The organism is Streptomyces gelaticus (assembly GCF_014649535.1).
GTDB classification, from domain to species: Bacteria; Actinomycetota; Actinomycetes; order Streptomycetales; family Streptomycetaceae; genus Streptomyces; species Streptomyces gelaticus.
In genome coordinates this window covers 60,333-117,491 of sequence record NZ_BMTF01000001.1, presented here as the reverse complement: position 1 = coordinate 117,491, position 57,159 = coordinate 60,333, and the positions used below count along the sequence as shown (strand labels likewise).

Sequence of the window (57,159 nt, the reverse complement as noted above, 5' to 3'; positions counted from 1 at the left end):
TCGACGTCGGCCCGGGCGAGGTGCCGGGGTTTGCCGATCTCCCGGACGAGTCCGTCCCGGCGGATTCCCGGCCGGCCCCGGGGTTGGTCGCGCAGTTCGGGGTGCCGGTCAGGCACCGTACACTCCTGGGGACTGCCGTGGAGCGTACGGTGCCTGACCGGCACCGGGCGGGCGTTTGCGCTGTTCCCCGGGCTTCAGGAATTCGGGGTGAGGCGCGGACCGCACCTCCGGTGCCGCCGGTGGTCCTACTTGCGCAGCGCCGCCAAGTTGTCGTAGCCGATCCGCGCATGGTTCAGGGACTGCGCGGGGACGGTCGAGCTCGGCGCGTTGTCCTGCTCGACCATCGGGTTGTGGTAGTTCTTCGCCCCGACGCGGCGGAAGAACGTCCGGTAGTCGATGACCCCGGTACCGAAGGGGACCATGTCGTAGCCATTGCCGCTGGTTGTGTTGACGATGCCGTCCTTGGCGTGGAACAGCGGGTATCGCTTGGTGTTGCAGCGGACCAGTGCCGCCGGGTCGAAGATGTTCTCCTGCTGCGATCCGTCGTGCGCGGTGTAGGTGTGGAACTTGTACTGGGCTACGTGCGCCCAGAAGATGTCCATCTCCAGCCATACGGACTTCGGGTCGGTGACCTGAAGGAAGTACTCGAGCTTGCGGATGCCGGAGCTGCGGGTGGGGCGACCGTGTGCGTCCAGCGGACCGCCGTCGAGCAGGAAGCCATAGGCCGCGTCGTGATTGTGGGTGTACAGCTTGATGCCCGCGCCCTGAGCGATCCGTCCCAGCGTGTTCCACTTGTCGGCCGCCACGTCCCAGTCGGCACGGTAGGCGCTGCCGGTGGGGTCGCCACCGGTGCCCATGTGTTCCATGCCGAGGATGTTCGCCATTTCGAGGTGGCGCTTGAACTGGTCCAGGTCGCTCTGGTCCAGCGGCCAGGATGACGGGATGAAGCCGTGGTTTCCCTGGGCGCGCAGACCGTAGTCGTCCAGCCACGAGCGCAGCAGCTTCGCGCCTTCCACCGATTCGAGGTTGCTTCCGCCGGGTGCGTTGGCGTGCTGGCCGTACCCGGCGAACTCGACCTGCTGGTAGCCGTAGCGGGCCAGCTCCCTGAAGACCTCACGGAAGCCCGAGGGAAGGTCGGTGCTGAGTGGATCCCGGCCCGTGGCGTCGCGCACGGTGTACAGGATGATTCCTCGTCGCTCCGCCGGGACCAGAGCCTGGCCGACGCCCCGCTCCCTGCCGGAGGCGGTCCGGGCGAGGGCCGGCGAAGCGCCGAAGGCGGGCGCGGCGACCGCCGCTGCCGCAGCAGCCGTGCAGGTGCTCAGAAAACGGCGGCGGCTGACGCCGAGGCTGCGGCGCAGGTCGCCGTCCGTTCCGGGTTCGTCGTTGTAGGCGATCACGGTCTCTCTCTTTCTCGAAGATGCTCGAAACGCTGTGCACGAACCGATCTCATGCGAGGCCGGCAAGCGTGAGGAGCAGGGACTTCACTTCGGTGGCCCGGACGGGGCCGGTGAACGCGTGGGGGGTGGAGCACAGGATGAGCGGGCCTTCTTCGTCGCTCTGCGGAAGGCGGCCGTGGCTGCCGCGAACAGGTGACGGGTCCAGGGGGACGACAGCCATGCGGTAGCGCATGCCCAGCTTCTTGCGGGCGACGGCCGCGGCCGCCTTGACCCGGACGTACGGGTCCTGGGGGTCCAGGAAGAGTTCGACGGGGTCGTAGCCGGGTTTGCGGTGGATCTCGACGAGCTGCGCGAAGTCGGGCGCACGGGCGTCGTCGAGCCAGTAGTAGTACGTGAACCAGGCATCCGGATCCGCGACGGCGACCAGTTCGCCCGAGCGCGGATGGTCGAGGCCGTGTGCCTTCTTGCCCTCGTCGTCGAGGAGTTGCTCGATGCCCTTGAGGCCCTGGAGGACCTCGCGGGTCGCTTCGAGGTCCTCGGGGCGGCGTACGTAGATGTGGGCGAGCTGGTGGTCGGCGACGGCGAAGGCGCGGGAGGCCATCGGGTCGAGGTATTCCATGCCGTCCTGGGTGTGGACTTCCAGGAGGCCGGCCCGGCGCAGTGCCCGGTTGATGTCCACGGGCCGGTCGACCCGGGTGATGCCGTATTCGGAGAGGGCGACGACAGTGCGGCCCTCGCGGCGGGCGTCGTCCAGGAGGGGGGCCATGGCGCGGTCGAGTTCGGCCGCGGCCCGGTGGGAGCGCGGGTCGTCGGGGCCGTAGCGCTGGAGGTCGTAGTCGAGGTGAGGGAGGTAGCACAGGGCCAGGTCGGGTTTGCGGGTGTCGAGGATGTGCCGCGCCGCGTCGATGATCCACTGCGAGGAGACCAGGTCCGCTCCGGGGCCCCAGAAGTGGAAGAGGGGGAAGGTGCCGAATTTCTCGGTGAGTTCGTCGTGCAGGGAGGGCGGCCGGGTGTAGCAGTCGGGTTCCTTGCGCCCGTCGGCGTAGTAGACGGGGCGCGGGGTGACGGTGATGTCGGTGTCGGCGCCCATCGCGTACCACCAGCAGATGTTGGCGACGGTGTAGCCGGGGTGGGCGCGGCGGGCGGCGTCCCAGAGTTTGTCGCCCGCGACCAGTCCGTTGTGCTGGCGCCAGAGCAGGACGTCGCCGAGTTCGCGGAAGTACCAGCCGTTGGCGACGATGCCGTGTTCGGCGGGGGTGGTGCCGGTGAGGAAGGTGGACTGGGCGGCGCAGGTGACGGCGGGGAGGACGGTGCCGAGGGGGGCATGGGTGCCTGACTGTCCCAGGGACTTCAGGTGCGGCATGTGGTCGAGGAGCCGCGGGGTGAGGCCGACGACGTCGACGACGAGGAGAGGGGTGGGTGTGACGGTCCCGGTGGGCTGCTCGGCTGTGGTCACGGGAGCTCCTTGAGGCCGAGGTCGACCAGGAGGTCGCGGGCGAGGGTGAGTTCGGCGGCGATGCCGTCGGCGAGCTGGGTGCGGGTACGGGGGCGCTGCGCGACCGGGAGCGCCTGCCAGGTGTACGTCTCGACCTCCAGGTGTCTGGTGAGGGGCCGTGCGCCGCCCACCAGGCGGGTCAGTGTGGATCGGAGCACGGGAAGGGTGGAGGTGAGCGGTAATGCGGGTGGTGCGTGCAGGGGGACGTGGAAGTGGGAGCGCCAGGGGGCGCCGTCCGGCAGGGCCCGGCCGGTGACGGCCTCGCCGAGGTCGTCGGTGCCGCGCAGCCCGGCGGCGGTGCTGGTGCGGGTCTGGTGCAGGAAGCGGGGCTCGGCGAAGGCGGCGAGTGCGGCGCGCACCTCGGGGAGGTGGGGGTGTTCGGCGTGCAGGGCGGCGGAGAGCTGTGCCTTGGCGACCGGGATGCCCGCTGCGCCGAGCGCGTCTACGGCGGTGTCGGGGTCCTCGAAGGAGGTGGCCAGGTGGCAGGTGTCGATGCAGATGCCGATGCGTGGGTGTCCGACGGAGGTGAGGGGCGCGATGGCGTCGGCGGTGGTCTCGACCGTGCAGCCCGGCTCGGGTTCGAGGCCGATGCGGATGGACTTGCCGGTGAGCTCGGCGAGTGCGTCGAGACGTTCACCGAGGGCGGTGAGTGCGGTATGTGCCGTGCGGGCCGCCTCGGGGTCCGAGTCGAAGGGGGTGCGCCAGGCGATCGGGAGGGTGGAGATGGTGCCTTCGGTGGCGTCGTCGGGGAGCAGGCCGGCCAGGAGCCGGGCGAGGTCGGTGGTGTGGGCGAGCCGCTCCGGGTCCGTCCAGTCCGGCCTGTACACCCGGTACTTGACCTCGTCGGCGCCGAATCCCTCGTACGGGAAGCCGTTCAGGGTGACGACCTCCAGGCCGCGGCGGTCCAGTTCGGCGCGCAGGGACCGCAGCTCGGCCGGGTCGTTGATCAGGGTGCGGGCCGCGTCCCTGGCGAGCCAGAGGCCGATGCCGAGCCGGTCGCGGCCGAGGCGTTTGCGGACCGGTTCGCAGTGGTCGCGCAGTTGGGCGCGGACGCCGTCGAGTGTTTCGGCGGGGTGGACGTTGGTGCAGTACGAGAGGTGGACGGTGGAGCCGTCGGGGTGGCGGAAGCGCATCGCCTCACTCCCCGCCGCGCAGGATGGAGTTGCCTTCGTGGAGGGGTTCCGGCGCGGCGACGCCGAGCTGGAGCCGGCCGCTCTGTCCGTAGAAGGCGACAGGGTTGCGCCAGAGCACCTGGTCGACATCGTCCTCGCCGAACCCGGCGGCGAGCATCGCGTCGCCCACCTTGCGGGTCTTGAGCGGATCGCTTCTGCCCCAGTCGGCGGCCGAGTTGACCAGGATCTTCTCGGTGCCGTGGATCCTGAGGACCGCGATCATGCGGTCCTCGTCCATCTTGGTGTCGGGGTAGATGGAGAAGCCTGCCCAGCAGCCGCTGTCCAGGGCGTCCTTCACGGTCGTCTCGTTGAGGTGGTCGAGCAGGACCCGCTCCGGGGAGAGGTGGGATTCGCGGATGACGTCGAGGGTGCGGTGCAGCCCGGCGAGCTTGTCCCGGTGCGGGGTGTGCACCAGGGCGGGCAGTTCGTGGTCGGCGGCGAGCTGGAGCTGGGCGGCCAGGGCGGTGTCCTCGGCCGGGGTCATGGAGTCGTAGCCGATCTCGCCGACGGCGACGACGGAGTCCTTGACGAGATAGCGGGGCAGGGCGTCCAGCACGGGGACGCAGCGCGGATCGTTCGCCTCCTTGGGGTTGAGGGCGAGCGTGCACTGGTGGGCGATGCCGTACTGGGCGGCGCGGAAGGGTTCCCAGCCGAGCAGGGCGTCGAAGTAGTCGAAGAAGCTGGCGGGCGAGGTGCGGGGCTGGCCGAGCCAGAAGGAGGGTTCGACGAGAGCGCGGACCCCCGCGTCGTACATGGCCTGGTAGTCGTCCGTGGTGCGGGAGGTCATGTGGATGTGCGGGTCGAAGATGCGCATCAGGACTCCTCCGTGGGGGCGGCGGCACCGGGGGTGGTGAGTTCGAGGACGCGAGTGAGATCAGTGGGGACACTGCGGCCCGCTGCGATGCGTTCGGCGGCGAAGTCGCCGAGCATGCGGGCGAGTTCGGCGTCACCGCGGGCGCGTCGGGCCAGTTGGTCGACGGCATCGACGGGGACCCCGGTGAAGAGGCACTTGAGAATGGCGTGGCGCCAGTTGTGCGGATCGAGATGAGCGGCGGCGTACGGTCCGACGGCTGCGGCGACGAGCCGGGTGTCATTGGTGCGCAGGGCGTCCTCGACGAGCGGAAGGGCGGTGGGGCCGAGGTCCAGCCGGTGCAGGGTGAGCAGGACGGCGCGCCGTTCGGCGGCGGTGCCCTGTTCGTAGAGCCTGGTCAGGGCGGGCAGCGTGACCCGGGCTTCGATGAGCAGCAGGGCACGGACGGAGTCGGCGTGTTCGAGTCCGCAGTGCCGGCCCGCGGCGGCGTACCGCAGTTCCCACGACGGGGCGGCATACGGTCCGCCGGACTCTTCGGTGTCCTGGTGGGCGGCGGAGTGCTCTGCTTCGGCGAGGGCCTCGTCGAGCCAGGCGCGCGCGGCTCCGCCGAGCTGTGCGTCGAGTTCCTTGCGGGTCAGCAGCGGGGGGTTCGTCGGGGACATCGGCATGGCGTCGCTCCCTTCGGCGGTTCAGCGGCTCGACGGGCTGTGGCTCGACGGATCTCGCATCGGCGGATCCTGGTTCGACGGACTGTGTGCGCGGAGGAATTCGAGGGAGGTGCGGGCGAGTTCGGGACCGGCGTGGGAGTGGCGGGGCAGTTCGACGACGGTGAGGCCGCGGTAGCCGGTGTCCGAGAGGGTGTCGAGCGCTTCGAGTACGGGCGGGAAGTCGATCTCGCCCTCACCGAACGGGAGGTGTTCATGGACTCCGCGGCGCATGTCCTCGATCTGGACGTGGCGCAGCCAGGGCGCGGCCTCACGGACGCAGTCGACGGGCATGGCGGGTTCCAGGCACTGGCAGTGGCCGATGTCGAGGGTCAGGCCGAGCGGCGGCGGGTCTCCGGAGAGGACGCGCAGATGGTGGAAGTCGGCGAGCGTGGCGAGGAGGTGTCCGGGCTCGGGTTCGATGGCGAGCGGGATGCCGGAGCGGTCGGCGGCGTCCAGGACCGGGGCGAGCGAGTCGGTGAGCCGCTGCCAGGCGGTGTCGGGCGTGGTGTCCGGTGGGGTGATGCCGCTGAAGCAGTGCACGGCGTGGGCGCCGAGGTCGGCGGCGACGCGGACGGCCCGGACGAGCAGCCGGGTGCGGGCGGCGCGGGCTTCCGGGTCCGGGTCGAGGAGGGACGGGCCGTGCTTGCGGCGTGGGTCGAGGACGTAGCGGGCGCCGGTCTCGACGGTGACGCCGAGCCCCAGCTCCTGGAGCCTGGACGCCACGTGGCGGGTGCGGGCGGCGAGGTCCGGGGCGAGGGGGTCGAGGTGCATGTGGTCGAGGGTCAGGCCGACCCCGTCGTAGCCGAGGTCGGCGAGGAGTCCGAGGGCGTCGTCCAGGCGGAGGTCGGTGAGCCCGTTGGTGCCGTAGCCGAGGCGGATAGTCATGTCGGGCTCACCTTCCGGGCGAGGGTGCGGGCGATCGGTACGAGTCCCATGACGGCGAGCGCCGTACCGACCGCTCCCGTGCGGGCGGCAAGGGCGGCCTGGAGCGGGATCATCGCCCGGATACCGCCGCCGACGGCGCGCTGGGTGAGTAGCGGCGAGGGGTTGAGCGCGGCGTGCAGCAGCGGTACTGCGGCGGTCCGGACGTAGGAGGCGGTGAGCGCGGTGCGCACGAGGCCGGGGGCGGTGACGGTGAAGGGCACCGGCGAGCGGTACGCCGGACGGGGCAGGGGCAGGGGCGACTCGTCCTGCCCGCCGGGTGCGGGGTGCTGGGCCGGCTCCCGGTCTTCGCGCCGGCCTTGCCGGATGCGCAGGGCCGCCGCGCCCAGTGCTGCCACGGCCGCGAGTGCGGTGAGAGGTGCGGTGGTCGATCCGCCATGTGCCTCGTGCCGGGAGACGGCGGTGACGGCGTAGGTGTGCGCACCCAGCAGTCCGGCGGCCGGGAGGGCTGCGAGAACGGAGCCGCCCGCAGCCGGATCCGGCGTCGGCCCGGGCCCCGTCGTCCGCCCGGTCGCTCCGGTGGCGGTGGTCCCGAGCAGCAGATCCAGTCCGCGTGCGGCGGCCATCGCCGCGGGCCCGGCCGGGGTGTGCTTCAACCGGAGGTCGTACGCCCACACGGTCGCCGCCAGCCCGGCGGCCACCGCGAGGGCCGGGCGGCCGGCCCGCGCGGCGAGGCCCAGCCCCGCGGCCGTCAGCGCGCCTGCCGCCGCGAGGGCCGCAGCAGGTGCGATCCGGCCCGAGGGGATCGGCCGGTGCGGCCTGTCGATGGCGTCCTCCTCGCGGTCGGCCCAGTCGTTGAGCGCCATGCCCGCCTCGTACAGGCAGAGCGAGGCCCCGACGGCGAGCGCGGTGCCGCGGTCGGGACGCCGGCCGCTCGCCGCCGCCCCGGCGAGCGCGTCGCCGGGGACGGTGAAGAGCGCGGAGACCCGTAGCAGCTCCGCCCAGGCGCGTACCGTCACCGTTCCCCCCGCAGCGTCCCGGCGAAGGCGAGCAGCGCCTGGTACTGCTCGAAGAGCGCTGCCGGACCGCCGTCCGGATCCTTGAAGTAGAAGCCGAGCTGGGGCAGGGGGCCGCTCATGCCCAGTTCGTGGGCGCGGGCCACCAGCCTGGCGAGGTCCAGGACCAGTGGCGCCGCCAGTGCCGAGTCGCAGCCCTGCCAGGTGGTCTGGAGCACCATCCGCGCGCCGAGGAACCCGTCGAACGCGATGTGGTCCCAGGCGGTCTTCCAGTCGCCGAGGGCCGGTACGTCGTCGATGTGCACCTCGCCCTCGGGGGCGGTGCCCAGGGTGTCGGCGAGAACGCGTTCCTTGCCGGCGTTCTTGGCGGCCGCCGCGCCGGGGTCGGCCAGCGCCGCTCCGTCCCCGCCGCCCAGCAGGTTGGTGCCCGACCAGGCCCGTACGGGCAGGGCGCGTTGCACGAACATCGGGGCGAGTACGGAGCGGAGCAGTGTCTGGCCGGTCTTGCCGTCGCGGCCCGCGTGAGGAAGTCCGCAGGCCGCGACGGCGTCCTGGAGGGCGGGGGTGCGCAGCCCGGTGGAGGGGGTGAAGTTGATGTAGGGGCAGCCGGCCCGCAGTGCCGCCGCCGCGTAGAGCGAGCTGGCGGGCAGCCGCTGTTCGCCGGGGGCCGGGACGGGCTCCGTGGACGCCACGTTGACGACGACCGTCCTGGCCAGGTCGTTGCGGCGCCCGAAGTCGGTGAGGTCGGCCGCGAACGCGGTGATGAGCTCCTCGTCGCTGCGAGTGTCGCCGGGCAGGGGCCCGCCGGGCCGTATCCCGGCGTCCGCGGCGGCGAGTTCGGAGCGCACCGCCGAGGGCAGGCCCTGCGGCAGCACTCCGCCGTCCGCCAGTGTCTCGGCCCGTTTCGGCAGCGGGCAGCCGGCCGTGTCGTGTCCGCCGAAGACGAGTGAGGTGAGCGCGGGCAGCCCGCTGCCGGTGAAGGGCGGGGTCTCGGTGACCATGCCTGCCGCCCGGTGGAGCCCTGCCGCGACCGCCGCGCACCCCGCGGTGGCGGTGGTGGCGACGGAGCCGCGTGCTCCGATGAACCAGACTCCGGTACGTACGGCGGGTGCTGACACGGGCTGCCTCCCTGGCTGGGGGTGCTGGTTGGGCAGAGCGGGTGGCGCTGTACGACGGAGGTACGGGATCGGGCGGAAGCGAAAACGGGACCGGATCGGGACCGGGTGCGGGACCGGGTTCGGGACCGCAATCGCAATCGGGACCGGAATCGGGCGGGGACGGCGGGCAGGGGCGGTGTGCTCTCTCCCCCGCCCGCCGTCGCCGCGGTGTGCGTCCTAGGCCGAGGGCAGTTCCTTCAGCTGGATGTTGCGGAACGACACATGGTCGTCGGCACCGTGGTTCTGGATGCCGATGTAGCCGCTCTTCAGGCTCCGTACCGGATCGGTGTTGGTGAAGTCGTTGATCTTCACCCCGTTGAGGAAGACCTGGAGGCGTTCGCCCTGGACCTTGAGCTCGTAGCTGTTCCACTGGCCGGGCGGACGCAGGACCTGGTCACGGGCCTTGATGTCCGCCGCCTTGAAGGTGTAGACGGAGCCCGTGGTGCGGTCCGGCGCGTCGGTGGCGTCGATCTGGACCTCGTAGCCGTTGTTCACCGCGGACCAGGGGTCGTCGGACTCCGGGAAGCCGACGAAGACACCGGAGTTGTCGTCGCCCTGCATCTTCCAGTCGAGCTTGAGGGAGTACGAGCCGAGCTCCTTGGCCTGGTAGGTGAGCAGGCCCATGCCGCCCTGGGAGCGGAGTTCACCGTCGACGACGTCGAACTTCCCGGGACCTGCCTGCTTCCAGCCTTCGAGCGTCTTGCCGTTGAAGATCGACCGGTAGCCGGTGTCGGGCCTGCAGTCCGCCTTCACCTGTCCGGCCGCGTACCGCATGCCGCCCAGGAGCAGCCGACGGAAGGCCGGTTCGGCGTACGACTCCTTGGTGTGGCCGAGGCCGGTGTAGAAGGAGCGGCCGCCCTGGTAGGTCTGGCACCAGGTGATGGGGTGGTCGCCCTTCATGGAGCCGCCGGTGTAGGTCGTCTCGTCGAGTGTCGCGAGGATCTTGGCCTGGCCTCGCGGATTCGTGCGGTAGTTGTACCACTCGTCGGTGCGGTTCCATTCGTCGTCGAGGTGTGCGGTGGCCGGGTGCTCGTGATCCTCGACACGGACGGTGGCGGGCTGGATGGCGGGGTGCGAGGAGAAGTAGGCCCCGACGAGCCCGCCGTAGAACGCCCAGTCGTACTCGGTGTCCGCCGCCGCGTGGACGCCCATGTAACCGCCGCCGGTGGCCACGTAGTTCTCGAAGGCCTTCTGCTGGTCGGAGTTGAGTACGTCACCGGTCGTCGAGAGGAACACGACGGCGTCGTAGCGGGCCAGGTTGCTGGTGGTGAACTGGCCTGCCGCCTCGGTGGCGTCGACGGTGATGTTGCTGTCCTTGCCGAGTTCCTTGAGGGCGGCGATGCCGTCCGCAATCGCGTCGTGGCGGAAGCCGGCCGTCTTCGAGAAGACCAGGACCCGCTTGGCGGTCTTGTCGGGGGCGCTGTTGGAGAGCTCGAAGTCGTCGATGTCGAAGAGGGCTCCGGCACCTCCCTTGAAGACCAGGAAGAGTTCGGTGGACGTCTTCGGCACTCCGCGCAGCGGTACGTCGATGTCCTGGAAGTTGTCCCAGGCACCGGTCACCGGGACGGGTGCGGAGCCGAGGATCTTGCCGGTCGCCGAGCCGGTCCGGACTTCGAGGAAGCCGCCGGAGCCGCCGGAGGAGATCCGCGCGGTCAGCTTGGTGGAACCGGTCAGGAGGTACGGCTTGAAGGAGATCCAGTCGTCGTTGTGGATGTCGCCGACCGTCTTGCCGCCGTGGGCGGTCGCCTTGTTCTGCGGGGCGACGCCGTGGGAGTCGCTGTAGTGCTCGGCCTGCCGGTGGCGCGGCTGGAGTTCGGACTGGTCGTGACCGGAGAGCGCGGCCTGGCCGCCTCCCCCGCCGTCCGTGTACGAGGCGTCGATGACCCCGAAGATGTTGGCGTTGGGATCGTGTCCGCCGTCCATCTCCGTCTTGATGGTGCCGCTGCAGCCGTGCGCCGAGGTGATGGGGTGGCCGTGGCTGTCGTGTCCGAGGATGAAGCGGACCTCGATCTTCGAGCAGTCGATGGTTCCGTCCTCGGGGTCGGTGACGGTCACCTTGAACGGGATCTCGTCGCCGAAGGAGAACATCTGTCCGTCACCGGGGAGTTCCAGCTTCACCACCGGTGCGGTGTTGCCGACCGTGACATGGACGTTCGCCGTACCGGTGCGGCCGGTGGGGTCCGTGGCGGTGACGGTGGCGGTGTAGGAGCCGTTCTTCTTGTAGGTGTACGTGGGGTTGGCGGCGGTCGATGTGCCGCCGTCGCCGAAGTCCCAGCTGTAGCTGAGCGTGTCGCCGTCGGCGTCGGTGGTTCCGGCCGAGGAGAAGGCGACCTTGAGGGGGGCGGTGCCGGAGGTCTTGTTCGCGGTCGCCTCGGCGATCGGTGAGCGACCGCCGGTGGCGTTCTCGATGCGGTAGAGCGCCGAGTTCTGGTCGCCGCCGAAGTAGCCGGTGCCGTAGTCGAGGACGTACAGCGCGCCGTCGGGGCCGAAGGTCATGTCCATCACCTGGGTTCCCGACCACGGGAAGGCGTTGATGGACTTCACCGTGCCGTCGGAGTCCTGGTCGATGCGCTTGATCCAGCGCCGTCCGAACTCTCCGGCGAAGAAGTTCCCGTCGTAGGTCTCGGGGAACTTCACGGGCGAGTCGAGGTCGGCGTCGTAGTGGTAGACGGGTCCGCCCATCGGGGACTCGGAGCCGGTGCCGAACTCCGGTACCGATCCGCCGTCGTACGGGATCCAGGCGGGCTGGGACGGCGGCAGGTCGACCAGCCCGGTGTTGTACCGGGAGGTGTTCTTGGGTGCGGCGCAGTCGAACGCCGCGCCGGAGGTCTTGGTCGCGAAGTCGTAGTCGACGAACGGGTCGTTCTTACCCGTGCAGAACGGCCAGCCGAAGTTGCCGGCCTTGGTGACACGGGCGAACTCGACCTGGCCGCCGGGTCCGCGCTTGGGGTCGGCGGCGCCGGCGTCGGGCCCGTAGTCACCGACGTACACGATGCCGGTCGGCTTGTCGACGGTGAAGCGGAAGGGGTTGCGGAAACCCATCGCGTAGATCTCGGGGCGGGTCTTGTCCGTGCCGGGGGCGAAGAGGTTGCCCTCGGGGACGGTGTACGAGCCGTCCTCGGCGACCTTGATGCGGAGGATCTTGCCGCGCAGGTCGTTGGTGTTCCCCGAGGTGCGGCGGGCGTCGAACACGGGGTTGCGGTCGGGCCGGTCGTCGATCGGGGTGTAGCCGTCGGAGGCGAACGGGTTGGAGTCGTCGCCGGTCGACAGGTACAGATTGCCCTGCGCGTCGAAGTCGATGTCGCCGCCGACGTGGCAGCAGATGCCGCGCGAGGCCGGGATGTCGAGGACCTTCTTCTCGCTGGCGGTGTCGAGCGTGCCGTCCTCCTTGAGGACGAAGCGCGAGAGCCGGTTCACTCCGTCGAACTTGGCGAAGTCGGCGGCGGTGCCGTTCTCGGGGGCATCGCCGGACGGGGTGTCCAGCGGGGGCGCGTAGTAGAGATAGATCGCCCGGTTCTTGCTGAAGTCCGGGTCGACGCCGACTCCCTGGAGGCCTTCCTCGTCGTGGGAGTAGACGGGGAGGACGCCGGCGAGCGTGGTGTCGCCGCCGCTGTCGGTGAGCCACACCTCGCCGCCGCGCGCGGTGTGCAGGACGCTGCGGTCGGGGAGCACCGCCAGCGTCATGGGCTCACCGGTCTCGGCCACCCCCTTGGCGAGGGTGACCTGCTGGAATTCCTCGGCCGCCGCATCCGTGGCGGCCGGTGAGGAGGTCCCTGTCGCGGCTGCTCCGGGCGTGGCGCCCAGGGCCAGGGTGGCCGCGGCGAGCAGGCCGCCGGTGAGCAGCGCGAGGGATTTGCGGACGCGGAGCCGTGTTCTGCTCCTGTTTCCGGTCGGGGTTCTGTGCACGAGTGTCCTCCGGGGAGTGCCGGTTGTACGGGCGGGGTGCTGCCGTGCCGTTCTGCGCGGGGACTGCCGCGCGGGTCGTCCGGGGTGTGGGGACACCGGCGACCCGAGTCATGTCATGTACACGTGCTGGACGGTAGACCTGTTCGTCCGGCACGGAAAGCCCTTGCGCAGCGGTTCGGTCGAACTTTTTCCTGCATCAGGACAAAGCAGGGTGAGGGCAGGGGCGGGTACGGGGCGGCCGTGGAGCTCTCCCTCCGGCCCGCCCCTGCCCGGACCGGAGGCCCGGGGACACACCGTCCCCCGGGCGGGAGTCGGTCAGTCGCCGCCCCCGAACGCCGCGTCGAACGACGCCGACGGCGGCTCGAAGTCGTACCGCTTCAGCGTGGCGAGCGCTTCCGGCGCACCGGCCAGCCGGTCCATCCCGGCGTCCTCCCACTCCACCGAGACCGGTCCCTCGTAGCCGATGGAGCGGAGCATCCGGAAGACGTCCTCCCAGGGCACGTCGCCGTGCCCGGCCGAGACGAAGTCCCAGCCGCGCCGCGGATCGCCCCAGGGCAGGTGCGAGCCGAGCCGGCCGTTGCGGCCGTCGAGCCGCTTGCGTGCCTCCTTGCAGTCCACGTGGTAGATCCGGTCCCGGAAGTCGTACAGGAAGCCGACCGGGTCCAGGTCCTGCCAGACGAAGTGGCTCGGGTCGAAGTTCAGCCCGAACGCCGCCCGGTGGCCCACTGCCTCCAGCGCGCGGTGCGTGGTCCAGTAGTCGTACGCGATCTCGCTGGGGTGCACCTCGTGGGCGAAACGCACGCCCTCCGCGTCGAAGACGTCCAGGATCGGGTTCCAGCGCTCGGCGAAGTCCTCGTAGCCCCGCTCGATCATGTGCGGCGGCACCGGTGGGAACATCGCGACCAGGTGCCAGATCGACGAGCCGGTGAAGCCGATGACGGTGCGCACCCCGAAGGCGGCGGCCGCGCGGGCGGTGCCCTTGAGCTCCTCGGCGGCCCGGCGGCGGACCCCTTCGGGCTCGCCGTCGCCCCAGATCCGCGCGGGCAGGATCCCCTGGTGCCGCTCGTCGACCGGGTCGTCGCAGACGGCCTGGCCGACGAGGTGGTTGGAGATCGCCCAGCACTTCAGTCCGTACTTGTCGAGCAGCTGTCGCCGCCCGTCCAGGTAGCCGGGGTCGGCCAGTGCCTTGTCGACCTCGAAGTGGTCTCCCCAGCAGGCGAGTTCGAGCCCGTCGTAACCGAAATCCCGGGCGAGCCGGCAGACCTCCTCCAGCGGCAGGTCGGCCCACTGGCCGGTGAAGAGTGTGAAGGGACGGGGCATGGGCAAGGCCTCCTAGGGAACCACGGGGGTGTGTACGGAGTTCTTCCGGGCGCTCTCCTCCACCGCTGCGAGCACCCGCTGCACCTGTAGCCCGTCGGCGAACGACGGTGCGGGGGCGCTCCCTTCGGCGATCGTCCGCACCAGGTCGCGGGCCTGGTGGACGAAGGTGTGCTCGTAGCCGAGGGCGTGGCCCGGCGGCCACCACGCCTCCAGGTAGGGATGCTGGGGTTCGGTGACGAGGATGCGCCGGAATCCTGCCGTGGCGGCGGGTTCGGTGTGGTCGTGGAAGGAAAGTTCGTTGAGCCGTTCCAGATCGAAGGCGAGCGAGCCGCGCTCCCCGTTGATCTCCAGCCGCAGTGCGTTCTTCCGCCCGGCCGCCATCCGGGTCGCCTCGAAGGAGGCCAGCGCCCCGGAGGCGAGCCGGCCGGTGAACAGGGCCGCGTCGTCGACGGTCACCGCTCCGCGCCCGGACGTGTCCGCGGTGCCCAGGAGCCCGGCCGTCGGACCCGCGAGCCGGGGCCGTTCCCGTACGAAGGTCTCGCTGACCGCCGACACCCCGACCAGCGGCTCCCCCGCCAGGTACTGGGCCAGGTCGACGATGTGCGCGCCCAGGTCGCCGAGGGCGCCCGAGCCGGCGCGTTCCCGCTCCAGCCGCCAGGTGAGCGGCGATTCGGGGTCGACGAGCCAGTCCTGGAGGTAGGCGGCGCGGACATGGCGCAGGGTGCCGATCCGCCCCTCGGCCATCAGCCGTCGGGCGTAGGCGATCGCGGGCACCCGGCGGTAGTTGAAGCCCACCATCGCGACCTGGCCGCGGGCGGCGGCGCGCTCCGCGGCCTCGGTCATCGCCTCGGCCTCGGCGACCGTGTTGGCGAGCGGCTTCTCGCACAGCACGTGCTTGCCGGCCTCCAGGGCGGCGATGGCGATCTCCGCATGGCTGTCGCCGGGGGTGCAGATGTCGACGAGTTGCACGTCGTCCCGGGCGATGAGGGCGCGCCAGTCGGTCTCGGCCGCCGCCCAGCCGTGGCGGGCGGCCGCCGCGTCGACCGCGGCCCGGTCGCGTCCGCAGATCGCGGCGAGAACCGGTCTCATCGGCAGCTCGAAGACATGTCCAGCGGTGCGCCAGCCCTGCGAGTGGGCGGCCCCCATGAACGCGTATCCGACCATGCCGACCCCGAGCACCGGCACGCTCGTCGTCGGCCGGTGCGTCGGCGGCGCCGCGGCCTCCTGATCCGTCTCTTCCCTACGGGCCATCCGGGCTTCCTCCTCGTCGGTCGTTCGATGGATACGGCAGGAGGGCCGGTCAGCGCCCTCCCGCGGGGCGGATCAGCTGAAGCCCGTCGGCAGGTACTGGTCGATGTTCTCCTTGGTGACCACGGCCGAGTAGAGGGTGAGGCTGGTCGGGATCTCCAGCTCGGCCAGGCCGCTGACGCCCTTGCCCTGGGCCAGCGCGCGGGCCAGGTCGATGGCGGACGCGGCCATCGTCGGCGGGTAGAGGACGGTGGCCTTCAGAACGCTGTTGTCGGCCTTGATGGCGTCCATCGCGGACTTGGCCCCGGCCCCGCCGACCATCAGGAACTCGTCACGGCCCGCCTGCTGGATGGCGCGCAGCGCTCCCACGCCCTGGTCGTCGTCGTGGTTCCACACGGCGTCGATCCTCTTCTGCGCCTGGAGGAGCTGAGCCATCTTCGCCTGGCCCGACTCCACGGTGAAATCGGCGGCCTGACGGGCCACCAGCTCGATGTTGGAGTAGTTCTTCAGCGCGTCGGCGAAGCCCTGGCTGCGTTGTTTGGTGAGCTCCAGGTTGTCGATCCCGGCCAGCTCGACGACCTTGGCGCCCGCCTTGTCCTTGAGCTGCTCGCCGATGTACGTACCGGCGTTGAGGCCCATGCCGTAGTTGTCGCCGCCGACCCAGCAGCGGTAGGCCTGCGGGGAGGCGAAGATCCGGTCCAGGTTGACGACGGGGATGCCTGCCCGCATGGCTTCCAGGCCGACCTGGGTGAGGGCCTTGCCGTCGGCCGGGAGGATGACGAGGACGTCGACCTTCTTGTTGATGAGGGTCTTGACCTGGCCGATCTGGGCGGCGGTGTCGTTGGAGCCCTCGGTGGTCTCCAGCTTCACCTCGGAGTACTCGGCCGCCCGCGACTTGGCGTTCTCGTTGATGGCGTTCAGCCAGCCGTGGTCGGCCTGCGGTCCCGCGAAGCCGATGGTGACGGGCTTGCCGGGCTTGTTGTCGGCGGCGGGTCCGGCACTCCTGGCTGTGTCCTCGCTCTTGGGGTCGTTGCTGGTACAGGCGGTGAGGAGGGCGCCCGCGGAGACGGCCGCGGTGCCGAAGAGCAGTCGTCTGCGGCTGGTTTCTGGCATGGCTGTCGAACCCTTCATCCGGTGCGTGACATGTCACATGGGGCGAACGGGGCGGTGGGCGGGACGGGTGCGGTGGGACGTCAGGTCTCCCCGTGCGCCGATGTGCGGCGCTGGACCAGTACGGCGGCGACGATGATCGCGCCCTTGGCGATCTGCTGGACGTCGCTCTGCAGATTGTTGAGCGCGAAGATGTTGGTGATGGTGGTGAAGACCAGGACGCCGAGTACGGAGCCGACGATGGTGCCGCGCCCGCCGCTGAGCAGGGTGCCCCCGATGATCGCGGCCGCGATGGCGTCGAGCTCGTACAGATTGCCGTTGGTGTTCTGGCCCGACCCGGACAGGACGATCAGCATGAAGGCGGCGATGCCGCAGCAGAGCCCGGAGAGCAGATAGAGGAAGAGCCGCTGGCGCCGTACGTCGATGCCGGCCAGCCGGGCGGCTTCGGCGTTGCCGCCGACCGCGACCGTACGCCGTCCGAAGGTCGTACGGTTCAGCACCAGCCAGCCGACGACGGTGACCGCCGCGAACATCATGACCAGGGGCGGGATGCCGAGGACGTACGAGTCGGGCAGGCCCAGGTCGAGGACCGGCTTGACGGTGACGATCTGGGTCTTGCCGTCGGTGATCTGGAGGGCGAGCCCGCGGGCCGAGGCGAGCATGGCCAGCGTCGCGATGAACGGCACCATCCGGCCGTACGCGATGAGCATCCCGTTCACCAGTCCGGCGGCGAGTCCGACGATCACCGCGGTGAACAGCATCCCCGCGAAGCCGTACTCCTGAGTGGCGACCGTGGTCGCCCAGACGGAGGCGAGTGCGACCATCGCACCGACCGAGAGATCGATGCCGCCACTGGTGATGACGAAGGTCATCCCGACGGTGACGACACCGATGACGGACGACTGGGTCAGGATCAGCTGGAGGTTCCCGGTGTCCAGGAAGGCGTCGGGCTCGGTGAATCCGCCGACGGCGACCAGAACCACGAGGACGCCGAGGAGCGAGAGGTTGCGGACGTCCACGCGCAGGCCCGGGATGCGCGCGGGTCCGTCCTTCTTCCGGAGTTCGGGGACCGGGGCGGGGGCGGCCCCCTTGTCCGGCCCGCCCTGCTGCGCCGAGGAGACGGGCTGCGTCATGACGTCGGGCTCCCTTCCATCACCAGGTCGAGTACGCGGTGCTCGTCGAGCTCCCGGGCATCCGCCGTATGCACGACGCGGCCCTCGCGGAGCACCAGCACCCGGTCGGCGAGGCCCAGCACTTCGGGCACCTCGCTGGAGACGAGCAGGACGGCGAGGCCGTCGTCGGCCAGCCGGCGGATCACGGCGTACAGCTCGGCGCGGGCGCCGACGTCGACACCGCGGGTCGGTTCGTCGAGCAGCAGGACCCGGCAGCCGCGCAACAGCCAGCGGGCCAGGACCGCCTTCTGCTGGTTGCCCCCGGAGAGCGTACGGACGGGGGTGTCCGGGTTGTCGGGACGCAGCGAGATTTCGCGGGTGGCTTCGCGCGCCGCCCGGCGCTCGGCCCCGCGGTCGATCCAGCCGGCCCTGGAGAAGCGGGACATCGAGGAGACGGAGACATTGCGGGTGACCGATTCGAGCATCAGCAGGGCCTGCGCCTTGCGTTCCTCGGGGGCGAGGCCGATTCCGGCGGCGACGGCCGCGCGGACGCTGCCGGGCCTCAGCTGCCGGCCGGCCACGGTCACCCGTCCGGCGCTCGGCCTGCGGGCGCCGTAGACGGTCTCCAGGATCTCGGAGCGCCCCGAACCGACGAGCCCGGCCAGGCCCACGATCTCACCGGGCCTCAACTCCAGGTCCACCGGGTCGAATTCACCCTTCCTGGTCAGCCCCTCGACCTTCAGGACGGGCTCCGCCCCGCTCGCTTTTGCACGGTCCGCGGTGCGGGGCGGGAAGACGTACTCGACGTTGCGGCCGGTCATCATGGCAACGATGTCGCGTGTCGGTGTGGAATCGGCGGGCAGCCCGACGGCCACGGCGCGGCCGTCCTTGAGCACGGTCACCCGGTCGCCGATCCGGCGGATCTCCTCCAGGCGGTGCGAGATGTAGACGACGGCGACCCCGTCGGCAGTGAGCGCGGCGACGATACGGAAGAGGTTGTCGACCTCGTCCGGGTCGAGTGCGGCGGACGGCTCGTCCATGACGATGAGCCGTACCTCGTGCGAGAGCGCCCGCGCCATGGAGACGATCTGCTGCTGGGCGGCGGACAGCTCGCCGACCGGGCGGGCCGGGTCGATCTCGGGGTGGCCGAGCCGCTTCAGCAGCGCCGCGGCGGCCGTGCGGCCCTCGCGGGTGCGTACGACGAAGCGGGCGGTGGTGGGTTCGTGGCCGAGAAAGACGTTCTCGGCCACCGACAGGCCATCGACCAGGTCGAGTTCCTGGTAGATGGTGGCGATGCCCAGCCGCATGGCGGCGATGGGCGACTTCAGCGCGGCCGGTTCGCCGCGCCAGGTGATCTCGCCGCCGTCGGGCTGGTGGGCCCCGGCGAGCACCTTGATGAGGGTGGACTTGCCGGCGCCGTTCTGCCCGAGGAGACAGTGGACTTCGCCGGCCTGGACCTCCAGATCCACACCGTCGAGGGCGCGCACTCCGGGGAACGACTTGGTGATGCCGGACATGGTGAGCAGGGGTGGTTCTGGTGCCATGACGATTCCCCTCGGCAGGTGCGACGCGGCCGGTGAGCGGGCAGGGCGGTACCAGGTGCGGTGGTGCGGGTGTTGCGGCGCTCCCGGTGTTCCCGGGGTGCGCCCGTGTGTGGCCGGACCTGGGTCAGGCCGGTGAGAAGAGGTGGTCGCTGATGAGACGGGCGGCGCCGATCACTCCGGCGGCCGGACCCAACTCACCGAGCACGATGGGGAGATTGCCGGTGGCGAGCGGCAGCGACTGCCGGTAGACCTGGGTCCGGACACTGGCGAGGAGCGTGTGGCCGACCCGGTTGCCGCCTTCGCGGATCAGATCGAGCGAGGTGGCGTCACCGGCGGCCGCGGCGGCGGCCACGTCGGCGGCGGTGAGCCTCCCGGCGGCCTCCAGCCGGCCGACGAGCTCCGCCGACCGCCCGGTGCGCGCCGCGTCCTCGGCGTCGCGGGCGAGCGCGGCACCGCTGAAGTGGGCCTCCAGGCAGCCCCGGTTGCCGCAGGCGCAGGCGCGCCCCTCGGGTTCCACCTGGATGTGGCCGATGTCCCCGGCACTGCCGGTCGTACCGCGGTGGACCTCGCCGCCGACGACGATGCCGCAGCCGATTCCGGTGCCGATCTTGACGCAGAGGAAGTCGCCCACGGAGCGTGCGACGCCCGCGTGCTGCTCCCCCATCGCCATCAGGTTCACATCGTTGTCGACCATGACGGGGCAGCCCAGTTCCTGGCTGAGCGCCTCGCGGACCGGGAAGCCGTCCCAGCCGGGCATGATCGGCGGTGCGACCGGAACGCCTTCGGGGAAGCGGACCGGTCCGGGTACACCGATGCCCGCTCCGTCGAAACCCTCGACGAGCCCCGAGGCCCGGAGCTTGGCCGCCAGGGACAGCACCTGCTCGAAGACGGCGACCGGGCCTTCGCGTACGTCCATCGGATGGTTGAGGTGGCCCAGGACCTCCAACTCGGCGTTGGTGACGGCCACATCGACGGAGGTGGCCCCGATGTCGACGCCGAGGAACCGCAGTTGCGGTGCGAGCCGGATGTTGTGCGAGCGGCGCCCGCCGCGGGACGCGGCGAGCCCGTCGGCCACGACGAGCCCGGTCTCCAGCAGTCGGTCGACCTCGACGGCGAGCTTTGAGCGGGAGAGATCGACCTGATCCCCCAGCTGTGCCCGTGAGTTGGGCCCGCCGTCGCGCAACAGCCGGAGCAGTCGCGCCTGATGCGCATTCGCGGGTCGTGCCGTCATACGTCTCACGCGCCCCTCCCGCCGCATCGGCCTGTCCGTCGGGCTTTCGAGGGGAACGTAGCAGCGGTTGCCGGGAGTGGGAAGAAGTTGCGCAGGAATCCACTACAACTTTCTCCACACCGAGGACAAAGCCGGTCGGTCGCGTCGCGGGCCGGGTGGTGGGACCGGCCCGTTCAGCGCAGGATTCCGGCCTGGCGGGCGGCCCGCAGCCAGGACGGGAACTCCGACAGGACCCTGTCGTACAGCTCCTGGTCGGAGATCTTCTCGATGTCGTCGACGGCGAAGAATCCGACGTTGTCGACCCGGCGGCCCGGCATGGTGTCGAACCGTTCCAGCACGCCGTACCGAGAGCTGCCGAGACCGACGAACTGCCAGAACACCGGCTCCTCCGCGGCCGCCCGCAACTCCTGCTCGATCTCCTTGTTGCGGTGCACACCGCCGTCCGAGAAGAACAGGACCAGCGTGGGGTCCGGCACCGGGTGTGCCCGCACGAAGTCCCGCACCTCGGCGATGACCTTCTGTTCCTCGTTCTGGATCCCGACCGTGCGCATGTCGATCTGACCGGGTTCCAGCCCCTTGGGCGGCTTCCTGCGCCCGAAGCCGAAGGTCTGCCCCACGCGTACGTGCAGTCTGAGCCACTCGGGCAGGTCGCCCACGGCGAGGTCGGGGAGCCGGGCGGGGTTGCTGGCGAACGTCCACGCCTGCATCCGGCCGTCGTCGTCGAGCTGCGCCGCGACGGCCACCATCCGTTCGGCCACACCCGCGACCGTGCCCCGCCGGTAGAGGCCGCCCATCGACCCCGACGCGTCGAGGACGAGGACCACCCGTGCGCACAGCTCCGGTACGCCGTGCTTGCTCAGGCTGACCAGGACCTGCTGTTTGCGCAGCGACAGGCGCTTGCACATGTCCACGGGCAGGCACTCCTCGCCCTTGGCCGACCGGGGGCGGGGCTCTCCTGCGGCGGACCCCGGCGCGGGGGCGTCGTACGACGGTGCGGAGGCGCTGGACGACGGCGCCCGGGAGGGGTATTGAGAGGGGTACTGAGGTGCCTGGGCCGGGTACGGAGGTGTCACGGGCCGGGAGCCGGGCCCGGTCGCCGGCTGTTCCTCGTCGACGCTGATCCCGAAGTCGGTCGCCAGCCCGGCCAGCCCGCTGGCGTAACCCTGGCCGACCGCGCGGAACTTCCAGCCGCCGTCGCGGCGGTAGAGCTCCCCGCCGACCAGGGCGGTCTCCGTCGCGGCGGTGATGTCGAAGCGCACCAGCTCGGCCCCGGAGGCCGGATCGAGCAGCCGCAGACACAGCCCCGGCACCTGGCCGAACGTGCCACCGTCCGCGGAGGCGCAGAGCGCGACGCGTTCGACGTCCGGCCCCAGCGCGGCCAGGTGGACGTCCAGGGAGTCGCTGCCGTGCCTTTTACCGGCATGACTCACCGCGCCCGAGGCGTGCCGCGGCTGGTTGTAGAAGACGAAGTCGTCATCGGATCGCACCCGCCCGCCACGCCCCAGCAGCAGAGCGGAAGCATCCACGTCCGGCACTGCGGACCCCGCCGACCAGTCGAGTACGGCCCGGACCGCGGCAGCCGCGACGGGCACGTTGGCGCCTTTGCTCAGTATCGTCACACCGGCAAGTCTGCCTGCTGCCCCGCAGACCCGCGCCGACGGCCCCGCGGCTCCCCCGCCCGCCGCGCGCGGCCGAATCGCGTCCTACCGCAACTCAGGACTCGGACGCACCCTTTGACCATGGGGGTTGCCGGAACACCGCGGACCGCTCAGGAATGGACCGATCTCCAGCACTCGACCGATCACGAGCAGGGCCTGAGGGACGGAGCGATCCCCGGTCCGGAACCCGCGCCCGACTGCCCGGACTGCGGGCTCACCGTCGACATCCGTCCCACCCACTACCGGTGGTGGGTCCGCCTCGAGCCGGAGGGCCCCGCGCCGCTCCCCGCACACACCGTGCCGCCCGGACAGCGGTGGCACCTCGACCCGGACGGCACGGTGTGGAACGCCCAGGACCGCGAACCGGCCCCCGGGGAGTGCTGCAGGATCAGCCACCACCTCATCTGCCCCCGCAGGGACCGGCCCTGACCTGACCACCGGAGCGACACCCCTGAGAGCCTGTCGGGCACCCGACAGGCTCTCAGGGGCAGCGGATCACCTGACCCGCGTACGAGAGATTCCCGCCGAAGCCGAAGAGCAGAACCGGCGCGCCGCTGTGGACCTCGCCGCGTTCCACCAGCTTGGACAGGGCCATCGGGATCGAGGCCGCGGATGTGTTGCCGGAGTCCACGACATCCCTGGCGATGACCGCATTGACCGCGCCGATCTTCCTGGCGACGGGCTCGATGATCCTCAGGTTGGCCTGGTGCAGCACCACGGCCCCCAGCTCCTCCGGCGCCACACCGGCCTTCTCGCACACCTTGCGGGCGATGGGCGGCAGCTGTGTGGTGGCCCAGCGGTAGACGGACTGCCCTTCCTGCGCGAACCGCGGCGGCGTCCCCTCGATCCGTACCGCGTTCCCCATCTCCGGCACCGAGCCCCACAGAACGGGACCGATCCCGGGCCGGTCGCCCCCATCCGGCTCCGCGACGACGACCGCCGCGCCGGCTCCGTCGCCGAGCAGGACGCAGGTGCTGCGGTCGGTCCAGTCCGCGATGTCCGCCATCTTGTCGGCGCCGATGACCAGGACGCGCTCGGCGGCTCCGGCCCGGACCGCGTGGTCGGCGGTGGCGAGTGCGTGGGTGAAGCCGGAGCAGACGACGTTGATGTCCATCACCGCGGGCGCGCCCATCCCGAGCCGGGCGGCGACGCGTGCCGACATGCTCGGCGAGCGGTCGATCGCGGTCGAGGTCGCGACCAGGACCAGGTCGACCTCGGCCGGCTGCAGCCCCGCCGCTGCGAGCGCCTTGGCCCCCGCGTGCGCGGCCATCTCGTCCACCGGCTCGTCCGGCCCCCCGACATGACGGGTCCTGATGCCGACGCGACTGGTGATCCACTCGTCGCTGGTATCGACCATGGCCGCCAGATCGTCGTTGGTGAGCACCTTGGCGGGCTGATAGTGGCCGAGCGCCACGACACGTGAGCCGGTCATGTACGGGGTCCCCTCGCTACGTATGGCAGGAACCATCCAGTCTTGGTCGCTACCGCTCGGTACAGGGGCACGTGTTCCCACAGGAATAGTGCCCAGCCATTGGAGGCTTGGACGACAGCCTTGACACCCGGAAGGATTCTGTATACAGAATTCTGACGACTTGGTGCGGTTTCCCGCACGACGCCGGGTCCGTCGCGTACAGGACAATGAGGATCGTCAGAGGCCGGTTCGGTCTCCCCCACGTACAGAATCGGATTCAGCCGCTATGGGACGGGTCACCGAGCGCCGCCGCACCATCCGCATCCGGGACGGGGCCGTCTCCACCCGGCCCGACACGCTCGTCGCCGAGGAGCCCCTGGAGATCCGGCTCGACGGCAGGCCGCTCGCCATCACCATGCGCACACCCGGTGACGACTTCGCCCTGGCGGCGGGATTCCTGGTGAGCGAGGGCGTCATCGGTGACGGATCCGAGGTGCAGTCCATCGTCTACTGCTCCGGAGCGACCGCCGACGGCGTCAACACGTACAACGTGGTGGATGTGAAGCTCGCCCCCGGCGTCCCGGTCCCCGACATCACGCTCGAACGCAATGTGTACACCACCTCGTCCTGCGGACTGTGCGGCAAGGCAAGCCTCGACGCGGTGCGCACCACGACCCGGCACCCGGTCGCCGACACTCCTCCGCTGCGGGTCGAGCCGGGACTGCTGGCCGCTCTCCCCGACCGGCTGCGCGCCGCACAGCGGGTCTTCGACCGGACCGGTGGCCTGCACGCGGCGGCGCTGTTCTCCGAGACGGGCGAACTGCTCGACGTCCGGGAGGACGTCGGCCGGCACAACGCGGTCGACAAACTGGTCGGCCGGGCCCTCACCGACCACCGGCTGCCGTTGTCCCGGGCCATTCTGCTGGTGTCGGGGCGGGCCTCGTTCGAGCTGGCCCAGAAAGCGGTGATGGCCGGGGTCCCGGTGCTCGCGGCGGTCTCGGCACCGTCGTCCCTCGCCGTCGACCTGGCGGCCGAGACCGGACTGACCCTGGTCGGCTTCCTGCGCGGGCCCTCGATGAACGTGTACGCGGGCGAGCACCGCATCGCCCTGGAGACGGCGGTCGACCGGGGCTGAGGCTCCCCGGCCCCGGCCCGGCTCAGCGCACCGCCGCGGCGGCCTCCCGCGACACCGTTCCGACCGCCCGGCTCTCCTCCTCCGCGTCCCGCGAGCGGCGCTTGGCGATCACGGCGCACACCATCAGCTGCATCTGGTGGAAGAGCATCAGCGGCAGCACGGCGAGCGAGGCCTGCGCGCCGAACAGCACGCTCGCCATCGGCAGCCCCGCGGCCAGGCTCTTCTTCGAACCGGCGAACTGGATGGCGATCCGGTCCGCCCGGTCGAAACCGAGCCGCTTCGCCCCGTACCAGGTCAGTGCGAGCATCAGCGCGAGCAGCAGCGCCTCGGCTCCGAGCAGCGCCCCGAGCCGGGCCGGGGTGACCTGGTGCCAGATGCCCGCGACCATGCCCTCACTGAAGGCCGTGTAGACGACGAGCAGGATCGAGCCGCGGTCGACACGGCCGAGCAGCTTCCTGTGGCGGGTGATGAAGCCGCCGATCCAGCGGCGCAGCAGTTGCCCCGCGACGAACGGCAGCAGCAGCTGGACACCGATTCTCAGCAGCACGTCCGCCGAGAATCCGCCGCCGTTGCCGCCGAGCAGAGCGGCCGCGAGCAGCGGAGTGAGGAAGATCCCGGCGATCGACGAGAAGGAGCCCGCGCAGATCGCCGCGGGCACGTTGCCCCGGGCGATCGAGGTGAAGGCGATCGACGACTGGATGGTCGAGGGGACGAGGCAGAGGAAGAGGAAACCGCTGTGGAGCTGCGGCGTCAGGATGTACGGAACCAGCCCCCTGGCCACCAGTCCGAGCAGCGGGAACACGGCGAAGGTGCAGATCAGCACGGTGAGATGGAGCCGCCAGTGCTTGAACCCGTCCATGGCCTCGGCGGTGGAGAGGCGGGCGCCGTACAGGAAGAAGAGAAAGGCGATCGCTCCGGTGGAGGCGCCGCCCGCCACGTCGGCCGCGGTCCCCGAGGCGGGCAGTATCGCCGCGAGCACGACGGTACCGATCAGCGCCAGGATGTACGGGTCGATCGGCAGCCAGGAGGGCAGCCTCGGGGTGCGGCGGTTCATGTGCTCCACATGTTCTCTTGGTTCCGGTCGTGCCCCTCCATGCTGCTCCCGACCGCAGCGATCGGGAATCCCGCACACGGCTCTCACTGTCATCACGGAACGCGATAGCCTGGCAATCATGTACGACCCGGCACAGCTCCGTACCTTTCTCGCCGTCGCGCAGACGCTGAGTTTCACCCGGGCCGCCCGGCGGCTGGGGGTGCGGCAGTCCACGGTGAGCCAGCATGTACGACGCCTGGAGGATGCGACGGGGCGGCAGTTGTTCACCCGGGACACGCACCGGGTCGATCTCACCGTGGACGGCGAGGCGATGCTCGGCTTCGCCCGGACGATACTCGCGGCCCACGAACGCGCCGCGGCCTTCTTCACCGGCACCCGGCTGCGCGGACGGCTGCGGTTCGGGGTCTCCGAGGACTTCGTGCTGACCAGGCTGCCGGAGATCCTGGAGTCGTTCCGCCACGATCATCCGGAGGTCGAGCTGGAGCTGACGGTGGAGCTCTCCGGGACGCTCCAGCAGCGCCTCGCGGCCGGCCGGCTCGATCTGGTGCTGGCCAAGCGGCGCACCGGCGACACCCACGGCGAGCTGGTCCGGCAGGACACGCTGGCCTGGATCGGCGCACCGCAGCTCCGGATCGACCCGGACCGCCCGGTGCCGCTGATTCTCTTCCCGCCGCCGGGCATCACCCGGGCCCGCGCCCTGGAGGTCCTGGAGGAACACGGCCGGTCCTGGCGGATCGCCTGCACGAGCACCAGCCTGAGCGGGCTGATCGCGGCGGCCCACGCGGGGCTGGGCGTGATGGTCCACAGCCGGGGCCTGATCCCGCCGGGCCTGGCACCGTTGCCGGCTCGGGCGGGGCTGCCGGAGCTGGGCGGGGTGGACTTCGTCCTGTCGCACGGCCGCCGCCGCGACGGGGCGCACGAGGCCGCGGACGCGCTGGCGACGGCGATCCTTGCGGGCGGCGACCGGCTGATCCGCGGCGTCGGCACGACCGCCCCGATCAGGGGATCCAGGAGCGCGCGGCCTCGCGCCTGACCGCCCGGGCGCACACAAGGCCCGGCACACCGAAGGCCGCGCCCATGACCCACCCGATGGGGCGAATGCGGCCGGCCCCCCGCACATGCCCCCGAAACGGGAGTGGCTGTGGCGTACAGATTCGGTGGAGATTCCGGCGCCCGCCGCTCGCACCGTGGTCCCGGCCACGCCCGGGCCTTGCCCCTCTGGCCGGATTTCGGTGGCCGACCGGCGCATATGCCACATTGTCCGCCGGTTCGGGGCCCTCCCGCCGCGGCGCCCGGTGGGGTAGCGTCACGGCGCTGTGCGGAGCGCCACAAGGAGCAGGTCATTGCGCGAGTTCACTGTCCCACCCATGGCGGCCGCGCCCCTCGTGGGCGGGCTGGCCGACGTGGTCTTCGACCATGCCGAGGAGGAACCGCACCGGGTCGCGCTCGGCCGCAAGGACGCGAGCGGAAACTGGCGGGATGTCACCGCTGCGGCCTTCCGCGACGAGGTGCTGGCGCTCGCCAAGGGGCTGATCGCCCACGGTGTCAGGTTCGGCGACCGGGTGGCCCTGATGTCGCGTACGCGCTACGAGTGGACGCTCTTCGACCTCGCGCTGTGGACGGTCGGCGCCCAGTCCGTACCGGTCTACCCGACGTCCTCGGCCGAGCAGGTGCTGTGGATGCTGCACGACGCCGAGGTGTCCGCCGTCATGGTCGAGCACGAGGACCACGCGATGACCATCGCCTCGGTGATCGACCGGCTGCCCGGCGTCAAGCGGCTCTGGCAGCTGGACGCGGGTGCGGTGGCCGAGCTGGCCGAGGCGGGGGCGGACATCGAGGACGAGGTGGTGCACCGCCACCGCCGCGCCGTGACGCCCGAGTCCGTGGCCACCGTCATCTACACCTCGGGGACGACGGGACGCCCCAAGGGCTGTGTGCTCACGCACGCCAACTTCATGTTCGAGACGGACACCATGGTCGCCCGCTGGAAGTCGGTCTTCCGCTCCCGGCCGGGTGACGAGGCGGCGACGCTTCTCTTCCTGCCGCTGGCCCATGTCTTCGGCCGGATGGTCGAGGTCGCGGCGATCCGCGGCCGGGTGAAGCTGGGCCATCAGCCGGAGCTGTCGGCCAAGGCGCTGATGCCGGATCTGGTGTCCTTCCGGCCGACGTTCATCCTGGCGGTTCCGTACATCTTCGAGAAGGTGTTCAACGCCGCCCGGCGCAGGGCCGAGGCGGAGGGCCGGATCGGGCCGTTCGACAAGGCCGCGGACATCGCGGTGAAGTACGCAGAGGCGCTGGAGGCGCGGGCGTTCGGGACCGGCCCGGGGCCGTCGGCCGGACTGCGGATGCAGCACCAGTTCTTCGACAAGGTCGTGTACAAGAAGGTGCGCGAGGCGATGGGCGGCCGGATCCGGCACGCCATGTCCGGCGGCTCGGGGATGGAGCGGCGGCTCGGGCTCTTCTTCGAGGGCGCGGGCGTCACGGTGTACGAGGGGTACGGACTGACGGAGTCGACCGCGGCGGCCACGGCCAATCCGCCCGAGCGCACCAGGTACGGCACGGTCGGGCTGCCGATTCCGGGAACGACCGTGCACATCGCCGAGGACGGCGAGGTGTGGGTGCACGGCGGCAATGTGTTCGCGGGCTATCTCGGCGCCCCGCAGGCCACCGAGGCGGTGCTGCGCGAGGGCTGGCTGGCCACCGGGGACCTGGGCTCGCTCGACGAGGACGGATATCTGACGATCACCGGGCGGAAGAAGGAGATCCTGGTGACATCGGGCGGCAAGAGTGTGGCGCCGACCGGCCTGGAGGAGCGGGTGCGGGCGCATCCGCTGGTCGCGCAGTGCATCGTGGTCGGCAACGACCGGCCGTACATCGCGGCCCTGGTCACGATCGACCAGGAGGCGGTGGACCACTGGCTCGCGATGCAGGGGCGGGCACCGCTGAAGCCGGAGGAACTGGTGCGCGACCCCGGTCTGGAGAGGGAGGTCCGGCGGGCGGTGGTGGCCGCCAACACGGCGGTCTCCCAGGCCGAGTCGATCCGTACGTTCCGGATCCTGGCGCATCCCTTCAGCGAGGAGCACGGGCTGCTCACCCCGTCGCTGAAGCTGAAGCGCAGGGCGATCGAGACGGCGTACGCGGCGGAGGTCGACGCGCTGTACCGCTGAGGCACCCCGGCGCTCCAGCGGTACAGCACATGGGACATGTCAGGCGGCCCTAGGTGATCGAGACCCGGAACAGCTTGTCCGAGCCGTCGGGTTCGTTGCCCTTGTTGTCGCAGTTGGTGGTGGAGAGCCAGAGCTGGTCCTGGCCGGGCACCTTGGTGACCGTGCGCAGCCTGCCGTACGTTCCGACGTAGTACGCGCTCGGCGTGCCGAGGTTCTCGGTGTCACCGGTGATCGGCACCCGCCACAGCCGTTCGCCCTTCAGCGCGGCCATGTAGATCACGTTGCGGACGATGGCGATCCCGCTCGGCGAGGCCTCGGAGATGTTCCAGGTCTTCTTCGGGTTGGTCATGCCGTCGGTGGTGCAGGTGCCCTCGCAGACGGGCCAGCCGTAGTTCTTGCCCGGCTTGATGAGGTTGAGCTCGTCCTTCTTGCTGTCGCCGAACTCCGCCTCCCACAGTCGGCCGTTGCGGTCGAAGGCGAGCCCCTGCGGGTTGCGGTGGCCGTAGCTGTAGACGTAGTTGCCGAACGGGTTTCCGGGGGCGGCCTTGCCGTCCGTCGTCATCCGCAGGATCTTGCCGTTCAGCGAGTTCTTGTCCTGGGCGAGGTCGGGGGTCTGTGCCTCGCCGGTCGACACGTACAGGTAGCCGTCGGGGCCGAACAGCAGCCGTCCGCCGTTGTGGTACCTGCTCTTCTTGATCCCCTGGAGCAGGACCGTGTACCCGCCGAGCGTGCTGCCGTCGTAGGTCATGCGTGCCACGCGGTTGCCCTCGGACGCGGTGTGCATGAAGTACACGTAGTGGTTGGTGGACCACTTCGGGTCGACGGCGACGCCGAGCAGTCCTCCCTCGCCGTCGGTCGTGACGGCGTTGGGCACGGTCCCGACCTGGGTCCTGGTGCCGTCGGGGGTGGCCTTGAGCACCTTGAAGCTGTCCCGTTCGGTGACCAGCGCGCTCTTGCCGTCGGGCATCCAGTAGGTGCCCCAGGGGATGGACCAGCCGCCGGAGACGGTGGCGACACCGGACGGCACTCCGCCGTCGGTGGCGCAGTCCGGGGTGGTGAAGGTGACGGTGTTGCTCGGTGGTGAGACGTTGCCGGCCGCGTCCTTGGCGACGACGTCCAGGGTGTACGGGCTGGCGCAGGCGAGCCCGGTGAGCGTGGTCGTGGTGGCCGGCGGGGTGCCGGTCACGGTCTTGTAGACGGTGCCGCCGCTGCGTACCTCGTAGGCGGTGACGCCCTTGTCGTCCGTCGACGCCCCCCAGCTCAGGCCGACGCTGTTGGCGGTGAGACCCGAGGTGGACAGGGTGCCGGGTGCCGAGGGTGCGGTGGTGTCGGAGCTGCGCGAGGTGGTGCAGTCCACGATCGGGCTGACCGAGGACACGTTGCCGGCCGCGTCACGCGCGAACACCGTGAGGTTGTACGTGGTGCCGGGGGTGAGACCGGTCAGGTTCTTCGTGGTGGCGGTGCCGGGTGCCTCGCCGAACTTGTTGCCGTGTTCGTAGATGTCGTACGCGGCGACCCCCACGTTGTCCGTGGCGGCGCCCCAGCCGAGCGTGAGGCTGTTCTCGGTGATCTCCGAACAGCTGGGCGCCGTGGGCGCGGTGGGCGGCTCGGTGTCCGAGGAGGTGACCGTGAAGTCGAGATAGTCGAGGTTCGGCAGCCCGTTGGCCGAAGTGGACGTCAGCCGGATCTTGTTGCTGCCCGCCTTGACGGGGGTGGTCAGGGTGGAGGTGGCCCAGGTGTTCCAGTCGGTGGTGGCGTCGAAGGCGCGGGCGGCCGAGACGACGGTGCCGTTCACGGCCACATCGGCGGGCCGGGCGTCCGTCGTGCCGTTGGCGTAGCGGATGGCGATCGTCCCGGTTCCGGCCAGGGCCGCGTCGACGGTGAACTCCACATAGCTGCCGACGACGTTGTCGCCGTTGACGAATCCGGTGCCCGAGTAGCCGGAGTGGTTGGACTCGGCCGCGCCCTTGACGATCGTCGCGGACTCCGCCTCGTACCGGGCGGCGGCCGCGGAGGCCGGCTGCGGGACCGCCTGCACCAAGGCGGTGCAGAGCAGTACGGCGGTCAGCGCCGCCACTCTTCCTCGTAATGCGGTGAGTCTTGCGGTCTGCATCTGACCCTCCATCAGGGAACCCAGTAGTTACCGGATGCGACGATCATCGACTGGAGCTGGACGCTCCCGCCGTAGTAGAGATCCGGGTCGATCGGTGTGGTGGCGAGCTTGTTCCACAGCGCGTCGAGCCACGCCTGGGAGCCGGAGTCGGTCAGCGCGGTCACGACGAACGGGGCGGTGAACGCCATGTCGTTGCCGCTGTCGAACACCGAACCGTTCAGGTGGTAGCCGCTGGCGATCTTGTCCGGGTCGCCGCCCGTTTTGGCCTTGATCCAGGTGTTGAGCTTGCGGGCCGAGGCGAGGGAGGCGCTGTCCCCGCTGGTGACGGCGTCGGCGCCGATGCGCCACGGGTCGCGGCAGGCGTTCCAGGAGTAGTCGCCGTCGTTGGGGCTTTCGAGCACTTCGCCCGGCGCGGGCTTGGCCGTGGTGTTGGTGTTGACGACGAAGTCCGCCAACAGTCCTGTCCCGGGCGCGTATTTGGACTGCTGTGAGGTGATCAGGTTCTGGTGTGCCGTGCGCACGGTGTCCCAGGTGCTGTCACCGGTGGCGGCCCTGAACGCGCGGAAGTGGTCGATCATCCAGTCCGAGGAGCGGGTCATCCAGTAGTGGGACTCCCCCGAGTCCGACCAGTCGCCGAACAGCATGAGGTGCGTGGTCGGGTTGACCTCGCTCTTCTTGATGGCGTTGATGTGCTTGACCGCGAGGTCCTTGTAGTTGTACGTGCCGGTGGAGCCCCACTGCCTGTCGGCGAGGAGCAGCCCGTAGGCGACGTCCAGATCCCCGTCGGTCGCCGAGTCGGAGCCGTCGACGCTCTTGCAGGAGGCGTCCTGTTCGGCGGCGAGGAGGTTGGCGTTGTTCACCGAGGGGTGCGCGAGCATGTACTTGACCAGGCCGTCGAAGACGGTCTTCGCCTCCGGGTCGGCCCCCGCCATCGTCGCGGTGACGACCATCCCGTAGCCCTGGGCCTCGGCGACGTAGGGGTGGTCGGCGTCCGGCGAGATGACCTCGTACCAGCCGTTGCCGCAGTTCTTCTTCACGAACGCGGACTTCCAGGCGTTGTACGCCTTGATCACGGCCTGGTCGAGTGCCGACTGCGTGCCCGAGGGCTTCAGCATCCCCGTGGCGTACGGGATCGTGTGGCTGCCGAAGGGCACTGCGGGACCACCGGTGGCGGGAGTCGCGGTGTCGAGGTAGTCGAGGTTGGGACCGCCGTTCGCCGTGGTCGCGACGGCCCGGACGGTGCTGGTTCCGGCGGGGAGCTGTGCGCTGATGGTCTTCGTCGCCCAGGTGTCCCAGGATCCGGTGGAGCCGAACGAGACGCCGGAGGCGACGACCGTGCCATTGACGCTGATGTCCAGCGGGCGGTCGGTGGTGGTTCCGTTGGCGTAGCGGATGGCCAGCGAGTTGCCGACGGTGGCGGCGTTCACCGTGAACTCCACGGAGGAACCTGCCACGTTGGTGTAGTCGACGAAGCCGGTGCCGGAGTAGCCGGTGTGGTTCGTGGCCACGGCCGCCCGGGAGAGCTTCGCGCCCTCCGCCTCGTAGCGGGTGTCCGCCGCGGCGGCCGACGGCGCACCGAGCAGTGGCATCAGCAGTCCGGCCGTGGCGACGGCCGCTGCGGCAAGGGTCACTCTGCTCGTGGTGGTTCGCATGGGATCTCCTCAGCCCTTGTACTGGACGGCGATCTTGGTGAATTCGTACGGGGACCGGACCACTCCGGAGCGGTATGTGTCGGTGACCTCGTCCGCGGCCATGGCGGCGTATGCCTTCGGGAGATGGCCCAGCAGGGGCAGGAGCAGACAGCTGAGGCCCGCGAGGGCGGCCACCAAGCGGCGTGGGGGTGCGGCAGGGTGCACGGATGATGCCTTCCGGTTCCGGTGTTAGGAAAGGTTCCTAACCGACACTGCATAGGATTCCCTGCGGAGCTTTCTGTCAATGCCCCGCGCGGGCCCAAATCTTGGACGGCGCACGCCGGTCGGGCCGGGCGCGAGCAGCCCTCAGGGGCGGCGGGGCAGGCCCCGCCGCCCCGCCGCACGAGGGCATGCCGCCTTCTGTTCCCGGGGCCGGTCAGACCAGTTGGTACCCGCGCATCCCGGTGAGCAGAAGATGGGTGTCCTGCAGCGATCCCGAGGTGTCGGCGAGCGACCGGTAGATGCCCCACTTGGGCCGGACCCGGTCGACGAGGAGTGTGTCGACGCCGGACTTCGCCCCGTCGACGACGGTGGTCGTCCCGTCCTTCAGGATCCAGCGGACCGAGCCCGACGCGCCGTCACCGATCGCGATCCGGAAGTCGACGTCGATCCACTTGTTCTGGAGCGGTACGAGGTCGGTGCGGCCGACGAGGATGTCGGCCAGGGGCAGCCTGAGCTCGATGGTCTGCACCCCGCTCACCCGGCGCAGGGACTGCACGACGATCGGCGAGGTGCCGGTGCCCGGCTGCTTCATCTGCATGATGTGAGTGAAGCTGGTGGTCGCCTTCAGCGATCCGGGGATGTACATGCGGTACGTGACCCGCCAGGTCTCTCCGGGCAGCCATCTGAGGAACGAACTGCCGCTGGTGCGCAGCCCGGTGACCTCTTGGCGCTGACGGTCCGTCGAGGTGTCCCGGTCGACGGTGTGCATGTGGAAACGGAAGGTGTCGCCCTCGGTGAGGATGTGCGGCTGCCCCTGCGGATGGGAACCGGCCCGGTCGTCCTCGACGGTCTCGAAGGCACCGAGTCCATCGCTGCCCGCCGAGGGCGACCAGCGCAGTTTCCAGCCTGCCGCGTGCGCGGTGGCGGGGAGCCCGGCGGTCGCGGCGACGGCGCCGCCGACGGCCGCGCCGAGCAGTGCCCGTCTGGAAGGGTTCGTCACGTCGACCTCGCTCGGAGTCGTTCGTCATGATCTCGGAGTGCGCGTTCACAAGAGTGTCCGTTGTTCAGTGACGTGCTCCAGAGTTGCGTGCTGACCGGACGCGGTCAATGCCCTGGACGGATGAGGGCCGACGGGGGAATGCTCGGCGGCCGTTGATCGTTGGCGGTGGGAGTACCAACCGACGACGTAAGGATCGACCGCTCGTGAGCCAGGTCCCCTCCATCACCCTCAACAACGGCGTCGCGATGCCGCAGCTCGGTTTCGGTGTCTGGCAGGTGCCGGACGACGAGGCCGCGAAGGCGGTCGCCACGGCCATCGAGTCCGGGTACCGGAGCATCGACACCGCCGCGATCTACGAGAACGAGCAGGGCACCGGCCGGGCGATCGCGGCCTCCGGTGTCGCCCGCGAGGAGCTGTTCGTCACCACGAAGCTGTGGAATTCCGAGCAGGGGTACGACTCGACGCTGCGCGCCTTCGACGCCTCGCTCGACAAACTCGGGCTCGACCACGTCGACCTGTATCTGATCCACTGGCCGGTACCGGCCAAGGACGCCTACGTCGACACGTACAAGGCCCTGGAGAAGATCCACGCCGACGGCCGCGCCAAGTCCATCGGCGTGTCGAACTTCCTCCCCGAGCACCTGGAGCGTCTGCTCGACGAGACCTCCGTGGTCCCGGTGATCAACCAGATCGAGCTCCACCCCCAGCTCCAGCAGGCCGAGTCGCGCGCCTTCCACGCCCGGCACGGCATCGCGACCGAGGCATGGTCGCCGCTGGGCCAGGGCCAGGGTCTCCTGGAGGTCCCGACGGTCGTCGCGATCGCCCGGAAGCACGACCGCACGGCCGCCCAGGTGGTGCTCCGCTGGCACATCCAGACCGGCAATGTGGTGATCCCGAAGTCCGTGACGCCGTCCCGCATCGTGGAGAACCTCGATGTGTTCGGCTTCGAGTTGGACGCCGACGACCTGGCCGCGTTCGCTGCGCTGGACGAGGGCCGGCGTCTGGGTCCGAACCCCGGCGAGTTCAACGTCGGCGCCTGAGCCCCGTCATCGCAGCGAGAGTCGTCATCGCGGCGGTCCGCGCCGCAGGGGAAACCCGGACAGCGGTGGGGACGCCGCGCCCGCCACCGCGGCCGGTCGTTGCCGGCTGCGCGACGTGGGCCGCGGCGGGCCGACAACCACGGCACCCAGGGATGACTGATCGAACGGCAGCTGGAGACCCCGGGGGACGCCGGTCGGCTTCATCAGCGGGCTCGCCCCGGAGACCGTCGACGGCCGGCGCGGCGGACGGTGCCCGCGTCCAACAGCGGGAGGAAACCGGCCCCCGGCCAGTGGCGGCATGTGGAGCCGGTGCGCGACACCCGCGGGCATGGGCCGGACACCGGTCGGCACGGGGATGTGTGCGCATGCGTGCGCACCAGAATTTCCGGTGGTTCTTCGGCGCCGTGCCGCCCGGGCCTTCACCCACCCGGACCCAGACGGCCCGTCGGCCCCCGGCGGCCGGGACATGGGCGGCGTCTGCCACGCCGGTGCCACGTTCTGCCACCCGGTTGCCGGGCGGCGCCGAGGGCCACGGGCCGCGGGCCGGGAACGGATCCGGAAACCGAATCCCGGAACCGGAACCGGAAAGGCACCGGCCCGAGCCCGGTAGCCGCGTGCGGCACGGCTGTTCCGGTCGGCTGGCGGTGCTTCACCGTCCGGATTTAGTATGATCTGGCAGGCGTTTGAGTCTGTCAGTCGTCGTTTCAGGTGCGGGTATCCGACCGGATCGCTCCGGTCGGATACCCTGGCTGGAGCCCCGGCCCGATTACGGCGGGCCGGGGTTCACGTCACCCCGGTGACTTTGTCACCAGTCGCGGTCGCCGCCCTTACGGTCCTCGTCGAAGTGACGGTGGATGACGCGGAAACTGCCCACGACTCCGTTGTCGACCCACACACCGCCCTTGACGTGGCCCGGCCGCACCCCGTCGCTGGAGCTGTGCGGTCCGACGGTGGCGATGGGGGCGCCGTTGTCGCAGGTCGCGCCGCGGAAGACCTCGACGGTCCGACGGCTGTCGTTGCGGACGTTGAGGCTCTTGGAGCCGAGGCCGCTGACCACGGTCACGCAGCCGCCCACGTGGGCGGAGTAGGTCCGCTCGTTGATGTGGATGCGGCCCTCGTGGCGTTCACGACCCTCAAAGCCGCCCTTGCGCTCGTAGCCGCCCTTGCCCTCGTAGCCGCCCCTGCCCTCGTTGCCCTTGCCCTCGTTGCCCTTGCCGACGTCGCCGCCGCCGAGAGCCGAACCGGGAACGGCCTGCTGTACGGCCTGGGTCGCCTGGGTCGCCTGGGCCGGCTCGGAGGTGGCGGCCGAGGCGTAGGTGATGCCGGTGGCAGCCAGGGCTGCTGCGGCCGCAACGGCAGCCGTCACGACGGTGGAACGAGTAATCATGTCGCTTCTCCTGTTCTCAGAAAGGTCGGCTGAGCAGTCGACCCGTGAATGAACGTACTGAGAATTGTCATACCTGTCATATCGGACACGTCGAAGGCTGAATCCTGCACTCCGATCGGGGGACAATATGTGCGCCAAATGGGATATTTGCATGATTTGGTGAGCTTCAATTGCCCTTATTCATAGGCGAATTGATCGACGATTAGCCTGCTCAGGCGACTTCCTGATGCCCGCTCACCCCGGTAGCAGCGTGTCCTTTCTTGACACGGTCCGGGCAGCGAACGGAACCTGTGAATTCCCGTCATCCGCGGCCCGCTGCGTGCTTCGCCGACATGGGTCCCACAGCTCATTCCACAGCGGCGCCGTATTCGTCGGCGGGCGCCGGATGAGATGGAAGGAGCTGGTCAGCGGAATCCGCTTTGATGACATCGGCGCGGGGTACGCAAGAGCATCGTGGCGTACGGAGCCGGGCCGGGGCCCCGTCAGTACGGTCGGACCGGAGCCGGGCCGGCCCCCGTCGGCACGGTCGCGCGCCGTCAGCCCCGTCGGCCCAGGTGCACAGTGCGCGCCGAGAGCAGGTAGACATCGGGGCGCCGACGCAGCCCGGCCGGGTCGTCGGGGTCGAGCAGCCGGTCGAGTACGGCGATGTCCTCGGCGGCGAGTTCCTCCTCGAACATCTGGCGGCGACGGGCGAACTCGGTGACGACATGGTCCCGGGCCCCGTCGGGGAGCGGCGCCGGAAGGTCGAGCAGGAAGCTGCGGGTGCCCTGCGGGGCCAGTCCCACCGAGGCGAAGAGGGCGCTCCAGTCCTCGGTCTCCCGCTTGGTGCCGGGCAACGCCGCACGCATGTCCTCGAACCGGGCCGCGTTGATCGCTTCGAGCCTGGCCTCCAGGCCGGGCCGCCCGATGCCGATGTCGCGCGGGAGGCGGCGGGGCTGCAGTCCGCCCTCGACCAGGGCGACGGTGCCGCCGGGACGCAGCAGCGCGGCGAATCCGGCCAGGACGGCGCGCTGGTCGCCCATATGGTGCAGGGCATTGCCCGCCCAGATCAGGTCCGCCTCCCCCAGTGCGCCGAGGCCCTCGGGGAGGTCCGTCTCGTGGGTGCGGACCCGGTCGCCGAGACCGAGGCGTTCGGCGCGGCTGCGGGTGCGTTCCAGGAGTGCCGGGGTGCCGTCGACGGCGACGACCTCCGCCTCGGGGAACATCTCGGCGAGCAGGCAGGTGATCACGCCCGGTCCGCTGCCGATGTCGAGCACCCGGCGGACCTTCGGGGTCGCGCGGAGCCCGGCGATCCAGCGGGCCGCCGCCTCGTACTGCGGACGGCTGACCTCGGCCTCCTGCTCCAGCTGTGACCCCATCACATCCCAGTCGATGTCACCGGCGTCCCGGTGATGGCCATGAGTGGTGTCGTGGTGCCGGCAGTGGGCCGCGTCCGGGTGGTGCCGGTGGCTGTGGGCGGTGTTCCGGTGGTGACCGTGTCCGGTTTGCTGGCTCATGGGGCCAGCCTCACCACGGATCGGCCGTACGGCAAGTTTCGTTGCCGCTTCAGCAAGTCACGCGTTTCGGCCGGTGCCGCGCACCCGGTACCCGCTCGGCTCCGGACCATCTCGCCCAGTGGCCACCTGCATATTGCCGGTACGCCGCTGGGCCCATAACTTGCGTTTATGGAGCTGGAGTTGCGCCATCTGCGAACCGTACGTGCCATAGCCGACACCGGGAGCCTGACCAAGGCGGCGGCGACGCTCGGGCTGGCCCAGCCCGCGTTGAGCGCGCAGTTGCGGAGGATCGAGAAGGCACTCGGCGGCCCGCTCTTCGACCGCGACCACACCGGCGCCCGACCCACGCTCCTAGGTGAGCTGGTGCTCGAACGCGCCCGGGTGGTGCTGCCCGCCGTGAGCGAGCTCCAGGAGGAGGCGGTGCGGTTCGCCAACGCCTGGGGGACGATGGAGCGCTTCCGGCTGGGCGGCACGCACGGACCACTGCTGGGCGGGCTCGTGGACCGCCTGGTCACCGCGCACCCGACCGCGCCCGTGTCCACGTACACCTCCTGGTCGGTCGCCGAGATCGCCTCGCAACTGGTGGACGGGCGCCTCGACTTCGCCCTCATCGGGACCTGCGGGGAGAGCCCGCCGCCCGGCAGCGACCGGCTGACGTGGCAGGTGATCGGCGTCGATCCGGTCTTTGTGATGCTGCCGGACACTCACCCGCTCGCCGGTGAACAGGAGCTCGACCTCTCCGCGCTGGCGGACGAGTGCTGGGCGGATGTGCCGGGCGAGGGCTGTTTCGCCGACTGCTTCATCAGCGCCTGCGCACGGGCCGGATTCAGTCCGGTCTCCGTGTACGAGACGGATACGGCCTCCGTCGTCCACCTGGTGCAGGTGGGGCGGGCGGTCGGGCTGTGCCGGGCGACGTTCCCGCCGGCCCCGGGGGTGGTGACCCGTCCGATCACCGGCTCGCCGCTGAGCTGGCGCCATCTGCTGGGCTGGCATCCCCGCTCGGCGGCGGCCGACGCGGCGGCGGGCGCGGTGAGCGGGTACACCCGGGCGGCGTACGCGGAGGCGGTGGAGCGCAGCGAGAGCTATACGCGCTGGCTCGCCGCGCATCCACGGTTCGGCGCGGCGATGTGACACGCGGCGTGGCGGCTACCGCACGCCGTGCCCGTCGGCGATCGCCGCAACCCGCGCGGCCAGGTTCACATCGTGCTCGGTGACCACGCCGCCCGCATCGTGCGTGTTCACGGAGAGGGAGACGGTGTTGTACCCGAGGGTCAGATCGGAGTGGTGGTTCAGTTCGTCCTGGATGGCGGCGACGTGCACGGTCAGGCCGAGGGCGGCGAAGTGGCTGTGGAAGCGGTACGTGCAGGTGATCCGGTCCCCTTCCAGCGACCAGCCGGGCAGTCCGGTCAGTCGGTCCTGGATCTCTTCCTGCGACAGCGGTGCGGCGGGCATGCGATGGCTCCCTCATCGGCGGTCGGTGCCGGTCGGCGGTGCCGGTGACGTTACGGTCTGGGTATGACAACTGTCGCGCTTGACACGGGGGTAGGGCCGCTGCTGCGCAGCTGGCGGGAGCAGCGCCGGATCAGCCAGCTGGAGCTCGCGCTCCGTGCCGATTCCTCGGCCCGGCACATCTCCTTCATCGAGACGGGCCGCTCCCGCCCCAGCGAGGAGATGGTCCTGAGGCTGGCCGAGCATCTCGACGTCCCGGTCAGGGAACGCAACGCCCTTCTGCTGGTGGCCGGTTACGCACCCCGCTACGCACAGACCGCGTTCGACGACCCGGCGCTGGACGCGCTGCGCGAGGGGATGGAGCGGCTGCTCCAGGCCTACGACCCGTATCCGGCGCTGGTCGTCGACGGCACGTACAACGTGGTGGCGGCCAATCGGGGCATTGCGGCGCTGATGGAGGGAGTGGCCGAACACCTGCTCGTACCGCCGCTGAACGCCATGCGGCTCACCCTGCACCCGGAGGGTCTGGCCCCGCGCATCCGCAATCTGCGGGACTGGCGCGCCGATCTGCTGGGCCAGATGGAGCGTCAGATCGCCCTGGCCCGTTCGGCGGAGCTGCGTGAGCTGTACGAGGAGGTCGCGGGCTATCCCGTACCGGAGGACAGCTGTCCCGGGCCCGTTCCTTCGCTGCCCTTCGCGCTGACCCTGCTGATCGAGCACGACGGGCGGGTGCTCTCCTTCGTCTGCTCCATCGCGACGTTCAATACGCCGATGGATGTGACGGTGGCCGAGCTGGCGATCGAGACATTCCTGCCCGCCGACCGGGCCACCGCCGATCATCTGCGATCCCTCGCTTGCTGAGACGAAGCTGCGGGGCGCGGTTGCCGGCTGCGTGAAGCGGTCGGCGGTGGCGCCGGGCCGGCGCCCGAAGCGGGCTTCGAGCGCCGGAACCGGTCCGGAACGGATCCGGACCGGCCGATCACGAGGCGCTAGACGCGGGCTCCGTTGTCGAGCGGATCCCGGCGCGCCCGCCCGCTACCGGACCGGCGTCCCGGTGCCCGCTTGCGGGCGGGCGGCGGGGCCTTGCTGCTGCGCTCCAGGACGAGGGCGGCCGGCACGGCGGTCAGCACCGAGGAGTACGTACCGACGCAGATGCCGATGAGCAGGGCGAGGGCGAAGTCCGCGAGGGAGTCACCGCCCAGCACCGCGAGCGCGACAAGGATGAAGAGCGCGCCCATTCCGGTGTTGACCGTTCGCGGGACGGTCTGGATGACGGCCCGGTCGGCGACGGTGGCCAGCGGCATGCGACGGGCCTTCGCCCAGAGTTCCCGCACCCGGTCGAAGACCACCACCGAGTCGTTGACGGAGTATCCGATGACGGTGAGGAGCGCGGCCAGGAAGATGCCGTCGACGGTGCGGCCGAGCCAGGCGAAGGCGCCGACCAGGATGATCACGTCGTGGACCAGCGCCCCGACCGAGGCCACGGCGAACGTCCAGCGGAACCGGACCGCCAGATAGGCCAGTTGCACGAACACGGCGATGCCGAGCGCGATCAGGGCGTTGCGCCGCAGCTCGTCACCGAGGCTGGGGCCGATCAGCTCGTCGCGGACCTTGGTGGTCTCGCCGCCCTCCTTCGCGAGGGCGGCGCGCAGGGCGTGTTCGCCGTCGTTGTCGAGTTCACCGGTCCGTACGGAGAGGTCGCCCGCCCCGGCCGTGGTGACCTCGGCATCGCCGAAGCCCGCGTCGGCCAGGGCGGAGCGGGCCCGCTCCACCTCGACCGGCCGGCTCGTCGAGTACTCGATGAGCCGGCCGCCGGTGAACTCGACGCCCAGGTTGACACCGCGCACGACGATGCCGAGGACCGCGACGACGACCAGAGCGGTGGAGACCATCAGCCAGCGGCGCGGAAACCGCATCAGCCGGGGATCACGGCGATTCAGCCAGGTGCGCACCCGGCCCGGGAACGCGATGCCGTTGATACCCCGGTAGGCGCTCACGAACCGGGAGCCCGCGGCGATCTCGGTGAGGGCGCGCGCGATGACGAGGGCGGAGAACATGGAGGCGATCACACCGATGGCGAGGGTGACGCCGAAACCCTTCACCGGTCCGGAGCCGAGGAAGAAGAGCAGCCCTGCCGCGATCAGCGTCGTCACGTTGGAATCGGCGACGGCGCTCCAGGCACCCCGGAATCCGGCGGTCAGCGAGGAGCGCAGGGAGCGGCCCGGGTGCTGTGCCTGTTCCTCCCTGGCCCGTTCGAAGACCAGTACGTTGGCATCGACCGCCATCCCGATGGCCAGGACGAATCCGGCGAGACCCGGCAGGGTGAGGGTGACGCCCAGGCCGACCAGGGCCGCGTAGGAGATCAGTCCGTAGGCGGCGAGCGCGACGGCGGCGAGTGCGCCGAAGAGCCGGTAGACGACGGTGATGAAGAGTGCGGTGGCGGCGGCGCCGATGAGCGCGGCGCGGGCGCTCGCGTCGATCGCAGCGGCGCCGAGCGTCGGTCCGACGGTCCGCTGCTCGACGATCTCGACGGGGAGCGGCAGGGCGCCGCCCTTGATCAGCAGGGCCAGTTCGCGGGCCTCGTCCGCGCTGAACGATCCGGTGATCTGGGTGGAACCGGAGGGCAGGCCGGCGCCGCAGGCGACCGACGGGGAGACCTGCGGCGAGGAGATGATCTGCTGGTCGAGGACGATGGCGACGCGGCGGCGGTCGTCCTGGACCGGGTGGCAGGCGGCTTCACCGGTCAGCCGGGTCCATTCCCGGCCGGCCTTCTTGTGGAAGTCGAGGGACACGGTCCAGCCGGCGCCCTGCTGGGCGTCGAACGCGGCGGTGGCGTCCTTGACGCCCGCGCCGGAGAGCCGGGCCGGGCCGAGATCGAGGGACCGGCCCTGTTCGTCCGGGAGGGTCGGCCCCTTGTCGGCCTTGCCTTCCTTTCCGCTCTCTTCCTTCCCGCTCCCTTCCTCTCCGCTCCCCGGCCCCTGGACCGCGTGGAAACTGAGCTGGGCGGTTCTGCCGATGACCTCGGCGGCCTTGCGCGGGTCCTGGACGTCCGGGAGTTCGACGATGATCCGGTCCTCGCCCGAACGGGTCAGGGTGGGTTCGGCGACGCCGAGCGAGTCGATCCGCTGGCGCAGTACTTCGAGCGTGCGCTCGGTGCTTTCCCGGTCCGCCTTCGCGGTGTCCGAGTCCTTGGCCTGGAGCACCATTCTGGTGCCGCCCTGAAGGTCGAGGCCGAGTCTGGGTGACATGGTCAACGTGATGAGCGCGGAGACGAGCAGCACGGCGGCAGCCAGCACCGCTCGCACCGTGGTGGCGCGAGTCATGGGTTTCCTCCGAGGGGGCGCCGGGCGCCCTCACCTCGGCGGGGGCGGCACGGCGGTTCTGTGGGACGGGACCGGTGGCAGGACCGGTGGCCGGTGAACGGCCGTCCGTGGAGGCCCGCGTACGCCGGGGAGCGCGATGCGCGAGTGATCGGTGGCACGCGGGGGTGCGGTGGGGGCCGGGGGGTGGGCCCGGTGGGGCACGTGGATGCCGGGCGCGCCGGGCAGCAGGACGTCGGGGCCGGGCGGCGGGAGGTGGTGCGCGGTGCGGGCCTGGTCGCAGCCGGCCCGGGGCTGGGGGTGGGGGTGGGGTGCGATCGGTGGCCCGAACCGGTGGTGGTCGGTGGCCGTGGCGGTGCGGGGGCGCCGGGTGTCGTGGACGGTGCCCGTGCGGGCGGTCCGGTCGGTGTGCGGGGTGGGCTGATGGGCGCCGGGTGCGTACGCGGCGGAGGGCGGCACCCCGGCGAACGGCAGGGCGGAGAGTGCGGATCCGGCGGCTGCGGGGGTGGTGCCGGCGACGGTGAGGACGGCGAGCAGAAGGGCGGCGAGGAGCAGCCGGGCCGCCTGCGCGGTGCCGTGGTGTGCCGGGGTGCCCGGCCGTGCCCTCGGGGGCACGTTCCCCGGGGGCGGCCCCGGGAGGGGGGTCACCCGGTTCGGCCGGTCAGGGCCGGTGCCGCGCCGGCCCGGCGGAGTACGGAGCTGAGGACCATCCCGGCACCGCGTACGACGGCGGTCGCCGGGTCGTCGGCGAGACGCACCGGAGCCCCGAGGCGGACCGCGATCCGGTTGGTGATGTCGGGGCGGGTGGCGCCGCCGCCGGTGAGCAGCGGACCCTTGCGCAGGGCCCCGAGGACGGCGCCGTGCCGGTCCTGCTTCCACATCTCCATGATCATGTCCAGGACGGCGCGGACGACTGCGGTGGGCGGCTGCGCCGGGGCGAGGTCGCCCAGCCCCGTCTCGGCCTGGCGGGCGTCGCGGACCTGCCCGTCGACGAGCAGGGTCGCCTCGGTCAGTCCGGCGCCGATGTCGACGACGAGCAGCGGGCCGCCGCCGCACGGTCCGGCGTGTGCGGCGGCCCTCGCGCTGTCCAGGGCGATGACGGTCGTCGGTCCCAGAGCGGCGATCAGTTCTCTTGCCTCGGCGCGCTGCCGGGCCCCGGCGAGCACGGGGTGGCTGAGGACGATCACGGTGCCGGTGCGGTCCGGGGCCAGGGCCGTCTCGGCGATGCGGCCGAGCATGCGGCCACAGGACTCGGGGTCGACGATGCGCCCCCGCCGGACCGGGCGGCCGTGCCCGGCCCCCGTGCCCGGCTCGCCGCAGACGTCGGTGTCGGCGAGGACGCCGTGTCCGGGCACCCAGACGCGGGTGCGGGAGCTGCCGAGATCGAGCGCGAGGCCACGGGCGACCCCCTGGTGGTCCTGGTGGTCCTGGTGGTCCCGGCGGACGGAGGGGCCGATTCGTCGCCCCGCGTGCAGAGAATGCATCGTCCCTCCCCCGGCCCGCCGACGCGGCCGCGCACACACCCATGAACCCGCTGATAGCGAGGCATGGCCGAGCCCTCACTATGCAATAGGGAGGCAAAGAAAGCCACTCCCAGGCAAATTCCAAGGGCTCGGCCGCGTGGCGCGGTGCCTCAGGCCTCCGCCGGCAGGAACCCGGCGACCAGTTCGGCGAACTCGTCCGGCGCGGCGATCCGGACGCCGAGGTCCTCCGCCTTGGTGCGCTTGGATCCGGCCTTCTCCCCGGCGACCAGGAGCGAGGTGCGCTTGGAGACGCTGGACGAGGACTTGCCGCCGGCCCGCTCGATCAGCTCGTTCATCTCGTTCCGGGAGAGCTTCTCCAGTACGCCGGTCATGGCGCCGGTGACCACCACCGTCATCCCGTCCAGCGGCAGGGCCCCGCCCTCCCCGTCCGCGGCGGCGGCCGCCACGGACTCCTCCCCCGGCTCGGGCGGCGGCGTGGCGCCGGGCTCCGTCATGTTGACCCCGGCGGCCACCAGTTTCTCGATCAGCGGGGCCAGCTCGACCAGCTCCGCGACGACGCCCGCGGCCTTCTCCTTGCCGATGCCGTCGACCCGCTGGAGCTCCTCGGCATCGGCCGCCCTGATCCGGTCCATGTCCGCGAAGTACCGGGCGATCCGCCGCGACATGGACCGTCCGGTGCCGCGCACCCCCAGCGCGCAGAAGACCCGGGAGAGCGGCTGGGTCCGTGCCGTGTCGATGGCGGCCAGGAGGTTGTCGGTGCTGGTCTCGCCCATCCGCTCCAGGCCCAGCAGTTGCTCGCGGTCGAGGGTGAAGAGGTCGGCGAAGTCGGCCACCAGGCCGGCGTCGACGAGCTGGACGACGCGGGTCGCGCCGAGACCCTCGATGTCGAGCTGGTCGCGGCCCGCCGCGTACGAGATGGAGGCGACGAGCCGGCAGTCGCGGCCCCGGACACAGCGCCAGCGCTGCTCGCTGGTGTCTATCTCGGAGCCGCACTGCGGGCACGCCGCGGGGAAGTCGATCGACTTCTCGTCACCGGTCCGCAGATGGGCGACGGGGGCCTCGATACGGGGGATGATGTCGCCCGCCTTGTAGACCATCACCCGGTCGCCCAGGCGCAGATCGCGGCGGGTGATGTCGGCGGGGTTGTGCAGCGTGGCGTAGCCGACGGTCGAGCCGTCGATCTCGACCGGTTCCAGCACGGCGCGCGGCGCGATGATGCCGGTCCGCCCCACGTTCCACTCGACGCCGAGGAGCCGGGTGACCTTCTCGACGGCCGGGAGCTTGTACGCGATGGCCCAGCGCGGCGCCCGGCTCCCGGAACCGGCCTCGCGCTGGTCGGCCGCGAGATCGGCCTTGATCACGATGCCGTCGATACCGAACGGCAACGAGGCGCGCAGGGCGGCGACCTCCTCGACCCGGCTCTGCACCTCCTCGACGGTGGTGACGGTGCGCGGTGCCACGTCCGTGTCCGCGGCGGTGTGCACGCCGAGCCGGGCGACGTATGCGAGGACTTCGCTGTGCGGCAGTTCGGCGAGGGTGTCGGTGAGCTCGCCGGAGTCGGGCAGCGGCAGGGCTCCGTAGGCGAAGAACGTCATCTCGACCGTGTACGCACGGTCCTTGGCGCGGAGGGTGCCCGCCGCGCCGTTCCTCGGGTTGGCGAAGGGGGCACCGCCGTGTTCGGTGCGCACGGCGTTGGCCTGCTCGAACTGCTCGGTCGTCATGAGGATCTCGCCGCGCAGCTCGATCGTCACCGGCTCGGCGAGCTGCTCGGGCAGGCCCACCACGGTGCCGATCGCATGCGAGACGTCTTCGCCCGCGGTGCCGTCGCCGCGGGTGATCAGCTGCTCCAGGCGGCCCGCGCGGTAGCGCGCCGCGACGGCCAGGCCGTCGAGCTTCGGCTCCACGCTCCATGCCGCGACGGGCCGGCCTATGCGGCGCTCCAGCGAGGCCGTCCAGGTGACGAACTGGTCGGCCGAGAACACGTTGTCCAGCGAGAGCATCGGCACCGTGTGCGGCACGTCGCCGCTCGCCGCGCCGCCCGCCACCCTGCCGGTCGGAGAGGCGTCCAGCATCTCGTGCGGGTGCTCCTGCTCGTATGCGGCGATCCTCCGCACCAGCCGGTCGTAGGCGTCGTCGTCCAGCGTGCTCTCGCCCGTGGCGTAGTACGCGGCGGCGGCCCTTGTCGCTTCTTCGACCGCGGCGGCGTAGGCGGCGGTGTCGGCGAGCACAACAGCTGAGTTCGTCATGGCCCCCATCCTGCCGTCCGCCACTGACAACGCCGCTCAGCCGGCGGCCTGGACCGCGCCGTCCGCCTCGTCGGTGCCGCCCGCCGCGCCCGGCGCCGACAGGGGAATCTGCGGACCCGAGCACTCGCGCAGCCAGCGGCGCAGCACCTTGTGCACCTGTTCGGCGCCCACCAGCTCGGTGCCGGGCGCCACCGGCGCGGTCAGCTGCGCCGGCCACAGCAGGAACGGGCGGGACTGCTCGCCGCCCAGACCGCCGTGCGAACCGATCTGCTCCTCGAAGGCGTGCACACAGCCCGTGGCCCCGTCGTACATCGAGTTGACCATGATGTCGGCGACGTGCGGGAAGGTGTCCGTCCGCCGAACCGCCGCGGCGGCTCCGGGGCCGAACGGGGCCAGCGGGCCTTCCCCGTCGACCAGCTCCGCGACCGGGATCTCCGTGCCGCCGCGGCCCAGCACCACCGATCCGTGGCGCTCGCTGCGGACCAGCAGAAAGCCGATGCCGGGGTGATTGGCGAGGGTGCCGAGCAGAGCGGGGTGGCTGCGGTCGAGCTGTTCGCGCGAGGCCCGCCCCTCGATGTCGGGGAAGGAGATCAGGCCGAGGTTCCCGGAGGCGAGGACCACGGGGTCGGACGGCTTCGCAAGGTGCTCCGCCGCGCCCTCGTCGACCGGCCGGTGCAGGGCGATCCGTACCGCGTCACGCGCCTCCGAGGCGCTGCGGGTGCGCTGCGCCCGACGGGGCACGGGCAGCCCGCAGCCCGCCCGCACCAGGTCCTTGAGGGTCAGCCCGTACGCTCCCGCGAAGGTCTCCCCGGGGCTCTGGCCGTGGTCGGAGAGCAGCACGATCCGGTAGGTGCGGGGGGTGTGCTCGGCGACCTTGACGATCAGGGCGAGCGAGCGGTCCAGGCGTGCGAGCACCTTCTCCGCGTCGCGGCTGTTCGGTCCGGAGTGGTGCGCCACCTCGTCGTAGGCGACCAGGTCGGCGTAGACCGCGGTGCGGCCGGCGAACATGTCCCCGATGACGGCGGCGACCACCACATCGCGTTCGACGACGGTCGCGAAGGCCCGGATGAAGGGGTACAGCCCGCCGCGCTTGATCCGGGGAGTGAGCTTCCGCATCCGGGCCCGGATCGACTGGCCGATCTCGCGGCAGACCTCGGCGACGAACGACACCGCGGTGCGTACGGCGTTGGCCGGGTCGGAGAAGTACGCGAAGTACCCGGCCCTGGAGCGGCGGCCCTTGCCGAAACGGGCCGCCATGGACAGGACGAGCGCCAGCTGGGCGGCGCCGCCGCTGAAGAGGTTGCCGCGGCTGGCACCGTCCAGCGTGAGCAGTCCGCCGTGGTCGGTGCGCGCGACGGCCCTGCGCTGGAGCTCCAGGGCGCTCGCGGGTCTGCTGGAGACCATGACGTCGCCGGTCTCCTTCTCGTACCAGCGGAAGGCGGGGACGTCGTGATTGCTGCCGTGCAGGATGCCGAGCTGGCTGGCCCCCGTCTGGCTGGACCAGTCGGTGCGCCACGGGGTGAGCCGGTGCCCCTCCTCGTCCGCCAGCCACTGCGCGACGGTCGGCATCAGGCCCTCGTCGGCGGCGCGGGCGAGCACGTCGTGGCCGACGCCGTCGAGCTGGATGAAGACGGTGCCCGGTGGCCCGCTGCGCCCGCTGTCGGTACCGCTGCGCCGTCGGCGGCGGACGGCCAGCCGGGAGAGCCGGCGCCGGTAGGCGTTGTCGTCGCGGACGGCGAGCGCGGTGGAGGTCGCCGAGGCGACGGCGGACATCACGGCCGCGACGACGACGGCCGTCTGTGGGTCGGCGGCGCCGCGCCCGTCCGGGATGAGCCGCAGCGCGAGCAGCAGCAGCGAGCCGTTCAGGAAGAAGACGAGCAGCCCGAGAACGAGCGCGGGCACGATGAGCAGGGCCCGCACCAGGACCGGCCAGACCAGCGCGGAGAGCAGACCGAAGGCGCCGGCGCCCCAGGCCGCGGTGAACGCGATCTTGGTTATGCTGTCGCCGTTGTCCGACTGGAGCTGGAAGTCCGGCAGAATCCCCGCGAGCGCCAGCATCGTGAGCGTCGAGACCGCCCACACCACGACCACTCGCATCAGGGCGCTCCCGGCTGTCCGCCATCGCCCGTCACCCACGCCGCTCCACCTCACGTCCGGACCCCGCCGTTCCGGGTCCTGGCCCCCAGCTTTTCACAGCGGACCCGCAGGCCTCGGCCGCAGCGGCCGGGAGCCGGGTCAGCAGCCGTCGTAACCGGCGGTCGGCATGGAGAGCCTGCGGTGCACGCTCGCCTTCGTCCGGGCGTTGTACGGCGGCTCGTCCAGCCCCGCGATCTCCAGGCGCACACCGCGCCGCTCGCACTCCGCGGTGAACTCCGGCACCGAGGTGAGTGCCCGCGCCAGCACCCGGTCGTTGGCGGCGACGAACAGCTCGACCTCGCCGCTCTCGACATCGGTCCATAAGGCGTGGTGGTCGGGGCGCAGCCCGTAGAGCCGCAACTGCCGGGTGACGACGTATCCCTTGTCGGCGGCCCAGCGGGCGCACATGTCGTGCTGGCTGCGGGTGTCCACGAGGAACGGATCGCTGTCGAGTTCCTCGAGCGGTGTGAGGCTGGCGATGGCCGCCACCCGTACGTCCGTGACGTCCCCCATGGCCGTCCCCCCGTGCTAGGCGTACCGGCGACCCTACCTGCCGGCCCCCCGCGCAAGAAGGCGCGTGCCGGGACGGCGGGAGCGCGGAGGCCGGAGTGCGCAACGACTGTGCGCCCCTGCCCCGGCCCAGCACTTAGGCTCGATGCCGGGACCGAACCGAGGAGCCCGGGAACGAGGAGGCGTCGCGTGCCGGTGGAAGTCACCTGGTGGGGTCATGCCACCTGCACCATCGAGGACTCCGGGGTGCGGGTGCTGACCGATCCGCTGTTCGCGCGGCGCTTCGCGCATCTGCGCCGCCGCCGCGGCGAGCTGCCCGGCCCAGAGGCGTCGGTCGCCGATGTCGTGCTCGTCTCGCATCTGCACTCCGACCATCTGCATCTGCCGTCCCTGTCCGGGCTCGCCCCCGGCAGCAGGCTGGTCGTGCCGCGGGGTGCGGTGCGCGCCGTGCCGGGGCTGCGGATGCTGCGCTCGGTGCGCGGGCTGCGGATCACCGAGGTGGCCGCGGGCGACGAGCTCCGGGTCGGCGAGGTGCGGGTACGGGCGGTTCCGGCGATGCACGACGGCAGGCGGCTGCCGGTCGGCCCGCACCGCTCCCCCGCGCTCGGCTACGTGGTGGAGGGCGAGGCGCGGACGTATTTCGCCGGTGACACGGGGCTCTTCGACGACATGGCGCAGGCAGTCGGCCAGGTGGACGTGGCGCTGCTGCCGGTGGGCGGCTGGGGCCCGTATCTGGGCCACGGTCATCTCGACGCGGGCCGGGCGGCGCAGGCGCTGGCCCGACTGGCGCCCCGGTCGGCGGTGCCGGTGCACTACGGCACGTACTGGCCGATCGGCATGGATGGGGTCAGGCCGCACGAGTTCCATTCGCCGGGTGACGAGTTCGTCCGCAAGGCGGCGCAGCTGGCGCCGGAGGTGGCCGTGCACCGGCTGTCCCACGGTGAGCATGTGCGGCCGGAGGCCGCCAGGTGATCCCGCAGGTCGTGGGGCAGCTGCCCCCGGAGTCGACGCAGCAGGCGGTCGGCTATCCCTCCCTGTTCCTGCTGGTGGCGCTGGGCGCGCTGGTGCCGGTGGTGCCGACGGGTGCGCTGGTCAGTTCGGCCGCCGTGGTGGCGCTGCATCAGTCGTCGCCGTTCTCGCTGCTGATCGTCTTCGTGGTGGCCTCGGCCGCGGCGTTCCTCGGTGACATATGTCTGTACTGGCTCGGTCAGCGCGGGGTGCGGTCGAGGAACGGTTCGAGGTGGCTGCGGGTGATCCGCGACCGGGCCGCCCCGGAGCGGCTGGCGCAGGCCCAGCAGAAGCTGGACGAGCACGGTGCGGTGGTGCTGGTGCTGTCCCGGCTGGTGCCCGCGGGGCGGATTCCGGTGATGCTGGCCTGTCTGCTGGGCCGGATGCCGCTGCCCCGGTTCGCCCGCGGCGATGTGCCGGCGTGTCTGGCGTGGGCGGCGACGTACCAGCTGATCGGCGTTCTGGGCGGTTCGCTCTTCCCCGAGCCGTGGCAGGGGGTGGTCGCGGCGGTGGGTCTGACGGTGCTGATCAGCGCGGGGCCGACGATGTGGCGCAGGATGCGGGCGCGGTTCAGCCACTGATCGGCCGGGGTGCCGGCTGCAGTACGCGTGAGGCGCCGATCGGCAGGTCCCAGAGCTGTGTCCGGGGGTGTCCGGCCCGTTGCCAGGCGGTGCGCAGCCGGGTCAGCGGTTCGAGCACGGGCTCCGCGGAGAGCAGGAAGGTGGCCCAGTGCATCGGCGCCATCGCACGGGCGCCGAGATCCTCGTAGGCCTGCACGGCCTCCTCGGGATCGGTGTGCACGTCACCGAGCCACCAGCGCGGTTCGTACGCCCCGATCGGCAGGAGGGTCAGGTCGATGCCGGGGTACCGGCTGCCGATCTCGCCGAACCAGTGCCCGTACCCGGTGTCCCCGGCGAAGTGGATCCGCTGCCCTTCGGGGCCGGGGCTGCCGATGATCCAGCCGCCCCACAGGGAGCGGCAGGTGTCGGTGAGGGTGCGCTTGGACCAGTGGTGGGCCGGCACGAAGTCGAAGCGGACGCCGTCGAGTTCGGCCGATTCCCACCAGTCGAGTTCGGTGACCCGGGTGAAGCGGCGACGGCGGCACCAGCGGCCGAGTCCGGCAGGGACGAAGAGCGGGGTGTCCCTGGGCAGTCTGCGCAGCGTGGGCGCGTCGAGGTGGTCGTAGTGGTTGTGGCTGATGACAACGGCGTCCACGGGCGGCAGATCGTCCCAGCGGACGCCTACCGGGGTGATCCTGGCCGGGGTCCCGAGGATCCGCCGGGACCAGACGGGGTCGGTGAGGACGGTCAGCCCGCCGGTGCGGACGATCCAGCTGGCGTGCCCGGCCCAGGTGACGCAGGTGCTGCCGGCGGGGACGGCCGGCAGGGGTTCGGGGGCGTAGGGGAGCCGGTGGATGCCGCGCAGTCCCTCCGCGTTGGGCCGCAGGGCGCGCTCGCGGGCCAGTCGGGACATGCCCATGACACTCGGGAGCGGAGCGGTGAGCCGGTCGGCGAAGCTCTTGGGCCAGTCCCGGATCTCGCCGAGCGGACGCGGCCCGAGGATCCGGCCGCCGCTCATGCGGTGCGGCTGCGCGGTCCCGGCATGGGAGCGCTCGGTCTGTTCCGTCATCGAGAGACTCCCGTCTCGCAGTTCCTCATCGGAGTTCGTCGAGGGCCGTTGAGAAAATGCTCAGCGCTTCGGCCACATGCGGCAATTCCAGGGGATCCGGAGCGGTGAGGGACTCCAGCTGCTGCTCCGGGGTCGAGCCGAGCAGCGTCCCGGTGCCCAGCCGTACGCGCAGCGCCCCCAGTTCGTCGCCGAACCGGTGCCCGCCCGGCGTCGGCGCGCCGAGGCGTTCCGTCAGGTACTCCTCCAGCTCCAGCGAGTCCGTGACGCCCCGGCCCGCCAGCCGGGATCTGAGCGGGCCGAGGTCGGCGTAGAGATGCCGGCCCGCCTGCGGGGGCCTGGCCAGCGCGCCCGATGCCAGGACCGCGCGGTGGGCCGCGGCGGCGACCCGGGCCTGGAGCGCGGCGGCCCGGCGGACCCGGTCCGTCACGGCAGCCGGTTCGCGCAGCGCCTGGGCGGCGGCCGGGGCGACCGGCCCCGCGACGAGCGCGCCGAGCGCGGTGAGGATGTCGAGCGTACGGGCGTGGCGTGCCGCCGCCCGTACGGTGTCCGGGAACCGGGCGACCGCGACCGGCCAGGCGGACGGGGTCAGCGCCCCGGCGAGATCGCAGACGACCGTGACGTCGTCGGGGCACATCTCGGCCGGGCTGAGCAGAACCGTGTCGTGCGGCCGGTGCAGGGTGTCGCGCCAGGTCTCGTCGCTGATGACGTGCAGCCCCTCGGCGACCGCCGCCTCGCACGCCTCGCGCACCAGCTCCGGCGGGGCGACGGTGGCGGTCGGGTCGTCGACGACGGAGATCAGCAGCAACCGGGGGCGGCCGCCCTCGGCGCGCACCCTTCGCACGGTCTCCAGGAGTGCGTACGGATCGGGCACGCCGCCGCACTCGGCCGGGGTCGGCACATGGTAGGCGGGTCTGCCGAGCAACCGGGCCTGCGGGATCCAGGTGGCGGTGCAGGGGCGCGGCATGAGCACGTCGCCGCCGTGCGCGGCGATCAGCGCGAGCAGCAGCGGCGAGGCGCCCGGGGCCGCGGCGACGTGCTCCGGGCCGCCGTGCAGTCCGCGCCGCTCCCAGTAGGCGGTCGCGGCCTCGCGCAGGGCTTCGCCGCCACCGGTCGGTTCGGGTTCGCCGCGGGCCGCCGCCGAGGCGAGCACCTCGGCCAGCTCGGGCAGCACCGGCAGACCGGGATCGGGGGCGGGCGGCCCGTACCGGACGGGGCCCCGGTCCTCGTGTACGGAGCCCCGTCCGGTCCGCTCGGTCCGCTGCCGCGCCATCCGGGCCTCCTTCGCCGCCGCCCCGTCGCCCTGTCGCGTCGTCTCGCACTCAGGGCCCTTTATACGAGGGTTCGACCGACCGCGCCCGCCGACGGAGCGGCGGGTGGAGCGGGATCAGCCCGCGAAGGCCGCCTGGGGCAGTCCTCGGCCCGCGTCCGGCAGCACCAGCAGCGAACCGGAGAGCGGGTGCGGGGCGGCGAGCCCGGTGCGTGCGGTCGAGATGTAGAGGTCGCGCAGACCGGCACCGCCGAAGGCGCAGGCGGTCGGGCGCCGCACCGGCAGTGCGACGATCCGGTCCAGGGCTCCGTCGGGCGTGTACCGGCGCACCGCGGCGCCGTCCCACAGGGCGGCCCAGACGGCCCCCTCGGCGTCGACCGTCAGCCCGTCGGGGAATCCCGCGCCCTCCTCGACGGTGGCGAACGGGCGCCGGTTCACGGCGTGTCCACCGTCGAAGTCGAAGACGTCGATGCGGCGCGTGGGGGTGTCGATGAAGTACATCAGCCGCCCGTCCGGGCTCCACCCGATGCCGTTGGCGCACGCCGCGACGGGCAGTACCGGGGTCACCGCACCCTCGGCGGCCACCCGGACGAGGCTGCCTCCGTCCGCCGCTCCGTCGTAGCGCATGGTGCCCGCCCACAGCGCTCCGTCGGGGGCGACCGCCGCGTCGTTGCCGCGACGGCCCGGCACCGGGTCGTGGACCAGCCAGCGGAAGGCGCCGTCGGGGTCGTACAGGCCGATGCCGTCGCGCAAGTTGACCACGAGTCCGCCGCCGGCGCGCGGCTTGGCCGCGCCGACGTGCTGTTCGGTCGCCATCACCGTACGGCGGCCGCTCACCGGGTCGTAGGTGTGCACGCGCGCGGAGACGATGTCGACCCAGATCAGCCGGCCGGTGGCCGGGTCCCAGGTCGGGCCCTCGCCGAGCTCGGCCCGCTCGTGCACGGCCACGTCCAGATGTGGTGCGTTCACTTCTGCCTCCCGTGGCCGGAATGTCGAACACACACTAATCGCGTGGCATTTGGACGGGCAATGCCGCCGGCCCGGGGTGGCCTCAGGCGCGACGGCCGAGCAGTGCGAGCAGCCGGGTCTGCGGGCCGGCGTCGGGCGCGGTTTCGAGGGGCGCGGCGAACAGGCCGCTCTGCGAGAGGTCCTTCGCGTACGGTCCGACCTCGCGGCGCACGAACTCGACCAGCCGGGCGGGCAGCCGCTCGTCGGCGCCGATCGCCCGGGACAGGTCCCAGGCGTGCACCACGGCGTCGGCCACCATCTGCGCGCAGTAGGCGTCGGCGGCGGTGTCCCCGTACGACAGGTTCACCGTCCGTTCCAGGGCGCCCGGCGCCTCGAACGCCTGGCGCGCCGCGTCGGCCGCCCGGTCCCAGGCGGCCACGGGGTCGTCGCCCAGCACATCGCCGTCGAAGGCGTCACCGACTTCGGCGACGGTGCGGCCCCCGGTGACCAGCGGCACCACCCAGAGCTGCTCGGAGGTGAGATGGGCTACCAGGTCGCGGACGGTCCACTCGGTGCACGGCGTCGGTGCGGACCACTGGTCCTCGCGCACCGCGTGCACCCGGTCGGTGAAGAGCCGGAGCGCCTCGCCGTGCCGGTCGAGGAGTTCATTCACGGAGACAGTTGCCATGCGTCCACTCTCCCCGGCCCGGAGCCGGGGCGCGAGCGCAGGTTGACCATATATCAAGACAGGTATCTCATATTTCGACACTCCGGCGTACGGTGACGGTACCGATCACCGCCGCGCGGCTCGCGTCCCCGGTCGCGTTCCGAGGGGTCCGAAGGCTTCAAGAGTTCCGAGAAAGGACGTACGGCCATGCCGAAGGAGACCGCCGTCTACACCCACGGCCACCACGAGCCGGTGCTGCGCTCGCACCGCTGGCGCACCGCAGCCAACTCCGCGGCGTATCTGCTCGACGAGCTCCGCCCCGGTCTGGCCGTGCTGGACGTCGGCTGCGGGCCGGGGACCATCACCGCCGATCTGGCCGCGCTGGTCGCTCCCGGCCGGGTGACCGCCGTCGACACCACCGAGGAGATCCTGTCCCAGGCGGCCGGGGTCGCGGCCGAACGCGGGCTGGACAACGTCGAGTTCGCCCTCGCCGATGTGCACGCGCTGGACTTTCCCGACGACTCCTTCGATGTCGTCCACGCCCACCAGGTGCTCCAGCATGTGGGCGACCCGGTGCAGGCGCTGCGCGAGATGCGGCGCGTCTGCCGCCCCGGCGGCGTCGTCGCGGCCCGTGACAGCGACTACGCAGCGATGGCCTGGTACCCGGAGGTTCCCGGCCTGGACGACTGGCTGGACCTGTACCGCCGGGTCGCCCGTGCCAATGGCGGCGAGCCGGACGCCGGGCGCCGGCTGCTCTCCTGGGCCCGCCGGGCCGGCTTCACCGACATCACCCCGACGGCCGCCACCTGGTGTTTCGCCACCCCGGAGAGCAGGGCCTGGTGGGGTGGCATGTGGGCGGACCGCACGGTCGGCCCGGCGTACGCGGAAATGGCCGTCGCCGGCGGCCGGGCGAGCACCGAGGAGCTGGCGCGGATCGCCGCCGCGTGGCGCAAGTGGGCCACGCGGGACGACGCCTGGTTCATGGTCCCGCACGGCGAGGTGCTCTGCCGGACCTGAGCGTGCCGCCCCTCCACGAATCGATCACGCGTCACTGTGCCGCCAACTACCCTTGTGTGCATGGACATTCTGGGAACAACGCTCCGCATCTGCGTCGACGACCTGGAGGCTGCGGTGGCCTTCTACGAGGACCTCACCGGCAGTTCGGCGCTCCGCTTCGAGCGCGGCGGGGTCTCGGTCGCCGCGATCAGCTGCTTCCTCCTGATGAGCGGCCCGGAGTCGGAGCTGGAGATCCTGCGCAAGGTGACGGCGACGGTCGCGGTCAAGGACGTCGACGACGCGCATGCGGCCCTCACCCGCGTCGGCGCCCGGATCCTGGCGGGGCCGGTGCCGACGCCGGCCGGCCGCAATCTGATCGCCGTGCACCCGGACGGCTCGGTCTTCGAGTACGTCGACCGGGCCCTGCCGTCCGGCCGGTGAGGACCAGAGCGGCGGGCGAGGGCGAGCGCCGTCAACCCCTCAGGCGCATACGGTAGTTGTACGTGTCGGGCAGCGGTTCGTCCGTGAGCCGGGCCCACACCTCGTCCAGGATCTCCGCACCCTCGCGCAGGTCCGCGACCTCGAAGCCCTCGTCGAAGACGGCCCGCGCGGCGGCCCGGTCACCCTCGGCGATCAGCAGGCGGGCCTCCAGCAGGCGGAAGCGGCCGCGCTGCCGCACCGCCTCGGGGAGGGCGGCCCATACGGCCCGGACCGCCGCGGGCCGCCCGGCCGTCAGCAGCGCCTCCATCGCCTCCCGGCCCAGCGCCACCGTGGCCGCCGTCCAGGCCTCACCGTCGTCGCCGCGTTCCGCGCACAGGTCCTCGAAGGCCTCGGCGTAGAGATCCGCGGCCCGGTCCCGCTGGCGGCCCTCCCCGGCGGCGACGGCGAGGCACCGCAGCAGCGGCCAGCGGGACGGGGCGAGCACCAGTCCGCGCTCCCAGCTGCGGACCGCCTGGGCGCGGTCACCGGCATGCCACTGGGCTACGCCCAGGTGGTACTCGGTGAGGGGGTCGGCGGAAGCCGTCTCCAGCATGTCGCGCCAGTGCGCGGAGACCAGTGAGGGGCCGGGCGGGGCCGCCCGGCGCGGTTCCGGGAAGGCGCCCTGCTCCAGCAACTCCAGCCAGGGACGCTGCTGTTCACCGAGAGTGGCGTCGGCGAACGGTGTGCCGGGAAGCTCGTACTTGCCGCGCCGGACCTCCAGCGCGCCCCAGCCCGAGCCGGTGGCGAGCGACTCACCGGGTTCGTTGTCGGCGCAGGCGCGCCAGGCGGCGTAGGCGTCCTCGACCTCGGTGCGCGGCAGTGCCTCGGCGAGCCGGCTCTCGGTCTCGGCGCGGGCCGCCGCCCAGTCCTCGCCGTGCACCGTGAGCGGGTCGGCGGACAGCGGCCCGTACGACTCCAGCCAGCTGAACTCGGCGCCCGGTTCGAGGGGGACGTGCTCCAGCTGGGTGCGGGCGAGTCCGGCCTGGATCTCGGCGTATCCCGCGGTGCCGGGCTCGGTGAGCCACTCCTGCCAGCGCCGCCCGCCCGCTCCGCTGCCCCAGAGGAACAGCTTGCGGCCGCGCAGCAGATCGGTCGAGGTCTGGACGAGCCCGTGGCCGTCCTCGTCGAGCGAGGCCACCCAGCGGCGGGCGCCGTCGGGCACCTCGTAGAAGTAGTCGGCGGGGAAGTCGCCGCGCAGTGGGTACGTGCGGTCGACGGAGCCGGACACGGGGACCGGGACCCGGGTCAGGGTCCGTTCGTACCCGAAGTGCCATGCCTCGTCGGCGGGGGCCAGGACCCGGGTGCGTTCGCCCTCGGGCACGGCGATGTTGGACCACCAGTACACGGGCGCGGTGTGCTCGTGCGGATTGCGGATCCGTACGCCGACGTGCAGGAAGTCGGAGTCCCCGGGCAGCCACAGGTCCACCTGGAACGGCAGGTCGCGCAGCCGCTCCCACTCCCAGAGGCGGACCATCTCACCCCCGTCAGGCGCGGGGACGCGGGCCGCGTGGAGCGGGGCGCAGGACAGGGTGGTGTGGCCGGTGGCGCCGATGTTCCACTCGATGCCGCCGGAGAACCAGGCCCCGTTGAGCGCGAA

Annotated in this window: 48 protein-coding genes (1 of these 48 cut by a window edge); 11 read left to right on the top strand and 37 right to left on the bottom strand. The window is 71.5% G+C overall.

What is annotated here, in order from left to right; genetic code table 11:
• From IE107_RS35660 to IE107_RS00470, 17 genes are all read right to left on the bottom strand, one after another.
• Positions 1–116, bottom strand: the start of a protein-coding gene (locus IE107_RS35660; protein WP_189540601.1) for a hypothetical protein. Its footprint begins 142 nt before the window's first position; 116 of the gene's 258 nt are visible here — the first part of the coding sequence; it begins with the start codon at positions 114–116; its stop codon lies beyond the left edge, outside the window.
• Between the two features lie 129 nt (positions 117–245).
• Complete coding sequence (locus tag IE107_RS00545) at positions 246–1,397, bottom strand: sugar phosphate isomerase/epimerase family protein (RefSeq protein WP_189539779.1); 1,152 nt, start codon at positions 1,395–1,397, stop codon at positions 246–248.
• Positions 1,398–1,446: 49 nt separating this feature from the next.
• Entirely contained in the window at positions 1,447–2,853 is a 1,407-nt protein-coding gene (locus tag IE107_RS00540; RefSeq protein WP_189539778.1) for an alkaline phosphatase family protein, read from the bottom strand.
• Positions 2,850–4,025: a metabolite traffic protein EboE gene (eboE, locus tag IE107_RS00535; protein ID WP_189539776.1), complete on the bottom strand. Its 1,176-nt coding sequence runs from the start codon at positions 4,023–4,025 to the stop codon at positions 2,850–2,852. The genes IE107_RS00540 and eboE overlap by 4 nt, the downstream gene beginning before the upstream one ends.
• 4 nt (positions 4,026–4,029) lie before the next feature.
• Positions 4,030–4,878, bottom strand: coding sequence for a TatD family hydrolase (locus IE107_RS00530; RefSeq protein WP_189539774.1), 849 nt, complete (start codon positions 4,876–4,878; stop codon positions 4,030–4,032).
• Positions 4,878–5,543, bottom strand: a complete 666-nt coding sequence (locus tag IE107_RS00525; protein WP_189539773.1) for an EboA domain-containing protein — start codon at positions 5,541–5,543, stop codon at positions 4,878–4,880. The genes IE107_RS00530 and IE107_RS00525 overlap by 1 nt, the downstream gene beginning before the upstream one ends.
• 21 nt (positions 5,544–5,564) lie before the next feature.
• Positions 5,565–6,467, bottom strand: a complete 903-nt coding sequence (locus IE107_RS00520; RefSeq protein ID WP_189539771.1) for a sugar phosphate isomerase/epimerase family protein — start codon at positions 6,465–6,467, stop codon at positions 5,565–5,567.
• Positions 6,464–7,483 carry an SCO3242 family prenyltransferase gene (locus tag IE107_RS00515; RefSeq protein WP_189539770.1) on the bottom strand — a complete coding sequence of 340 codons (1,020 nt, stop codon included), beginning with the start codon at positions 7,481–7,483 and terminating at the stop codon, positions 6,464–6,466. The genes IE107_RS00520 and IE107_RS00515 overlap by 4 nt, the downstream gene beginning before the upstream one ends.
• Positions 7,480–8,598, bottom strand: coding sequence for an inositol-3-phosphate synthase (locus tag IE107_RS00510; protein WP_189539769.1), 1,119 nt, complete (start codon positions 8,596–8,598; stop codon positions 7,480–7,482). Before IE107_RS00510 ends, IE107_RS00515 begins: the two co-directional genes overlap by 4 nt.
• Positions 8,599–8,814: 216 nt before the next feature.
• Complete coding sequence (locus IE107_RS00505; protein ID WP_189539768.1) at positions 8,815–12,543, bottom strand: ThuA domain-containing protein; 3,729 nt, start codon at positions 12,541–12,543, stop codon at positions 8,815–8,817.
• 315 nt (positions 12,544–12,858) lie between these two features.
• On the bottom strand, positions 12,859–13,863 hold the full coding sequence (locus IE107_RS00500; RefSeq protein ID WP_189539767.1) for a sugar phosphate isomerase/epimerase family protein: 1,005 nt from the start codon (positions 13,861–13,863) through the stop codon (positions 12,859–12,861).
• A 12-nt stretch (positions 13,864–13,875) separates the two neighbouring features.
• On the bottom strand, positions 13,876–15,114 hold the full coding sequence (locus IE107_RS00495) for a Gfo/Idh/MocA family protein (protein ID WP_189539766.1): 1,239 nt from the start codon (positions 15,112–15,114) through the stop codon (positions 13,876–13,878).
• 72 nt (positions 15,115–15,186) lie between these two features.
• The gene (locus IE107_RS00490) at positions 15,187–16,224 is read right to left on the bottom strand and encodes a substrate-binding domain-containing protein (RefSeq protein ID WP_189539765.1); all 1,038 of its coding nucleotides are present in this window, start codon (positions 16,222–16,224) and stop codon (positions 15,187–15,189) included.
• 80 nt (positions 16,225–16,304) lie between these two features.
• The gene (locus IE107_RS00485; RefSeq protein WP_189539764.1) at positions 16,305–17,354 is read right to left on the bottom strand and encodes an ABC transporter permease; all 1,050 of its coding nucleotides are present in this window, start codon (positions 17,352–17,354) and stop codon (positions 16,305–16,307) included.
• Positions 17,351–18,877, bottom strand: coding sequence for a sugar ABC transporter ATP-binding protein (locus tag IE107_RS00480; RefSeq protein WP_189539763.1), 1,527 nt, complete (start codon positions 18,875–18,877; stop codon positions 17,351–17,353). The genes IE107_RS00485 and IE107_RS00480 overlap by 4 nt, the downstream gene beginning before the upstream one ends.
• Before the next feature lie 124 nt (positions 18,878–19,001).
• Complete coding sequence (locus IE107_RS00475) at positions 19,002–20,108, bottom strand: ROK family transcriptional regulator (protein WP_189539762.1); 1,107 nt, start codon at positions 20,106–20,108, stop codon at positions 19,002–19,004.
• Between the two features lie 173 nt (positions 20,109–20,281).
• Entirely contained in the window at positions 20,282–21,727 is a 1,446-nt protein-coding gene (locus IE107_RS00470) for a VWA domain-containing protein (protein ID WP_189539761.1), read from the bottom strand.
• 120 nt (positions 21,728–21,847) lie between these two features.
• On the opposite strand from IE107_RS00470, the gene IE107_RS00465 reads away from it, so the two are divergent.
• Positions 21,848–22,195 (top strand): DUF6083 domain-containing protein, encoded by a 348-nt coding sequence (locus IE107_RS00465; protein WP_189539760.1) that lies wholly within the window; start codon positions 21,848–21,850, stop codon positions 22,193–22,195.
• A 52-nt stretch (positions 22,196–22,247) separates the two neighbouring features.
• On the opposite strand, the gene IE107_RS00460 is transcribed toward IE107_RS00465, so the two are convergent.
• A complete protein-coding gene (locus IE107_RS00460) occupies positions 22,248–23,198 on the bottom strand; it encodes a beta-ketoacyl-ACP synthase III (protein ID WP_189539759.1) in 951 nt (316 codons plus the stop codon).
• Positions 23,199–23,463: 265 nt separating this feature from the next.
• Between IE107_RS00460 and fdhD the strand changes: the two genes are divergently transcribed.
• Entirely contained in the window at positions 23,464–24,312 is an 849-nt protein-coding gene (gene fdhD / locus IE107_RS00455; RefSeq protein ID WP_189539758.1) for a formate dehydrogenase accessory sulfurtransferase FdhD, read from the top strand.
• A gap of 22 nt (positions 24,313–24,334) precedes the next feature.
• On the opposite strand, the gene IE107_RS00450 is transcribed toward fdhD, so the two are convergent.
• Positions 24,335–25,366, bottom strand: a complete 1,032-nt coding sequence (locus IE107_RS00450) for a bile acid:sodium symporter family protein (protein WP_189539757.1) — start codon at positions 25,364–25,366, stop codon at positions 24,335–24,337.
• A 118-nt stretch (positions 25,367–25,484) separates the two neighbouring features.
• On the opposite strand from IE107_RS00450, the gene IE107_RS00445 reads away from it, so the two are divergent.
• Positions 25,485–26,399: a LysR substrate-binding domain-containing protein gene (locus IE107_RS00445; RefSeq protein WP_373302376.1), complete on the top strand. Its 915-nt coding sequence runs from the start codon at positions 25,485–25,487 to the stop codon at positions 26,397–26,399.
• A 334-nt stretch (positions 26,400–26,733) separates the two neighbouring features.
• Positions 26,734–28,533 (top strand): AMP-dependent synthetase/ligase, encoded by a 1,800-nt coding sequence (locus tag IE107_RS00440; RefSeq protein WP_189539756.1) that lies wholly within the window; start codon positions 26,734–26,736, stop codon positions 28,531–28,533.
• A 49-nt stretch (positions 28,534–28,582) separates the two neighbouring features.
• Here IE107_RS00440 and IE107_RS00435 read toward each other — a convergent pair whose 3' ends face one another.
• The 4 genes from IE107_RS00435 to IE107_RS00420 form a co-directional block, all read right to left on the bottom strand.
• A complete protein-coding gene (locus IE107_RS00435) occupies positions 28,583–30,646 on the bottom strand; it encodes a PQQ-dependent sugar dehydrogenase (protein ID WP_189539755.1) in 2,064 nt (687 codons plus the stop codon).
• An 11-nt stretch (positions 30,647–30,657) separates the two neighbouring features.
• A complete protein-coding gene (locus IE107_RS00430) occupies positions 30,658–32,298 on the bottom strand; it encodes a glycosyl hydrolase family 8 (protein ID WP_189539754.1) in 1,641 nt (546 codons plus the stop codon).
• A 9-nt stretch (positions 32,299–32,307) separates the two neighbouring features.
• Positions 32,308–32,502: a hypothetical protein gene (locus tag IE107_RS00425; protein ID WP_189539753.1), complete on the bottom strand. Its 195-nt coding sequence runs from the start codon at positions 32,500–32,502 to the stop codon at positions 32,308–32,310.
• 211 nt (positions 32,503–32,713) lie between these two features.
• Positions 32,714–33,499 carry a Tat pathway signal sequence domain protein gene (locus tag IE107_RS00420; protein WP_189539751.1) on the bottom strand — a complete coding sequence of 262 codons (786 nt, stop codon included), beginning with the start codon at positions 33,497–33,499 and terminating at the stop codon, positions 32,714–32,716.
• 203 nt (positions 33,500–33,702) lie between these two features.
• Between IE107_RS00420 and IE107_RS00415 the strand changes: the two genes are divergently transcribed.
• The gene (locus IE107_RS00415; protein ID WP_189539749.1) at positions 33,703–34,539 is read left to right on the top strand and encodes an aldo/keto reductase; all 837 of its coding nucleotides are present in this window, start codon (positions 33,703–33,705) and stop codon (positions 34,537–34,539) included.
• 805 nt (positions 34,540–35,344) lie between these two features.
• On the opposite strand, the gene IE107_RS00410 is transcribed toward IE107_RS00415, so the two are convergent.
• Entirely contained in the window at positions 35,345–35,926 is a 582-nt protein-coding gene (locus tag IE107_RS00410) for a hypothetical protein (protein ID WP_189539747.1), read from the bottom strand.
• Positions 35,927–36,462: 536 nt separating this feature from the next.
• Complete coding sequence (locus IE107_RS00405) at positions 36,463–37,422, bottom strand: class I SAM-dependent methyltransferase (protein ID WP_189539745.1); 960 nt, start codon at positions 37,420–37,422, stop codon at positions 36,463–36,465.
• Positions 37,423–37,590: 168 nt separating this feature from the next.
• Here IE107_RS00405 and IE107_RS00400 point away from each other — a divergent pair, with 168 nt between their 5' ends.
• Positions 37,591–38,553, top strand: coding sequence for a LysR family transcriptional regulator (locus tag IE107_RS00400; RefSeq protein WP_189539743.1), 963 nt, complete (start codon positions 37,591–37,593; stop codon positions 38,551–38,553).
• A 15-nt stretch (positions 38,554–38,568) separates the two neighbouring features.
• Here IE107_RS00400 and IE107_RS00395 read toward each other — a convergent pair whose 3' ends face one another.
• Entirely contained in the window at positions 38,569–38,874 is a 306-nt protein-coding gene (locus IE107_RS00395) for a 4a-hydroxytetrahydrobiopterin dehydratase (protein WP_189539741.1), read from the bottom strand.
• Between the two features lie 63 nt (positions 38,875–38,937).
• Here IE107_RS00395 and IE107_RS00390 point away from each other — a divergent pair, with 63 nt between their 5' ends.
• A complete protein-coding gene (locus IE107_RS00390; protein ID WP_189539739.1) occupies positions 38,938–39,732 on the top strand; it encodes a helix-turn-helix domain-containing protein in 795 nt (264 codons plus the stop codon).
• Positions 39,733–39,860: 128 nt separating this feature from the next.
• On the opposite strand, the gene secD is transcribed toward IE107_RS00390, so the two are convergent.
• From secD to IE107_RS00360, 6 genes are all read right to left on the bottom strand, one after another.
• Complete coding sequence (secD, locus tag IE107_RS00385; protein ID WP_189539736.1) at positions 39,861–42,194, bottom strand: protein translocase subunit SecD; 2,334 nt, start codon at positions 42,192–42,194, stop codon at positions 39,861–39,863.
• A 30-nt stretch (positions 42,195–42,224) separates the two neighbouring features.
• Positions 42,225–42,806: a hypothetical protein gene (locus tag IE107_RS00380; RefSeq protein ID WP_189539734.1), complete on the bottom strand. Its 582-nt coding sequence runs from the start codon at positions 42,804–42,806 to the stop codon at positions 42,225–42,227.
• A 29-nt stretch (positions 42,807–42,835) separates the two neighbouring features.
• A complete protein-coding gene (locus IE107_RS00375; RefSeq protein ID WP_189539732.1) occupies positions 42,836–43,675 on the bottom strand; it encodes a rod shape-determining protein in 840 nt (279 codons plus the stop codon).
• A 149-nt stretch (positions 43,676–43,824) separates the two neighbouring features.
• On the bottom strand, positions 43,825–45,930 hold the full coding sequence (gene ligA, locus IE107_RS00370) for an NAD-dependent DNA ligase LigA (protein WP_189539730.1): 2,106 nt from the start codon (positions 45,928–45,930) through the stop codon (positions 43,825–43,827).
• A 27-nt stretch (positions 45,931–45,957) separates the two neighbouring features.
• Positions 45,958–48,018, bottom strand: coding sequence for a phage holin family protein (locus tag IE107_RS00365; RefSeq protein WP_229866630.1), 2,061 nt, complete (start codon positions 48,016–48,018; stop codon positions 45,958–45,960).
• Between the two features lie 138 nt (positions 48,019–48,156).
• On the bottom strand, positions 48,157–48,570 hold the full coding sequence (locus IE107_RS00360; RefSeq protein WP_189539727.1) for a hypothetical protein: 414 nt from the start codon (positions 48,568–48,570) through the stop codon (positions 48,157–48,159).
• A gap of 186 nt (positions 48,571–48,756) precedes the next feature.
• Here IE107_RS00360 and IE107_RS00355 point away from each other — a divergent pair, with 186 nt between their 5' ends.
• Together IE107_RS00355 and IE107_RS00350 are read left to right on the top strand one after the other, a co-directional pair.
• Positions 48,757–49,539 (top strand): MBL fold metallo-hydrolase, encoded by a 783-nt coding sequence (locus tag IE107_RS00355; protein WP_189539725.1) that lies wholly within the window; start codon positions 48,757–48,759, stop codon positions 49,537–49,539.
• Positions 49,536–50,156, top strand: a complete 621-nt coding sequence (locus IE107_RS00350; protein ID WP_189539723.1) for a DedA family protein — start codon at positions 49,536–49,538, stop codon at positions 50,154–50,156. Before IE107_RS00355 ends, IE107_RS00350 begins: the two co-directional genes overlap by 4 nt.
• Here the strand turns inward: IE107_RS00350 and IE107_RS00345 are convergent.
• The 4 genes from IE107_RS00345 to IE107_RS00330 form a co-directional block, all read right to left on the bottom strand.
• Positions 50,146–51,204: an MBL fold metallo-hydrolase gene (locus IE107_RS00345; RefSeq protein WP_189539721.1), complete on the bottom strand. Its 1,059-nt coding sequence runs from the start codon at positions 51,202–51,204 to the stop codon at positions 50,146–50,148. The two genes, IE107_RS00350 and IE107_RS00345, sit on opposite strands and share 11 nt — an antisense overlap.
• 25 nt (positions 51,205–51,229) lie before the next feature.
• The gene (locus IE107_RS00340) at positions 51,230–52,474 is read right to left on the bottom strand and encodes an aminotransferase class I/II-fold pyridoxal phosphate-dependent enzyme (RefSeq protein WP_189539719.1); all 1,245 of its coding nucleotides are present in this window, start codon (positions 52,472–52,474) and stop codon (positions 51,230–51,232) included.
• Between the two features lie 114 nt (positions 52,475–52,588).
• Positions 52,589–53,440, bottom strand: coding sequence for an SMP-30/gluconolactonase/LRE family protein (locus IE107_RS00335; protein WP_229866629.1), 852 nt, complete (start codon positions 53,438–53,440; stop codon positions 52,589–52,591).
• 82 nt (positions 53,441–53,522) lie between these two features.
• Positions 53,523–54,107 carry a TIGR03086 family metal-binding protein gene (locus IE107_RS00330; RefSeq protein ID WP_189539717.1) on the bottom strand — a complete coding sequence of 195 codons (585 nt, stop codon included), beginning with the start codon at positions 54,105–54,107 and terminating at the stop codon, positions 53,523–53,525.
• A gap of 186 nt (positions 54,108–54,293) precedes the next feature.
• Between IE107_RS00330 and IE107_RS00325 the strand changes: the two genes are divergently transcribed.
• Together IE107_RS00325 and IE107_RS00320 are read left to right on the top strand one after the other, a co-directional pair.
• Positions 54,294–55,103 carry a methyltransferase domain-containing protein gene (locus tag IE107_RS00325; protein WP_189539715.1) on the top strand — a complete coding sequence of 270 codons (810 nt, stop codon included), beginning with the start codon at positions 54,294–54,296 and terminating at the stop codon, positions 55,101–55,103.
• A gap of 60 nt (positions 55,104–55,163) precedes the next feature.
• Positions 55,164–55,523, top strand: a complete 360-nt coding sequence (locus tag IE107_RS00320; RefSeq protein ID WP_189539713.1) for a VOC family protein — start codon at positions 55,164–55,166, stop codon at positions 55,521–55,523.
• Between the two features lie 31 nt (positions 55,524–55,554).
• Here the strand turns inward: IE107_RS00320 and IE107_RS00315 are convergent.
• The coding region (locus tag IE107_RS00315; RefSeq protein WP_229866626.1) for a DUF5107 domain-containing protein at positions 55,555–57,159 on the bottom strand (1,605 nt) is incomplete at its 5' end.

Bases quoted from the DNA above. Each gene is read 5' to 3' on its own strand.
- eboE (WP_189539776.1), bottom strand. From the start codon at position 4,025: ATGCGCTTCCGCCACCCCGACGGCTCCACCGTCCACCTCTCGTACTGC.
- IE107_RS00530 (WP_189539774.1), bottom strand. From the start codon at position 4,878: ATGCGCATCTTCGACCCGCACATCCACATGACCTCCCGCACCACGGAC.
- IE107_RS00525 (WP_189539773.1), bottom strand. From the start codon at position 5,543: ATGCCGATGTCCCCGACGAACCCCCCGCTGCTGACCCGCAAGGAACTC.
- IE107_RS00520 (WP_189539771.1), bottom strand. From the start codon at position 6,467: ATGACTATCCGCCTCGGCTACGGCACCAACGGGCTCACCGACCTCCGC.
- IE107_RS00500 (WP_189539767.1), bottom strand. From the start codon at position 13,863: ATGCCCCGTCCCTTCACACTCTTCACCGGCCAGTGGGCCGACCTGCCG.
- IE107_RS00495 (WP_189539766.1), bottom strand. From the start codon at position 15,114: ATGGCCCGTAGGGAAGAGACGGATCAGGAGGCCGCGGCGCCGCCGACG.
- IE107_RS00490 (WP_189539765.1), bottom strand. From the start codon at position 16,224: ATGCCAGAAACCAGCCGCAGACGACTGCTCTTCGGCACCGCGGCCGTC.
- IE107_RS00485 (WP_189539764.1), bottom strand. From the start codon at position 17,354: ATGACGCAGCCCGTCTCCTCGGCGCAGCAGGGCGGGCCGGACAAGGGG.
- IE107_RS00480 (WP_189539763.1), bottom strand. From the start codon at position 18,877: ATGGCACCAGAACCACCCCTGCTCACCATGTCCGGCATCACCAAGTCG.
- IE107_RS00475 (WP_189539762.1), bottom strand. From the start codon at position 20,108: ATGACGGCACGACCCGCGAATGCGCATCAGGCGCGACTGCTCCGGCTG.
- IE107_RS00465 (WP_189539760.1), top strand. From the start codon at position 21,848: ATGGGGGTTGCCGGAACACCGCGGACCGCTCAGGAATGGACCGATCTC.
- IE107_RS00460 (WP_189539759.1), bottom strand. From the start codon at position 23,198: ATGACCGGCTCACGTGTCGTGGCGCTCGGCCACTATCAGCCCGCCAAG.
- fdhD (WP_189539758.1), top strand. From the start codon at position 23,464: ATGGGACGGGTCACCGAGCGCCGCCGCACCATCCGCATCCGGGACGGG.
- IE107_RS00450 (WP_189539757.1), bottom strand. From the start codon at position 25,366: ATGAACCGCCGCACCCCGAGGCTGCCCTCCTGGCTGCCGATCGACCCG.
- IE107_RS00445 (WP_373302376.1), top strand. From the start codon at position 25,485: ATGTACGACCCGGCACAGCTCCGTACCTTTCTCGCCGTCGCGCAGACG.
- IE107_RS00440 (WP_189539756.1), top strand. From the start codon at position 26,734: ATGGCGGCCGCGCCCCTCGTGGGCGGGCTGGCCGACGTGGTCTTCGAC.
- IE107_RS00435 (WP_189539755.1), bottom strand. From the start codon at position 30,646: ATGCAGACCGCAAGACTCACCGCATTACGAGGAAGAGTGGCGGCGCTG.
- IE107_RS00430 (WP_189539754.1), bottom strand. From the start codon at position 32,298: ATGCGAACCACCACGAGCAGAGTGACCCTTGCCGCAGCGGCCGTCGCC.
- IE107_RS00410 (WP_189539747.1), bottom strand. From the start codon at position 35,926: ATGATTACTCGTTCCACCGTCGTGACGGCTGCCGTTGCGGCCGCAGCA.
- IE107_RS00405 (WP_189539745.1), bottom strand. From the start codon at position 37,422: ATGAGCCAGCAAACCGGACACGGTCACCACCGGAACACCGCCCACAGC.
- IE107_RS00400 (WP_189539743.1), top strand. From the start codon at position 37,591: ATGGAGCTGGAGTTGCGCCATCTGCGAACCGTACGTGCCATAGCCGAC.
- IE107_RS00395 (WP_189539741.1), bottom strand. From the start codon at position 38,874: ATGCCCGCCGCACCGCTGTCGCAGGAAGAGATCCAGGACCGACTGACC.
- IE107_RS00390 (WP_189539739.1), top strand. From the start codon at position 38,938: ATGACAACTGTCGCGCTTGACACGGGGGTAGGGCCGCTGCTGCGCAGC.
- secD (WP_189539736.1), bottom strand. From the start codon at position 42,194: ATGACTCGCGCCACCACGGTGCGAGCGGTGCTGGCTGCCGCCGTGCTG.
- IE107_RS00375 (WP_189539732.1), bottom strand. From the start codon at position 43,675: ATGCATTCTCTGCACGCGGGGCGACGAATCGGCCCCTCCGTCCGCCGG.
- ligA (WP_189539730.1), bottom strand. From the start codon at position 45,930: ATGGGGGCCATGACGAACTCAGCTGTTGTGCTCGCCGACACCGCCGCC.
- IE107_RS00365 (WP_229866630.1), bottom strand. From the start codon at position 48,018: ATGCGAGTGGTCGTGGTGTGGGCGGTCTCGACGCTCACGATGCTGGCG.
- IE107_RS00360 (WP_189539727.1), bottom strand. From the start codon at position 48,570: ATGGGGGACGTCACGGACGTACGGGTGGCGGCCATCGCCAGCCTCACA.
- IE107_RS00345 (WP_189539721.1), bottom strand. From the start codon at position 51,204: ATGACGGAACAGACCGAGCGCTCCCATGCCGGGACCGCGCAGCCGCAC.
- IE107_RS00340 (WP_189539719.1), bottom strand. From the start codon at position 52,474: ATGGCGCGGCAGCGGACCGAGCGGACCGGACGGGGCTCCGTACACGAG.
- IE107_RS00330 (WP_189539717.1), bottom strand. From the start codon at position 54,107: ATGGCAACTGTCTCCGTGAATGAACTCCTCGACCGGCACGGCGAGGCG.
- IE107_RS00325 (WP_189539715.1), top strand. From the start codon at position 54,294: ATGCCGAAGGAGACCGCCGTCTACACCCACGGCCACCACGAGCCGGTG.
- IE107_RS00320 (WP_189539713.1), top strand. From the start codon at position 55,164: ATGGACATTCTGGGAACAACGCTCCGCATCTGCGTCGACGACCTGGAG.